This is a genomic window from Flaviramulus aquimarinus (genome assembly GCF_039543205.1).
Taxonomy (GTDB): Bacteria; Bacteroidota; Bacteroidia; order Flavobacteriales; family Flavobacteriaceae; genus Flaviramulus_B; species Flaviramulus_B aquimarinus.
In genome coordinates this window covers 1-57,671 of the sequence record NZ_BAABJH010000005.1, presented here as the reverse complement: position 1 = coordinate 57,671, position 57,671 = coordinate 1, and the positions used below count along the sequence as shown (strand labels likewise).

Genomic DNA, 57,671 nt, shown 5'->3' with positions numbered 1-57,671 from the left:
TATTGCTGATAATTTTAAAATTCCTTTTTATCATATCCCTGTTACAAAAAACACTAAAGAAGAGGCCGAAAACAAACAATTGGAGCTTTTAGAAAAACACCAAATTGATTTTATTGTTTTAGCGCGCTACATGCAAATTGTTTCTGGGAAATTAATTGATAAATACACGAATAAGATTATTAATATCCATCATTCTTTTTTACCAGCTTTTGTTGGCGCAAAACCATATCATTCTGCTTATAAACGTGGTGTAAAAATCATTGGTGCTACAAGTCATTATGTTACCGAAGCGTTAGATGCTGGGCCAATTATTGAACAAGATGTTGCTCGTGTAACACATACGCACTCCATTCAAGATTTAATTGCCAAAGGACGTGATTTGGAAAAAATTGTTCTTGCTAATGCTGTTAAATTACATGCCAACAGAAAGGTTATGGTTTACAATAATAAGACCGTTATTTTCTCCTAATATTTCATAAATATTAAAAACATTTCAGATTCCGATTCATTAAGTTTTATAGGCTTTATGACTTTTTTAGCTGCTCGTTTTTTTGTGTTCTCTTAAATTTAAAAGTGACTTTATTTTTTTCCTCGTGTCATAAAAACAGTGGAAAAAATATAACCATTAACTAAATTTTAATTTTATGAAAACAAATTTATTTTTATGCCTTACTTTTTTATTTGGCATTAGTTTTACCCAAGCTCAAAACCTACCCTCTAACCCAGAACCAGGCAAATGTTATGTGAAATGTATAACAAAAGACGAATTTAAAGACGTTGAAGAAACTATTGAAGTATATCCTTCTTATACTAAATTAGAAGTTGTTCCAGCTACATACAAAACCGTTGAAGATCGTGTACTGGTTAAAGAAGCCTCAAAAAAGTATGTTTATGTTCCTGCGGTATATGAGACTGTTGAAGTGTCATACATTAAAAAAGAAGGGAGAAATGATTTAAACATCAATCCTGCTACTTTTGGTTCTAATTCTAGAACTTTTGAAGTTTACCCTGAAACTTCTGGATGGGAGTACAAAGAAACTACTTGTGACTCTCCTAACAAGGAAGATTGTATGGTAGCATGCTTTGTTGGATACCCAGCTCAATTTAGAGATGTAAGCTTTACAACTTTAGCAAAAGATGCTACAGTTAACAATATACCTGTTCAAGAGGTAGGGACATCTTACAATAAACGTGTTATAAAAACACCTGCACGAATGGATGAAATCGAAATTCCTGCACAATATAGCACTATAAAACGTCAAGTAGTTGCGACTCCTGCAACAACAAGAAGTGTAACTGTGCCTTCAAAATCGCAAACAGTAACCAGAACTGTTTTGGCTAAAAAAGGAGGTATTACAACTTGGGAAGAAGTTGATTGTGGATTATTAAATGCTAATGTTTTACCAATATTTTATGAATTAGGAAGTGCTCGTATTACACCTGCTTCTAAGAAAACAATTGACGAAACTTTATTGCCTTTATTAAGCAGCAAGCCTGTAAGCATTGAATTAATGTCACATACTGATGCTAGAGGTAATGATGATTTCAACATGGCCTTATCGCAACAACGTGCCAATTCTGTTGTAAATTATTTGGTTTCTAAAGGTATTTCAAGAAGTCGTTTGTCTGCTAAAGGATATGGTGAATCTAGGTTAGTAAACCGTTGCTCTAATGATATTGAGTGTTCTGAAGCTGAACACCAAAGAAACAGAAGAACTGAATTTAGAGTTTTACAATAAACGTTCCAAATCGAAAAACTATATAGAGGGATCAGTTATAGTTTGATAGTGAAAAGGCATCTTTAAAAAGGTGCCTTTTTTGTTATAATATATTGTGGATAATTCACCATTTTCTTTTCTACTTGAATGCCATAATTATCACTCAAACTAGATACCATTAAATCAAAATACTTATAGTGTACATTCCAGTCATGTATATGCTCATCAATATCATTATTTACTAAAACTATAGGTGTTTTTAATAGGTTAGCCAACTGATAGGTTATTTGATTTAGTGTTACATTATCAGCTTGTATTTCTGAATCGCCAATTAAAAAATGCTGTGTGTCTTTTCCCCAATCAATTTGTTCTGTATCCCAAAAAGTAGATGTTTTAATATCAAAAACTAAAGCTTCTCCATGCACCTCAGTGCTCTTTCCTTTCAATCGTAATGCTTTTAGAATGGTTTCGGTTTTATTGGAATAAGCATCACTACCAAACTTAAATCGCATTTGATATCTTTTATTTAACTCTTCAGAAAGGTTTACCTGGTTTTTAAAGCTATCCATTGTATATGCTAATATATCTTGTAAGCTTCCTTTTAAGTCTAAATAAGATAGGTGTTTAACAACTTGTAATGAACCCGTATTTTCTTTTGCGTTTAATTTAATAATTTCAAAATCTTTTTTTAGACCAACATCTTTTACAACAACAGATTTCTCGTAAGCTTGTACTTTAAACATCTTATTTACTGAAACCTGCTTCTTATTTCTATTTAAAAACCCTACTATTTGATGACCTTTAAAATCAGCGGGATGCCCCTCCCAAAGCTTTTCCCCATCAGCATTATATAAAACACCATGTGGCAAACTTCTAATACTATTGTTTTTAAAAGTTTCACCATCATAATCTATGGCTATAGCTAAATCCGTTTTATGTTTTAAGACAAAACGTTTTACTAAATCTGGATTTTCCTTAGTTAAAGAGAGTACATAAAAATTATTAGAATATTGTTTCTGAAGCGACTCTAAATATTTTGATACATGAATACATGGTTTACACCAGGTAGCCCAAAAATCCACAAAATAAAGTGCATTATCATTTTGCTTTGCAATTGCTGAAGGTTGTATATGTTCTGAAACTTTTATCTGTCCGAAAAAAAACATCGGACACAAAAAACATAATAAACAGAAATGGATTTTATTAATTTTCATAGTAATTTCAATTTACATTAATTCCATAACAATTATTATGCTAAAATAGTATTTTAAAGAAAAAAAGGCTTTAATCTTCAAATAAAGCAAAAGTAATTGTAATTATTAAACATAAAACTTGATAGGATTTAAGAGTAAAATATATCTTTGCCCAAAACATCAAACCCAAAACTATGATACGTAAATTTTTAGCTATTCTCTTGATATTTAATTTAACGGCCTGTGCAGAATTGCAGCAAGTTGTTAATCAATTACCACAAAGCGGTGGTGTTCTTGGAAATGCAGAAATTGCCTCTGGTCTAAGACAAGCCTTAGATTTTGGCATAGATAAACAAGTAACCAAACTCACACAAACCGATGGCTTTTTTAAAAATGAACTGGTTAAGATTTTATTACCTGAAGAATTACGTAAAGTAGACAAAGCTTTAAGGGATATTGGCTTAAACAAATTAGCTGATGAAGGTTTGAAAGTATTAAATAGAGCTGCTGAAGATGCTGTAAAGGAAGCAACTCCAATATTTATTGATGCTGTTAAAGGCATTACGTTTGCCGATGCTAAAAATATTTTAATTGGTAATAATGACGCTGCAACACAGTATTTAACTTCTAAAACACAAACTGCACTTTATGCTAAGTTTAATCCAGTTATTAAAAACTCATTTAGCAAAGTAGGTGCTGATGATATCTGGAACAACTTAATAAATAAATACAACAGCATTCCTTTTACAAACAATGTAAATCCAGATTTAACAGATTATGTAACCGGTGAAGCTTTAAAAGGTGTTTATACTATGATTGCTGTGGAAGAAAATGAAATACGTACAAAACTATCATCAAGAACTACAGATTTGTTAAGGAAAGTTTTTGCTCTACAGGACTAGATATAGCGCCTCTGAAATTTTTAAAACCGAATGGTTATTCATTCGGTTTTTTTATACAATCCATCGAAAGCAACGCTAACATCTTTGTTATTTGTAATCGTTTCCCAATATTGACGCACAGAACCATCATCATTTAAACTCCAAGTTATTTGGTGATAAAACGGCAAACCGTCTTTATTGTTTGCAACACTTGTTTTTAAAATCATTTTATTTCCTTTTCTATGCCCTTTTAAATGCAAGCTTCCACCTTGATTATCTATCCAAATTTGTTCCCATTGTTTGGTGTTATTATTATAAAAATTAGTACTAGTACCTGTATACGTTCCTTTTGCACTTGTCCAGTTTTCACGTAAAAGACAATTATCCTGAATTTTTTCGATAACATTATTACCAGCCAAACTTCCGTCTGGGTTGGTAACGGTCCATGTTCCTATCCAAAAATCAAACTCGCTATGCTTTTCGGTACAGCAATTACAATTGGTTTCTTGTGCATTTACAGAAATGGAAATTACCGTAACCATCATGACTTTAAAAAAGAATTTCATTGGACTAAAATTTTATTGTGGTTCTTAAAATTATTGAATCTTTATAAAAATAATAAAGCAATTAACATAAGATTATCATTACGGAATTTTATAACAAAAAAAGTCACAGTATTTTTTTTTGCTTATCAATAAAAAAATGTATATTTAAGTACTTGTTAATCAAACATTAAATGAATAGATCTGACGAAATAAAAACCCATCAAGACCAACTGAACAAGCGTTACAAAACCCTTGTTGAGCAAGCTTATAATTTTCGTCAAACTGATTCTGCTTTAAGTGATATTTCAGAATACAAAGCCATAAAACTGCTTAACAAGCTTAACCGTTTAAAATACCTTTCCAGAGAGCAATATCAATCTGCTGTATAATTTTTAATAATTCTTTAACGTTTTAACAACATCTAAATGAGGCGATTATACGTACTTTATATATAAAGAAGCACGTTATGAGCCCACATTTTTGTAGAGTTGGCAGAATTAAACCCAACCTAAGTAAATTAATTAGTTTAAAGGAATTAGAAACTAGAATTGCAAACTTTGTAGATGATACTACAAAGGTTGATTATTCTTCTGAAGATTTAAATGCAGCGATTTAAAGTATTTAAACGCTTTTGTAAGTCTTGAACCGTACCAAGAAAATAGTTCTCCATCAACCAATATAATTATTGCGTTTGGATAAAATTCTTGTAATTCTTTTTTATGCATTTTTTTAAACGGAAAAGGTTCTGACGACAACAAAACAACTTCCGTTTTTTTATCAGCCCTTAATTTTGAAAGTTTTATTTCAGGATAGCGTCTTTTATTACCATACACGTTTTTAAACTTATTAAGCTGTAACAAATAATTGATAAACGTATGATTTCCAGCTACCATCCAAGGGTTTTTCCAAATAAAATAAACAACATTTAAACTAGACTTTTCTTTAATAAATACTTTAAAAGCTTTCAATTCACTTTTAATCTCATTTATAATAATTGTAGCTTTATTTTCTTTTTTAAAAATCGCGCCATATTGTTTAATGAGTTCCAAACTATCTTTAAGAGTAAAAACATCTGATACATGAACTTCGCTAATTGCTTTACATGCCTCAACAATCTCCTTCGTGTTTTCTTCTTTATTACAAAGAATAATGTCTGGGTTTAAAGCTTTAATTTTATCCAAATGAATTTGCTTTGTACCACCAACAATAGAAGCATCTGTTTTAATATAATGCGGATGCACACAAAATTTTGTAACGCCAACTATAGCATCCTGTAAACCCAAATCGCAAAGTAATTCGGTTTGACTGGGGACTAAGGAAACTATTCGTTTAGGAATTTCTTTTAAATGGATTTCTCTATGGAGTTGGTCTTGGAGTTTCATTTTGTATGATTGCCACGTTATGTCTCCTTATAATGACATTATTGATTTAAAATCAATTCCATCTCTTTTTGAAGCGCTTCAGATTTTTTAGCTGCAGCTTCTGCGAAATCAGTGTTTTTTGAAGCATAAATAATCCCTCTTGAAGAATTAATAAGTAAACCAACAGCATCAGTCATTCCATATTTACAAACATCTTGCAAGTTTCCACCTTGAGCCCCAACGCCAGGCACTAATAAAAAACCATCTGGAATAATGGCTCTGATATCTGCTAAATACTCTGCTTTTGTAGCACCAACAACATACATTAGGTTTTTAGAGTTTTTCCAAGACTTGGATGTCTCTAACACTTGTTTATAAAGCTCCCTGCCTTCTACTGTTTTTGTTTGAAAATCAAAAGCGCCTTGATTAGATGTTAAAGCCAACATGATGGTATGCTTATCTTTAAAAGCTAAAAACGGCTCAACGGAGTCCTTTCCCATATAAGGAGCAACTGTAACAGAATCAAATGCTAAATCTTCAAAAAAGGCTTTAGCATACATCGTACTTGTGTTACCAATATCTCCACGTTTAGCATCAGCAATTGTAAAAATTTCTGGATGTTTTTCGTTTAAATATGTAATAGTTTTTCCTAAGGCTTTCCACCCCTTTATACCATAAGCTTCATAAAACGCCGTATTGGGTTTGTAAGCCACACAAAGATGATGTGTGGCATCGATTATAGCTTTATTGAAAGCGAATATGGGATCTTCTTCTTTTAAAAGATGTTGTGGAATCTTATTTAAATCGACATCTAACCCTATACATAGAAAGGATTTTTTTTGCTTGATTTGCTGAACGAGTTGGTTTGTTGTCATGCCTCCTTAATCCTCCAAAGGAGGAAACTGTTATTTGATTACTCTTATATTTTTAATTATTACCTTCTAGTAAATTTACATTACAAACCTTAAGTTATGTGACTTTCTTTTTTGAAAGAATCAAAAAATTTTTTTGTTAAATCACATCGTTACTAGCCTTTAACTTTTCGGTGTTTTCAGCCAATTGTAATTCATCTATAATTTTTTGGATATCGCCATTTACAATGTTTGATAAATCGTAAAGTGTCAATCCTATTCTATGATCCGTTACACGCCCTTGCGGATAGTTATAGGTCCTGATTTTAGCACTCCTATCTCCGCTTGTTACCATGGTACCACGCAGGGCTGCATCTTCTTCCATCTTTTTAGCCAATTCTAAATCATATAATCTAGATCGTAATACTTTAAACGCTTTTTCTTTATTTTTATGTTGCGACTTTTGATCTTGACATTGTGCTACCAATCCTGTTGGAACGTGTGTCAAACGCACAGCAGAGTATGTTGTGTTTACAGATTGCCCACCTGGTCCTGAAGAACAGAAAAAATCAATACGGACATCTTTCGGGTTAATTTCCACATCAAACTCCTCAGCTTCTGGGAACACCATAACTGTAGCTGCACTGGTATGTACACGGCCTTGTGTTTCTGTTTGTGGCACACGTTGTACACGATGCACGCCAGCTTCAAATTTTAAAGTTCCATAAACATCTTCTCCTGAAACTTCAAACTGAATTTCTTTAAATCCACCATTAGTCCCTTCGCTGAAATCAACGGTATCAACTCGCCAACCTTTACCTTCACAGTATTTGGTATACATTCTAAACAAATCGCCAGCAAAAATACTAGCCTCATCACCACCTGTTCCTGCACGTAATTCCACTACGGCATTTTTAGAATCTTCAGGGTCTTTAGGAATTAAAAGGACTTTTATTTCTTCTTCTAAGGCAGGAATACCTTCTTTAGCCTCATCATATTGCATTTTAGCCATTTCGACCATTTCGGCATCACTACCATCTGCAATTATCTCTTCAGCTTCAGCTAAATTATTGGTCAATTCTATATATATTTCTCGCTTATCCATAAGAATTCGCAAGTCCTTATATTCTCTATTTAGGGCAACATAACGCTTTTGATCGGTAATAATATCGGGTTGGATAATTAAATCGCTAACCTCATCAAAACGCTGTTTTACTATTTGTAATTTCTCTAACATCTGCCTTTTTTAATTGGAAACCAAAAATACGATAATTTATGAGTTTTTAATGATGACAAAGTATCCTAATATCTGAAAATTAAAAATATTCTTTAAGAAATGGCGTTATTATAGGTACCATGCATCAATTGTTTTCCATGTTCGTTTTTTATAGACCATTTGTTTTATGGTCTTTTGGAATAAATATGTTGCTTTCTTTTTTTAAGCAAGACATTATAACCATACTTATTGTCAAGTTTTTTTTAGTTGTTTTTTTATGGTACTTATTAAATGAAACAGATGCAAAGCAAAAACTTGCTTTTCATAAAAATTTGGGAACTTTAACTTTAAAATTCTTTTTCTATTTGTTTATCATTGACTTGGTTGTAAGTATTCCGTTTCTAATAATCCTTAAAGAGTTTATTTAGTACCAAAACAAAAAGAGGCAATACAATAGACCTCCTCTTAACCAACTAACTTGCTATTAACCACACTTAGAAGAACCGCAATCCTTACAAGTTAAACAGCCTTCTTGATAAATTAAATTTTCAGATTTACAATTACCACATACTTGTCCTTTTGCTTTAGTACCATTGGCTACATAACGTTTTAAAGCACGAACAACACCATTTTTCCATGTGTTTATAGACTCGCTATCTAATTGCAAACTATTAATTAAATCTACAATTTTATCTATTGGCATACCATGGCGTAACGTACTCGAAAATAGCTTAGCGTAGTTCCAAAACTCTGGATTAAACTTATGCGACAAACCTTCTATAGTCGTTTTATAACCTCTTGTGTTTTTATATTGAAAATCGTAACGCGAAGTACCATCTTCATTTCTATTTTTAATAATAAGTCCTTTATTTACCCAACGTGGAATTAAAATACCATCTTCGTCATCAGCTAGACCAGTAAAAATCTCATAAGGCTTATGATCAATCAAACCAATAAACGCAATCCATTTTTCTTTATTATTTTGAAAACGAACCACATCAGCTTCTAAAATCTGTGGACGTTTTTTTGGAAAAGTGGTTAGCAGGTTTTTTGCTTTTTCTTCCTTTTTATAATCATTGGAAATTAAGACACCAGAACGTGAACCATCTCTATAAACCGTAACACCTTTGCATCCGACTTCCCAAGCTTTTAAATATAAATCGCCAACTAAATCTTCCGTAACATCATTAGGAAGGTTTATGGTTACACTAATGGAATGGTCTACCCACTTTTGAATAGCACCTTGCATACTTACCTTGCTTAACCAATCTACATCATTTGAAGTGGCTTTATAATAAGGTGATTTTTGAATTAACTCATCTATTTCACTTTGAGAAAAGTTTTTAGAACTGTCAATACCATTTACTTCCATCCATTGTTTAAAACGATGATGGAACACCACATATTCTTCCCATGAATCCCCTACTTCATCAACAAAATCTACATGCACTTCTTTATCATTAGGATTCACTTTTCTTCTACGTTTATAAACAGGCATAAATACGGGCTCTATTCCAGACGTTGTTTGCGTCATTAAACTCGTGGTTCCTGTTGGTGCAATGGTTAATAAAGCAATATTTCGTCTTCCATGCTCTAACATATCGTAATACAACTTACTATCCGTTTCTTTTAAGCGTTGAATGAAAGGATTGTTCTTTTCTCGTGCGGCATCAAAAATGGAAAAGGCACCACGTTCTTTTGCTAAATTTACTGAAGCCCGGTAGGCTTCAAGCGCTATGGTTTTATGTACTTCTAACGAAAAAGCATTTCCTTTTGCACTTCCATATTGAATACCTAATGCTGCTAACATATCGCCTTCGGCCGTTATACCAACACCTGTTCTACGGCCTTCTTTGGCTTTATGCTGAATTTTAACCCACAAATTACGTTCTGTAGCTTTTAGTTCTTCTTGCTCTGGATCGGCATCAATCTTTTTAATGATGTTATCAATTTTTATAAGCTCTAAATCGATAATATCATCCATTATACGCTGAGCAAATGCAATGTGTTTTTTAAATAATTTAAAGTTAAAACTAGCCTTATCTGTAAAAGGGTTATTTACATAAGAAAACAAATTAATAGCCAATAGTCTACAAGAATCGTAAGGGCATAGCGGTATTTCTCCACATGGATTTGTTGATACGGTTTTATATCCTAAATCGGCATAGCAGTCGGGAACAGATTCATTTATAATAGTATCCCAAAACAAAATTCCAGGTTCTGCGGACTTCCAAGCGTTATGTACTATTTTTTTCCAAAGCGTATTGGCGTCTATAGTTTTAGTAACTTTAGGAGCTCTACTAAAAATAGGATATTTTTGAGTGTAATCAGTCCCGCTTTTAACGGCTTTCATAAAACCATCATCAATTCTAACCGATACATTTGCTCCTGTAACCTTACCTTGCTCTAATTTAGCATTGATAAAATCTTCTGAATCCGGGTGATTAATTGACACCGATAACATGAGCGCACCTCGCCTTCCATCTTGCGCAACTTCTCTTGTGGAATTTGAGTAACGTTCCATAAACGGCACTAATCCTGTAGAGGTTAACGCTGAATTTTTTACAGCCGACCCTTTTGGGCGAATATGTGATAAATCATGACCAACACCTCCTCGACGTTTCATAAGCTGCACTTGCTCTTGGTCTATTTTCATAATTCCGCCATAGGAATCAGAATGCCCATCATTACCTATTACAAAGCAATTGGACAGAGAAGCTATTTGAAATGGATTACCAATACCTGCCATGGGACTTCCTTGTGGTACAATGTATTTAAAATCTTTAATTAAATTAAAAATATCCTCTTCAGATAACGAATTTGCATATTTAGCTTCAACACTTGCTATTGCTTTAGCAATACGTTGATGCATATCATTAGGTGTTAATTCATATATATTTCCTTGAGAATCTTTTAAAGCATATTTATTTAGCCATACTCGAGCGGCTAAATCGTCATTTTTAAAATATTTTAAGGTTGCTTTAAAAGCTTCTTCTTGTGTGTAAGTTTTTAGAGGGTCTTGGGCAAGTTCTGTAGACATTAGTGAATTAAATTTTAGTATGATTAGGTTATTTAATAAAACATAAATAAACTACATATACATAACTTAAAACATGATAAAAGTCATGCAGATCACCAATAAAAACACATAATTAATTAATAATCAATTAACTATGTGTTTATCAACATGAAAAAGTTAACAAATTTTTTAAACAAAATATTACACTACTTATCTAGAAATCTACAGCAAAACCAACTCCTAAAAACTGCTTCCATTGTACTTTTGCTCCTGCTTCATCGAACTCAGTTTCAATCTCTGACGGCTTTGTAGTCTTAACATCATCATCATATCGTATATGCGAACCTAGAGTTGCCCTAACAAAGCTATTAACTTTAAAGTCGAAATCTAATCTCCAATCCAAGTCTACATTTCCAAAATTATTTATATAATCTGAATACAAACTCACTTGATTTTTTACATTAACATTTTCAATTAACTGCATTTCATAACTGTTTGTTACTAAAACTCCAACTTCCTTTCTTACTTTTTTTCCTGGTATAATTATACTTCCTTCGGCATCCAAAACAGCTGGTACAACTCCAAAAGAACCTTTATTAGCTAATTTTTCATCTAAAACAAAAGTGGCTTTTAGTGTTAATGGTGAAAAATAAAAAGACAACTTATCGATATCTTTTCCATATTCCATGCCACCACCAAAAAACAAATATCCAGGAGCCAACAATCTAGAAATAGGCTCCTCTTTATTCGGGTAATTATACCCATTTGTTAGTTGGGTTCTAAAGTTAAGTCGAGCGGAATAAAACCACCTAGATAAACTATCTGGCTTATATCCCATGTTAGAATTTATTTCAAATAAATCATCGGTTTTTCTAAGTTCTCTAGCTTCTTGTTTATTGACACCATATCGAACTTCTATATTATTTTTCCAAACAAAAAACTTGTCTTTATAATCAAGGCTAGACTTTAATCCAAATAAACCAGAAATTGAATTACTACCTCCTGAATTCCAATTTACAAAAGCAACCTCACTTAAATCGACCGAAGCTTTATTTTCCTGAGTCCATTGCGGCCCAATATATTCTTGTTTATCCTCTTTTATAAAAAGTGAATCGGGTTGCGCATAAGTAAAACTAAAGGATAAGCAAACTAGAAGTAATAGAATATTTTTCATGGTTGTGTTAGGTTATTTCTTAAATTTCACTTTATCAAAAATCATTCCATTTTGATAAAATAAAATCATTTAATAACTAAACTCACCAAACTCAGATTTTATTGTAAGCTTTTTTGTTTTGGAAGCTTCTACTCTACCTATAATTTTAGCATCTACATTAAAAGATTTAGATATTTCGATAATATCATTAGCAACTTCTGGAGTTACATATAACTCCATTCTATGCCCGCAATTAAATACTTGATACATTTCTTTCCAATCCGTTTTTGATTGTTCTTGTATAAGCTTAAACAATGGCGGTATTGGAAACATATTATCTTTTACTATATGAAATTGATCAACAAAATGAAGGATTTTTGTTTGTGCTCCACCTGAGCAATGTACCATACCGTGAATGGAATCACTATTATATTTTGATACTATTTTTTTTATGATTGGCGCATAGGTTCGTGTTGGAGATAAGACTAATTTACCAGCATCTATTGGCGAATCTTCAACAGTGTCCGTTAATTTAACTCCTCCAGAATATACTAATTCTTCTGGTACTAAGGCATCAAAGCTCTCGGGGTATTTTCCTGCTAAATACTTACTAAATACATCGTGACGTGCAGATGTTAAACCATTACTGCCCATACCTCCATTATAGCTTTTCTCGTAAGTAGCTTGTCCAAAAGATTCCAACCCAACAATAACATCACCAGCTTTTATATTGGCATTATCTATAACGTCACTACGCTTCATTCTTGCAGTTACTGTAGAGTCTACAATTATGGTTCTAACCAAATCGCCAACATCAGCAGTTTCCCCACCTGTTGAATGTATGGTTACTCCAAAAGATTTTAAATCTTCAAGTAATTCTTCGGTACCATTAATAATAGTGGATAAAACTTCTCCTGGTATTAGATTCTTGTTTCTTCCTATAGTAGACGATAACATAATATTATCTGTGGCACCTACACACAACAAATCATCAATATTCATGATTAAAGCATCTTGTGCAATACCTTTCCAAACTGAAACATCGCCAGTTTCTTTCCAATACATATAGGCTAAAGACGATTTTGTTCCTGCTCCATCGGCATGCATAATCAAGCAATAATCATCATCATTGGTTAAATAATCAGGAACTATTTTGCAAAATGCTTTTGGGAATAATCCTTTATCAATGTTTTTGATGGCATTGTGAACATCTTCTTTAGATGCCGATACACCACGTTGTGCGTAGCGTTTTGAAACTTCTTGACTCATAATGTTGTATTGTGATGCAAAGAAAAGGAATATTTTAAAAATTAATAGTCTTTAATAGAAATATGAAAAATGTTTTATTAACCGTTTTTTAACCATATGGTGATAATGCCATGTTTTATTTTATGGACAAGTTAAAAATCTTGATTATTCTTTTAAGAAAATTAACTACTCAATAGCTTTAATAACAAATTGGGGTTAGGACAGTTCTCTTTAAAAAATTTCAAATCTTGTTTGCCACAAACGCCAGGGTAATCTCCCTTAAAACCTTGTATGTTTTTAATAATTTGAAAATGCAAATGTGGCGGGTAATCGCCATTTACAGAAGTATTACCTAATGTTGCTATTATATCTGCTTGCTTAAAAGACTGGCCTATTCTTAAATCTTGAATAGATAACAAACTTAGATGTCCGTAAAGTGTAAAGAACTCAATCCCCGAAATTTGGTGTTTCAGAATCATGGTTGGACCATAATCACCATAATTCGTATTGTTTTGAAAGCTATGAACAATACCATTTATTGGTGCATAAATAGGTGTTTCGACATCGCACCATAGATCTATTCCTAAATGAATATTACGTTCTTCTTGTACTTTATTATTAAAATGATGACTTCGTTTGTAAATGCTTCTAGTTTCTAAATAACCTCCAAAAGCAACTCTGGCATTTTGTTTTCTTATATGTTGGTTTACAAAATTTCCAAGTTTGGCTGATGAGGATATATCAACAGCATTAAGCTCTTGATTAGTTTCCGATAAATCAATGGACACATATTTTGATTTTGGAACAAACGCATCCAAAACATGCAATGAATCTGAACTTATACTATTTATGAATTTTGAAAAATCATTGGAATGCATAGCTTCAAAAGTAAGAAACTTTATGATATCCATCAACGAACTCTGAGCTGCAATGGCAATACTATTTGTTTATAAGATTTAAGTTTTTACTATTTTCTTGCTAATTTTACTAAGTAACAACTTCACCGTACAAATCGAAATCTTCAGCTTCTATAATTTTTACACTTGTATATTCGCCTGTTTTTAAATACGTTTTGGTAGCATCAATTAAAACCTCATTATCCACATCTGGCGAATCAAATTCGGTACGTCCTATAAAATAATTACCTTCTTTTCTATCGATAACCACTTTAAACTCTTGTCCTATTTTTTGTTGATTCAATTCCCAAGAAATCTGTGATTGAATTTCCATGATTTGGTTTGCTCTATCAATTTTTACATCTTCAGGAACATCATCTTCCAAATTATAAGCATGTGTATTTTCTTCATGACTATAAGTGAAACAGCCTAAACGCTCAAAACGCATGTCGGAAACCCATTGTTTTAATTCTTGAAAATTTTCTTCAGTTTCTCCAGGATAACCAACTATTAATGTTGTTCGAATGGTCATTTCTGGAACAGCCTCTCTAAACTGGCTAATTAATTTTGTTGTCTTTTCTTTGGTTGTTCCACGACGCATACTTTTCAGAATGTCATCTGAAATATGCTGCAACGGAATATCTAAATAATTACAAATTTTAGGTTCGCGATTCATGACATCCAATACATCCAACGGAAACCCAGTCGGAAAGGCATAATGCAAACGAATCCACTCTACGCCATCCACTTTTACCAAAGCTTCAAGGAGTTCAGCCAGATTTCTTTTTTTATATAAATCAAGGCCATAATAGGTTAAATCTTGTGCAATTAAAATGAGTTCTTTAACACCTTTATTTGCTAGCTTTTCAGCCTCAATAACTAGCTCTTCAATAGGGGTGCTTTTATGTTTTCCTCGCATTAAAGGAATGGCACAAAATGAACAAGGTCTGTCACAGCCTTCTGCAATTTTTAAATACGCATAATTTTTTGGTGTTGTTGTTAAACGCTCTCCAATCAATTCATGTTTATAATCGGCACCCAACGCTTTTAATAATCCTGGTAATTCTGTTGTACCAAAATACTCATCGACATTCGGTATTTCTTTAACCAAATCTGGCTTGTAACGTTCACTTAAACAACCCGTTACAAAAACCTTATCGACATCGCCTTCTTGCTTTTTTTGTACATATTCTAGAATAGTATTTACACTTTCTTCTTTGGCATTATTTATAAAGCCACAGGTATTAATGACTACAATGTTACCTTCTTCTTCATGTACTACATCTTTTCCACTAGCTTTTAATTGCCCCATAAGCACTTCACTATCGTAAACGTTTTTACTACAGCCAAGGGTTACCACATTAATCTTGTTTTTTTTGAGTGTTTTTGTGCGCATACCATCTATAAATCAGGGCGCAAAGATACGTAATGATTTACGATTGACGGTTTTTGATTGACGATTTTACTATTTATAGCAATTAAATAACAAAACCATTATAGAGACTCAAGATTGCCATTAGGTTCTATCTTTAAAAGGAACTATAACTCCTTTTTCCAGATAGTTTTTTAAACCATTTAATAGCATGGCCCAACAAAAGGATGACTGTTTAAAATGATGATTTTTTTCTTGCCAATTTTGGTGACTAAACTTAAGTAAAGTATTATTATTTTTGGTTTTTAAGTCAAAACCAAATGTTGTAGAGTTCCAATCTTTATCAGATTTGGTCATTTTAAAATGAATGGATTTGTTCGGTTCTATTTTAGAAACTTTACAGAACCAATTATAGTCATCTGTAAAATTCAAATTATATTCTATACCTAATTCAGGTATTCCAGAAGATTTTAACGTCCACCAATTATCAAGATGCTTGGGTTGTGATACGGCATCAAAAATAGCTTTTAGCGATGCTTTTATTATGAGATTATGGTAGATATTGTAATTCATGACCTAATCAATTTACAAATTATTATTGAAATTTTAGTAAACATCATGAAACACCCTCCCGATAGCTATCGGGATTTATGAGAATGTAAAGGCAAGCTATTTAAAAAATGAATCTACAAACTCGTACTTATTAAATACTTGTAAATCTTCAATACCTTCACCTACTCCAATATACTTTACAGGAATTTTAAACTGATCAGAAATACCAATAACCACACCACCTTTAGCCGTTCCATCTAATTTAGTAACTGCCAATGAAGTAACCTCAGTAGCTGCCGTAAATTGTTTAGCTTGCTCAAAGGCATTTTGACCTGTAGATCCATCTAAAACCAATAATACATCATGTGGCGCATCTCCAACTACTTTTTGCATCACTCGTTTTACTTTGGTGAGTTCGTTCATTAAATTCACCTTGTTATGTAAACGTCCTGCGGTATCTATAATAATAACATCGGCATCTTGATTTACACCAGATTCTAAAGCGTCAAATGCAACTGAAGCGGGGTCGCTCCCCATATCTTGTCTAACCATGGGCACATCTACCCGATCAGCCCAAACTTGTAGTTGGTCTATAGCGGCAGCTCTAAAGGTATCGGCTGCACCTAATACAACTTTTAAACCTTGCTTTTTAAATTGATAAGCTAGTTTCCCAATGGTGGTGGTTTTTCCAACACCATTCACGCCTACGACCATTACTACATATGGTGTTTTATTTCCATTTTCTTGTTTTGGTAATTCAGGAATGGTATATTCGGTTTCTTCACCCGAGTTGGTCTCACTCAACAAACCAGCAATTTCTTCACGGAGAATTACATTAAGCTCATCGGTTCCTAAATATTTATCTTTTGAAACACGTTCTTCAATGCGCTCAATAACTTTTAGGGTTGTGTTTACTCCAACATCACTGGATACTAAAACCTCTTCAAGATTATCTAAAACATCATCATCTACTTTAGATTTTCCTGCAACTGCTTTGCTTAGTTTACCTAAAAAGCTTGTTTTGGTTTTTTCTAATCCTTTATCTAGGGTTTCCTTTTTTTCTGAAGAAAATATTTTTTTAAAAAAACTCATTAAAAATGTTTATTTGTTTGTCGTTTATTTATTGTAGAGCAACCATTGAAGGTTTTGACCATAGTGGAAACTCTAAATCTATCTTAGTCAATTTTCTTACCACATTTAATTTACTGCTATTATGGCAGAAAACAACTCAAAGATAAAAATAAAAAAGCTGCTTTCTCTAAAGAAAGCAGCTTATAATATCTTGAAACGAAACCTTTTATTTATTTAAAAAGTCGTTAACTTGTTCTGGACTCATAATAGATTCAACAAACATGTAAGCTCCTGTTTTAGGCGACTTCACCATTTTTATTGCTTTTGTTAATCTTTTAGATCCTGTTTGTAATGATGCTACTGATTTTTTTGCCATGATCTATTTTTTTACTTGATTTCTTTATGAACTGTCATACGCTTAAGAATTGGATTAAATTTTTTAATCTGCATTCTATCTGGCGTGTTTTTTTTGTTTTTTGTAGTAATGTACCTTGAAGTTCCTGGTTGCCCAGACTCCTTGTGCTCTGTACACTCTAAAATTACTTGTATTCTGTTGCCTTTCTTTGCCATGTCTTATTTATTATTAAATACAGCTATTATTTTAAAAATCCTTTAGATTTCGCCTCTTTAATTGCTGCAGAAATACCTATTTTGTTAATTGTCTTTAAAGCAGATGTTGAAACCTTTAAAGTTATCCAGCTATCTTCCTCTGGAATGTAAAAACGTTTCTTTACCAAATTCGCATGAAACTTGCGTTTAGTTCTGTTCATTGCATGGGACACATTGTTCCCAACCATTGCCTTCTTTCCTGTAAGTTCACAAACTCTTGACATTCTATATAACTTTAAATTCTTTGTTGCTTAAAATCGAGGTGCAAATATACAAATTCTTTATATTATGCCAACCTAATTTTTATCAATTTTTAAAAATTTCTTTTAGGAACATTTCTAAAGCTTTATTTACTGCTTTATTTATCACTTTTACTCGTGAATTTCCAAAGTTAAATTCTTGTGAATAGACCTCTTTTTTTGTAGCAATGGCAATAAAAACGGTTCCAACTTCAGCATCGGAATCTCCTTTTTTTGGTCCTGCATTTCCAGTAGTTGCTATAGCAAAATCAGATTGAAATAATTTTAGTGCATTTTGAGCCATAGACTCTGCTACCTGAGAACTTACTACAGAATATGTATCAATATCCGTTTTTGATACTTTAAGAACATTCATTTTAGACGCCGTAGAATAGGTAACAATACCGCCTTTAAAATACAATGAAGCTCCAGAATTTATCGTAAAACGCTCTGCTACTGTTCCTCCGGTACAACTTTCGGCAATGGCTAGTGTTTTTCCTAATTTTGTAAGTTGTTTTGCTATAACAATTTCAACAGAACCCTCTTCATCTTCAAAACCAGCAAATTCATCCTTTATTAATGGGAGGACTTTGTCTATTTGTTCCTGAACCTCTTTTTTTAATAGGTGTTCATCAAACCCTTTTGTAGATAAGCGTAATCGCATTTTACCTAAGTTGGGTAAATAAGCCAGCTTGATATGATTTGGCAAGGCATCTTCCCATGCTTCTACTCTAGCCGCCAAGGCACTTTCACCCAATCCATAAACCAATAAGGTTTTATGTAATATATAAGGACAGTGGTATTTATCTTTTAATTTCGGCAGAACCTTGTACTCAATCAATGCTTGCATTTCATATGGAACACCAGGGAGTGAGATAAAAACTTTATTACCTTTTTCCATCCACATTCCAGGAGCAGTTCCTAATTTATTCATTAGTACTGTTGCTTTTGAAGGGACTAAAGCTTGATCTTTATTGACTTGTAAAAGCTCTGTTCTTACATGTTGTTTCCAAATAGTTTCTATATTATTAAGAACAGATTCATCTTTAACTAAGGTGTCATTAAAATATTCTGCAATTGTTCGCTTTGTAATATCATCTTTGGTAGGCCCTAGTCCTCCTGTAAGGATAATAATATCTGCATTATCTTCTGCTTCATTTAAAGCTTTTAGTATATGTGCTTTGTTATCTTGAACTGAAGTGATTTGATAAACCGATACGCCTATTTTATTGAGTTGCTTTGCAACAAACGCTGAATTTGTATCTATGACTTGACCAATAAGAAGTTCATCGCCAATAGTAATTATTTCGGCTAGCATTACAAATTAAAGTCTGATTTCATTTCTGCTACAGCATTATCCACAGCCGAAAGAACAATATCTAACTGATTCGTTACATCGACACCTGTTTGGGAAAACTTACCCCAGTCTTGCAATTCAATTAATGTATCCAACACGCCTAGTTCAAATAAATCTATGGTAGGTTTCATTTTATGAGCTGCCTGATAGGCTTCGTGATAATTAACTTCTGCTACTGCTTTTTTTAATCGTTCGGCATCTACAGGCACTTCTTCTAAAAAAGCTTCGGCCAGTGTAGCTATAAAATCCTCATCGTTATCTGCCAATTCACGTACTCTGTATAGTTTGTAATGTTGTTCCATTTATTTTACTGTTATTGAAAACATTTCTTTGTTTTCTATGTATCCTTTTAACTTGTCATTTGCAAATACTTTGCCAACTCCTGCTGGTGTGCCTGTAAATATAATATCTCCAATCTTTAAAGTGAAATATTTTGACACATATTCTATTAATTCATCAATTTTCCATAGCATGTGGCTTGTATTTCCAGATTGTACAATATCATCGTTCTTTTTTAAGGAAAATTCAATATTGTTTACATCTAATACCTCCTTTTTAGATATCCAATGACCAATAACAGCAGCACCATCAAAGGATTTTGCTTTTTCCCAAGGCAAACCTTTTTGCTTTAAATGACTTTGTAAATCGCGAGCAGTAAAGTCTATACCCAGACCAATTTCATTGTAATATTTATGGGCGAACTTTTTATCGATGTATTTACCAACGCGATTAATTTTAACCAAAATTTCCACCTCATGATGTACATCATCTGAAAAATCAGGAATAAAAAAGGGCTGTTTTTTAAGAAGAATTGCCGTATCTGGCTTTAAAAAAACAACAGGGTCTGATGGTTTCTCGTTTTCTAATTCTTTAATATGTTCGGTGTAATTTCGTCCGATGCAAATCAGTTTCATGACTAGTCGTTAGGTTTTTAAATAACTCGATCTTAAATACTAACCCAATTTATTATTAAAACTCCTAAGTTTAATAGCGGTTAATACCTTTTTTGTGTAAAGTGGAAAATCTGCATTAAGCAACCACCCGAAATAACCGGGTTCTTTTTCTAAAACATCTGTCACTAATTTTCCTTTATGCTTTCCAAATGAAAAACACTCCTCACCGTTTTTATTATAAGAAATAAATCCTGCAAAATCTGCAAATTTTCTACGAGAACTAAATTCCGCTAAAAACTTGGTATCGTTTTCTAATTCGTCATATTTTTCTAATTGCGCCTTTAAAACTTGATATGTTGCATTAGTATCTGCTTCTGCACTATGGGCACCATCTAAATTTTTATCGCAATAAAACTTATATGCTGCACTTAATGTACGTTGTTCCATTTTGTGAAAAATAGTTTGTACATCCACAGCTAAACGGTTTTTCATATCGAAATCAATATCGGCTCGTAACATTTCTTCTGCTAATAACGGAATATCAAATCGGTTTGAATTAAACCCACCTAAATCTGAATCCTTGATCATGTTAAAGATTTCTTTAGCCAACGCTTTAAAAGTGGGTTCGTTTGCCACTTTTTCGTTAGTAATACCATGAATTGCAACAACCTCTTTAGGTATAGTCATTTCTGGGTTTACCAGCCATGTTTTGCTTTCTTCTGTTCCGTTTGGATAAACTTTTAAAATCGAGATTTCAACAATACGGTCGTTGGTTATATTGATTCCTGTTGTTTCTAAGTCGAAAAAACAGATAGGTTTAGTTAAGTTTAAATCCATTAGTTTTAATTATTTTTAGCTAGATGTTGTACAAAAATAAAAAAACCTAACCGTTTTAAGGTTAGGTTTTCTTTTTGTTTATATATTCATTTTATATTTCTCTATTTACATCCCAAGCTTCCAGATAATCGGCAACTGCTTTTACAAACTGACCGCCTAAAGCGCCATTTACAACACGGTGATCGTAAGAATGTGATAAAAACATTTTGTAACGTATCCCAATAAAATCACCTTCGGGAGTTTCAATTACTGCTGGCACTTTCCTAATGGCTCCTAGAGCCAAAATACCAACTTGAGGCTGATTAATTATAGGTGTTCCCATAATACTACCAAAAGTACCAACATTAGTAACCGTATATGTACCGCCTTGAGTATCGTCTGGTTTTAGTTTACCAATTCTAGCACGATTTGCCAAATCATTCACTTGTTTGGTCATACCAACCAAATTAAGTTGATCTGCATTTTTTATAACTGGCACAATTAAATTACCATCTGGTAAAGCTGCTGCCATACCTATATTTATATTTTTCTTTTTTACAATGGTATCACCTTGAAGAGAAATATTCATCATTGGGAAATCCCGCAATGCTTTAGCAATAGTTTCCATAAAAATGGGTGTAAATGTTAGGTTTTCACCTTCGCGTTTCATAAACCCATCTTTAACTTTCTTTCTCCAATTCCAAATACTAGTAACATCTGCTTCTATAAAACTTTGCACATGTGCCGAAGTTTGAACAGACTCAACCATATGATGCGCAATAAGCTTGCCCATTCTGGTCATTTCTATAATCTCATCTTCTCCACTAGAAACAACTGGAGATTGCTGTACGGCTTTTGGTTTTTCAACAGCCTTAGTTGGAGCTATTGATTGTTCAACTTTTACTGCAACTGGTTTTTGATCTTTTTCTCTATTTTTAATATAATCTAAAATATCATTTTTAGTAACTCTTGCATCTTTTCCTGAACCAACTATGGCATCTAAGGCTGCTTGCGAAACACCTTCTGCCTTAGCTATGTTTTTTACTAGTGGTGAATAAAAACGGTTACCACTAGAAGTAACAGGCGCCACACTTTCTTTAGCAGCAACAACTGTTTGAGTAATTTGCTCAACAACTTCTTCTTGAACTTCTTCTTTAGATTCGCTAGAAGTTTCAGCATTCAAATTATCATTATCGCCTTCCGTTTCAATAATGGCTAAAACTTGTCCCACTTGAACAACATCATCCACATTGAAAAACTTTTCAATTAAAACACCATCAACCTCACTAGGCACCTCACTATCAACCTTGTCTGTAGCTATTTCCAATACAGGTTCATCTAGCTCAATAGTATCTCCAACTTCTTTTAACCATGACGTTATAGTTGCTTCCGCAACGCTTTCTCCCATTTTTGGTAACACAAGCTCAAATTTTGCCATATTAATAATGTAATGATTGTTTTTTAATTTTATTTTGCAAAATTAATAAAATAACATCAATTTTATTAAATTATACACAAAAACTATTCAAAAAGAATTACTTCTCCTTGTTTAAATCCGTTATCACTACCTATAATAAAATTTGCCTTATTTGGTAGTATCTTATACGTTAACGCTTCCTCTTTATTAAGTTGTTCTAGTGTATCAATAATTTTCTTATAGCTCATAACATTAGCATCAAAAATAATTTCAGAATTTGGTTTAACAGATTCTAACTCCATTTTCAAAATGACTTTTTTAGAAAGCATGGACTCTAATTTATTATTATTTTTATTTGAAACAAAAATATATTCCGAAATATTTTTAACTTTTACTTTACGAATTCGCCTAAAAATATAAGCTAATTTTATTCCTAGCCAAACAAACATATCAAATAGCAAATTTTGTTTAAAATGCTTTTCGTAAAATATTTGCATGGCACCAAAAAAACGACGTGCATAAAAACGGTCCTTTAATGTACTTTCGCCTTTGTAGTGAATAATAGAAGTTCCTCCAAAATAGTAATTTTCATATCCTGCTTTTAATACTTTATAAGACAAATCTATATCTTCACCATACATAAAATAATCTTCGTCGAAACCACAAACTTCATCAAAAATATTTTTTTTGATGAGCATAAATGCCCCAACTAAAATATCAACTTTTCCACTTTCATCTTTAGATAAATGATTTGCATAATAGTGCTTGGGGTATCCAAATATTTTTTTAAATGCGACATTTACCGTCGGAATATTACGCTTGCTTTCTGGTAAAAACAATCCATTGCCGTTTATTATTTTACAACCGATTATACCAAGGTTTTCTTTGTTTTTCGAAAATTCAAAAAGTTTTAAAAAGGTATCTTCAGCTATTACAGTATCGGGGTTTAAAATACACAAATACTCGCCTTTTGCTTGTAAAACACCTATATTATTACCTTTTGAAAATCCATGATTTTCTTTATTTTCTATGAGTTTTACTTTTGGAAATAACGCTTTTACCATTTGGCAACTGCCATCTTTAGAATTATTGTCTATTACAATAATTTCTGCATCTAATTTAGAAATGGCTGCTTCAACACTTCTTAAGCAAAGTTCTAAAAAGTAGTGTACATTATAATTTAAAATAATTACTGAGAGCTTCAAATCTATTATTTTAAAGTTTCATAGAAGTTTCAAACGGAATTCTATTAACAATACTTCTTCCCAAGGTTATTTCATCTGCATATTCTAATTCATCACCAACCGAAATTCCTCTTGCAATAGTTGAAGTAAAAACTTTATAGTCCTGAATTTGTTTGAATATATAAAAATTGGTAGTATCACCTTCCATAGTTGAACTCAACGCAAAAATGAGTTCCTTTATTGTACCTTGTTTAACTTTTGCTACCAAAGTTTCAATATTTAAATCGTGAGGTCCAATACCATCCATAGGCGAAATTTTACCTCCTAAAACATGATACAGCCCTTTAAAAGAACTTGTGTTTTCAATGGCCATAACATCTCTAACATCTTCTACAACACAAATAATATGTTCTTTTCTGTTTGGGTTTGAACAGATTTCACAAAGCTCCACATCACTAATATTGTGACATGATTTACAGAATTTCACATCTTTGCGCATGGCTTGCAAAGCTTCAGATAAAGCTATAGTTTGCTCCTTAGGCTGTCGTAACATGTGTAAAACCAAACGAAGCGCCGTGCGTTTACCTATACCTGGCAATTGCGACATTTCATTTACAGCACGCTCTAACAATTTTGATGAAAATTCCATAGTTTGCGAATTTACAATTTATTATGAAAAATGCTTTTATATATTGAACTCATTTAAAAAATATACTAAAGATGTATAGATATTGTATACTTTTTTTAAGCATCAGAGATTAACTTAAAAATACTTAATATTGTTAATCATTAATTAATCACGAATTTCATGTCACCAACTACCATAATAATTCTTATTGCTACCTACTTTGCCACGCTAATCTTGATTTCATATTTTACTGGAAAAGAAGATAGTAATGATGCTTTTTTTAAAGCCAACAAATCTGCGCCTTGGTATTTGGTTGCTTTTGGAATGATTGGCGCATCACTTTCTGGTGTAACATTTATTTCTGTTCCTGGTGCGGTTGAAACAAAGCAATTTGGATATCTACAAGTGGTTTTTGGTTACTTTTTTGGGTATTTAGTCATTGCCTACGTATTGCTTCCTATTTATTACAAACTCAATTTAACATCTATTTACACTTATTTAAGAGATAGATTTGGCAATGTTAGTTACAAAACTGGGTCTGTTGCTTTTTTAATTTCTAGGGTTATTGGTGCAGCTTTCAGATTGTTTTTGGTTGCCAAAGTATTACAGCTTTTAATATTTGACCAATACCATATCCCATTTACAGTTACCGTAATCATCACAATTGCTCTTATTTGGCTTTATACGTTTAAAGGCGGGATTAAAACCATCATATTTACAGATACTTTACAAACGCTTTTTATGCTTATTTCGGTAGTTGTTACTATTGCATTTTTAGCTTCTGCTTTAGACTTAAATGGTATTTCTGAAATATATACCAATGTAAAAGAAAACACAATGAGTAAAGTCTTTTTCTTTGATGATGTTAATGATGCTCAATATTTTATCAAGAGCTTTCTTGCTGGCATGTTTATTACCATTACCATGACAGGCTTAGACCAAGATATGATGCAAAAAAACCTGACCTGCAAAAACTTAAAAGAAGCTCAAAAAAACATGATTTCTTTTAGTGTGGTTTTAGTTTTTGTAAATGTTTTATTTTTAGTTTTAGGATTATTATTGACCCAATATGCAAACCAACATGGTATTACTGCTAAGAAAGATGATTTATTCCCAACCATAGCCATGCTACCTGAAATTGGTATTATGACTTCGGCCTTCTTTTTACTTGGTTTAATTGCTGCAGCATATTCTAGTGCTGATTCTGCTTTAACGTCATTGACCACTTCATTTTGTATTGATATTATTGAATTGGATAAAAAACCAAAAGAATCTCAAAAACGAGTTAGAAAACGCACTCATATTTTCATTAGCTTATTATTAGTTGTTGTGATTGTTATGTTTGATGCTATTTTTAAAGATGTTTCCGTGATATGGGAATTGTTTAAAGCCGCAGGTTACACCTATGGTCCGTTATTAGGTTTATTTGCGTTTGGAATATTTACAAAAACCCAATTAAAGGATAAATATGTTTGGATAATTGCCATTATAGCTCCAATCGTTTCCTATGTTATCAATTTGTATTCTGTTGATTTATTAAACGGCTATCAAATAGGGTTTGAAATATTAATCATAAACGGCATTTTAACCTTTTTAGGTTTAATATTGATTCGTAGAAAGTAACACTAATGTACAGGCAGCTTCAAAAGCAATATTATTTTCTTTTAAAATACTATAGAATTCAGGGTTTTCAGTTCCTGGATTAAAAATCACACGCTCTGGGTGTAACGAAACTATATAATCATAATAGTCCTTTTGCCGTTTAGGGTTTAAGTATAATGTTACCGTATGTATATCTTTATAAGGTAACAATTCAGTATTAATTTCTATTTCTGAAACCATTCCTTTTTTCATACCAAAAGCTACAACTTCATTTTTATTAGCTACTAATCTTTGAACGGCATAATTAGAATACCTGTTGGTTTTTAAAGATGCCCCTAGCACCAATGTTTTCTTATTCATATGTTAAAAAAAAGTTAATACTAAAAAATACAGTAACAGAAATCAAAACTAGGCGTCTACAATATACATCAATTAATCAATCAAAAAACGAAATCAAATCAAATGAAAAGACTACTCTTTTTGTGCTTTCTGTTATTATCAATATCTGTAAAAGCACATACTACAGACCCCAAAACAAACGCAGACAAAACCGGTTCAATATCAGGAAAAGTATTAGACGCAGAATTAAAGCAGCCCTTACCTTATGTAAATGTTATTATAAAAAATACATCTGGCGAAACATTAACTGGCGGTATTACACTAGACAATGGTACTTTTGAAATCAAAAAAATTACCGAAGGCAATATTATTGTAAGTGTTCAATATATTGGCTATAAAACTTATAATAAAAATGTTAATATTGGCAAAGGAAACTACAAGGTTAACCTTGGAAATATTTTTTTAGAAGAGGAAGCTGAAGGTTTAGATGCTGTTACCGTTGTGGCAGAAGTATCTACAATCCAACAAAAAGTAGATCGAAAAATTATAAATGTCGGAAAAGATTTAGCGGCATTAGGGTCGGCATCAGAGTTAATGACTGCTGTACCTTCAGTAAGTGTCGATGCGCAAACTGGCGATATTAGTTTACGTGGGAATCAAAACGTAAGGGTTATGGTAGACGGAAAATTTTCAAACATTCCTACAGCCCAATTATTGCGGCAAATACCTTCAACATCCATAAAACAAATTGAATTGATTACCAATCCATCAGCAAAGTATAATCCTGAAGGTATGAGTGGAATCATTAATATTGTTCTTCATAAAAATACCAGGGTTGGTTTTAACGGCAACTTTAATGTTGGAATAAGACACCAAAAAGAAGCTAAATTTAATAGCTCTATAGATATGAACTATAGAAATGGAAAATTTAACCTTTATGGAAACTATGGAAATAACATATTTAAAAATCAAAATAATGGACTCATAACGCAAATAGAAAATAATTCATTTCAAACCATTAGTTTATTAGATAATAATAAATCCCATCTTTATAAACTAGGCATTGATGTTTATTTAAATGACAAAAACACCATTTCAGTTTTTACAAATCAGAATGTATTTGATGGAAAAACTTTAAATAAATCAGACTTTATTTTTAATGAGAATATGTCTAATAATCAATTTCAAACAACTGATTTTATAAATGACAATAATTCAGCTCAATACAATTTTGATTATAAACTAGATTTTGACAAAGAAGGCCATAATATAGAATTAGAAATTGATCATAATATTTTTGACAACACCATTGAAACAGACAATGTCTTAAGAGGAATAAACATTAGACCCAGTTATCTAGAGCTCACAAATACAGACAGGAACAATACAACCATTAATTTAGATTATATAAATCCATTATCAGACAAATCTAAATTGGAAGTTGGATTGCAAGCAAGATTATTTAATAATGAAATTATTTATGAATCTGATGGACGCGTAAGAAATGAAAGTGGAAACTACATTCCTACTCTAACTGATTATAATTACGAAAGAAACATCTATTCTGCATATGCCAGTTACTCAAAAAAGTTCGAAAAATGGACTTACCAAATAGGTCTTAGAGCAGAAAGCGTAAATGTTGATGCCATTGCTAACGAAACAGACTTGTCAACTAATTTAGAAACCATTATTCCGTTTAATAATGACTATTTTCAAGTCTATCCATCGGTGTTCTTTACATATTCTCCTTCCGAAAAAAACTCATATCAATTAAGTTATAGTAGAAGAGTTGATAGACCAGGTATTGGACAAGTAAACCCTATTCCTGAATGGAATACGCCGCTTGTATCTAATTTTGGAAACCAAGAACTAGAGCCTCAATTTACAAACTCCTTAGAGGTTAATTATACAAGAAACCTTAAAAAAGGAAGCATTACTGGTGGTGTATTTTACAGAATCATTGAAGATGAAATTAATAGAGCAGTATTTGTCGACAAGTCCGATTTAACATCAAATAGAATTATATTAACCTTTGATAATTTTGAAAACACTTCAGCTTATGGATTTGAATTATCAAGTAATTATAGGCCAACAAAATGGTGGAGTTTAAATGCTAGTTTCGATTTATATTCACAAACACAAAAAGGTATTGCAGAACGTATAGACCCAACATTGGCAAACCCAACAGTAAATGATATTATTTCTGAAACCCTTGAAGTAGACAATATTATTTGGAATTTTAGAGTATTTAATAATTTAAAAGTCAGCAAGAAATTAACCTTTACCGCATTTGCCATGTACCGCGGAAAAAATACTGGACTAAATTTTGAAATGGATCCCATGTATTTTGTAAATCTAGGCGCTAGATATTCTTTCTTGGAAGATAACAGAGCAACATTTAGCTTAAACTTTAACGACGTTTTTGATACGCAAAGAATTGCCGTTGTAAGCGAAAGACCTTATTTGCAAACTGCCAAGTTTTTTCCAGAGTTTAGAACCGTTTCGGCAAATCTTTCCTATAGATTTGGTGATGGAAAATTCCGTGCTAAATCACGTAAACGTAGAGACAACAATGAAAAATCTGCTGGTGGCGGATTCTAAAACAAAATTAATAGCCTGCATAATAGTTGATGGTTAGTGTTACTGTATGGCTATTAACAAGAAACCCCAAAACATGCGTGTTTTGGGGTTTTGTTCTTTAAAAAACAAGATATATTTAAAAAATATGTTAAATTTTTATTTATTACATAATAAAAATAATAACTTAACGTTTAATGTAGTATACAATCTAGTCAAAACGAAAGTGTAATTATTTAGAGTTAGTCGTCTACAATACCAAAACAAAATTCGTAATTTAAAAGATTCGTATACAAAAAACCCGAAATACAAATTTTCGGGTTTTTTAATATTGATCTCATTTGTTAAAAAAAGTTAAATATTCAAATTCGTGCAATATTTTCAAGTTTTTAACGTCTAATAGATTAAGATTCTTCACAGTTAGTGTTAGTTGAAGTTGATTAATAGCTAGAAAAACCCGAAATTTATAATTTCGGGTTTTTCGTTTCTATAAATATGTCACAGCACTATTTACCATTTAATAATAGCACTTGCCCAAGTAAATCCACTACCAAAAGCAGCTAAAACAACATTATCACCTGCTTTAATTTTACCTTCTTCCCAAGCTTCTGTAAGCGCAATAATTACTGATGCTGCAGTCGTGTTACCATATTTCATAATATTATTAAATACTTGGTCGTCTCGTAAACCAAATTTCTTTTGTATAAATTGTGCAATACGCAAATTGGCTTGATGCGGAATTAGCATATCAATATCTTCTTTTTGAAGCTTATTTTTAGCCAAACCTTCTACAATCACTTCACTAAAACGCACAACAGCATGTTTAAAAACAAATGTACCGTCCATATATGGGAAATAAGACAGGTCTTCTTCTTTCGATTCTAAAATCTCAGGAACCCAATGCGCAATACTTGGGCCTTCAACAATTAATTTATCGGCATATTTACCTTCGCTATGCAAATGTGTTGATAAAATGCCTTTGGTATTATCTTCTTCTCGCGAAAGCACACATGCCCCTGCTCCATCACCAAAAATAACGGTTACACCACGACCTCTAGTGGTTTTATCTAATCCGTTACTATGATACTCTGCACCTATAACAAGAATGTTTTTATACATGCCCGTTTTTATAAACTGATCGGCTACAGATATAGCATACACAAAACCCGAACACTGATTTCTAACATCTAAAGCACCAACAGTTGGCATATCCAACATATCTTGAATTTGTACACCACAACCCGGAAAGTAATAATCTGGACTTAAAGTTGCAAAAACAATAAAATCGATATCATCTTTAGTCAAACCCGAGCGCTCAATTGCTATTCTAGCGGCTTTTGCCCCCATAACTGCCGAGGTATCTTCTGATCCTTCTGGAATCCATCGTCGTTCTTTTATTCCCGTACGCTCTTGTATCCATGCATCATTAGTGTCCATCATTTTAGATAAATCATCGTTAGTCACCACATTTTCGGGAACATATTTACCTAAGCCTATTATTTTCGAGTTGTACATTATAAATTAATTTTTCCATTTCCGTGCACCTGTACCAAACTAGCTTTGGTAAACGAAAATCGTATTTGATTAACCAAAATACAAAATTAAATCTTCAAATTCCAAACGAATTAAATTCCAAATTCTATTATGGCGTAAACCCTCTTGGAATTTAATTCATTTAGAATTTACTTTTTTTAAAAAAAAGTCGTGCCAGTTTGTCATATTTCCGCAATTGGCATTTTTGTTGTCTAATAAAAAACCGTAACAAAACAATAATAAACATTATATATCATGACAAAAGGAAACATTAATGTATCGGTAGAGAATATCTTTCCACTCATTAAAAAATTCTTATACAGCGACCACGAAATATTTTTACGTGAGTTAATAAGTAATGCTACAGATGCCACTTTAAAACTAAAACACTTAACCAATGTAGGCGATGCCAAAGTGGAATATGGCAATCCGCAGATTGAAGTTAAAATAGATAAAGATGGTAAAAAGCTTCATATTATAGATCAAGGTTTAGGTATGACTGCTGAAGAAGTTGAAAAGTACATTAACCAAGTCGCCTTTTCTGGTGCTGAAGAGTTTTTAGACAAATACAAAGATTCAGCAAAAGATTCAGGCATTATCGGACATTTTGGTCTTGGTTTCTATTCGGCATTTATGGTTGCTGAAAAAGTAGAAATCATTACTAAATCTTTTAAAGACGAACCAGCTGCACATTGGACTTGTGATGGTTCTCCAGAATTTACTTTAGAAGCTTCTGATAAAACTGAAAGAGGTACAGAAATCATCCTTCATATCGCTGAAGATTCTACAGAATTTTTAGAAGAAAACAGAATTAGTGAGCTGTTAAATAAGTACAACAAGTTTATGCCAGTTTCAATTAAATTTGGAACTAAGGAAATCAATGATCCTGAGCACACGCCTGAAACAACAACAGATAAAGACGGTAAAGAAACGACTGAACCGCACAGACAAATCACCGTTGACAATATTATTAATAATCCAAATCCAGCTTGGACAAAACAACCAGCGGATTTAAAAGATGAAGATTATAGTGGTTTTTACAGAGAATTGTACCCGATGCAATTTGAAGAGCCTTTATTCAACATTCACTTAAATGTTGATTATCCGTTCAATTTAACAGGGATTTTGTATTTCCCAAAAATGTCGAATGACATGCAAATGCAAAAGGACAAAATTCAACTGTATCAAAACCAAGTGTTTGTAACAGATAATGTTGAAGGTATTGTTCCAGAATTTTTAACCATGTTACGTGGTGTTATCGATTCTCCAGACATTCCATTAAACGTATCGCGTTCGTATTTACAAGCTGATGGTGCGGTTAAAAAGATTTCATCTTACATTACCAGAAAAGTTGCCGATAAATTAAAATCGTTGTTCAATAATAACCGTGAGGATTTTGAAGCGAAATGGAACGATATTAAAATCGTAATTGAATACGGTATGCTTTCCGAAGAAAAATTCTTTGAAAAATCGGATGCCTTTGCATTATACCCAACAGTTGATGGCACCTATTATACTTACGACGAGTTATTCAATAAAATAAAAGCCAATCAAACGGATAAAGATGGTAAGCTCGTAATTCTTTATGCTTCAGATAAAGATGCGCAACACAGCTACATTGAGTCTGCAAAAGCTAAAGATTACGAGGTATTATTATTGGATTCTCCAATCGTATCACACTTAATCCAGAAGCTGGAAAGCACCAAAGAAAACATTACGTTTGCTCGTGTTGATGGCGACCATATTAACAATTTAATTAAGAAAGATGAAACTGCAATTTCTAAATTAGATGAAGAGCAAACCAAGGCTTTAGATGAATTATTAAAAGACGTTATTCCTTCAGAAAAATTTATCGTGCAATTGGAAGCTATGGATAGCAACGAATCGCCTTTTACCATTACGCAACCTGAATTTATGCGTAGAATGAAAGAAATGCAAGCTACTGGTGGCGGTGGTGGTATGAATATGTTTGGGAGCATGCCAGAGATGTTCAACCTGGTTGTAAACACCAACTCAGAATTGGTAGGCGAAATTCTTGGTACTAAAACCAAAAAGAAACAAGAGCGTTTAATTAACCAAAGTTTAGATTTGGCCAGACTATCACAAGGACTACTTAAAGGTGAAGAGTTAACAAACTTTATCAAGCGTAGTTACGAGATGATAAAATAACACATTCCTGTGCAGACAGGAATCTTATGAAGAGAAACCACTTTGTGTAAAAACAGAGTGGTTTTTTATTTTAGGGCTTGATTTTGTCAGAAAAATTATCGTAATTTGTTTTAAAATCGGTAAAATTCATTGAAACGAGGCTTTATCTTTGCATTAGATGCAATATGAGAAACCGTATATCAATCAACATTAAAAGAAGACTAAAAAACTATGAATATAAAACCTAAAGACAAAAGCATAAAATCATTATTAATATCTGGAAGCCAATTTTCAATACCAAGATTTCAAAGAGAATATTCTTGGGATAAAAAAAACTATCAGGAATTTATTGACGACATGCTAAATTGTTTAGTCCTAAAAGATGGGAAATTGGAATCCAAAAGCTATTTTTTAGGAACAATGCTTTTTATTGGTGATTATTCTGATACAAGTGAGAAAGATCAATATATTTATGTTGTAGATGGACAACAAAGAATAACAACTATTACAATTTTATTCTCAGCTCTATCTGACAGATTTCGTAGTATCAAAGAAGAAGTACTTAGTGAACAAGTTTTCAGGTACATAATGACTCAAAATGATGATGGAGATGATATTAGAATCTTAGAGAGTAAAACTCATTACCCATATTTTTCATTCTACATACAAGATAGAGTAAAGAATGATACACAAGAAACATCTACTGAAGAAGAGGAATGTATTAAAGATTCCTTTATTTATCTATACGATAGATTAGAAGAGAAGAACCTTAGAGCATATTTAAAGAAAAAGATAGGAAGTGAAAAAGTTGATCAGTTGAAATATGTAGATATACTAAAGACAATTAGAGATCAAGTTTTAGGAACAACCTTTATTTCTATTTCAACACCTGACAAAGAAAATGCCAACATGATATTTGAAATCCTAAATGCAAAAGGGAAAAAATTATCACATGTCGACTTGATAAAGAACAAAATATTTGAAATTGTTGATGAAAAAGGTTCTGCAGACTATGCAGAAGTAAAATGGGCAGATATAAAGAAAAATTTAATATCTCGAAAAGAAGCTGTTGGCTTAGCTACATATTACAGACATTTCTGGGTATCTACATATAAAAAATCTTCTGGAACAAAATTATATGATGATTTCTTTAAAGAAGTAAAACCAAAAACAAGAAATAGGTATAAACAATTTCTGTTAGAAATTGAAGACAATGCAAACGATTATATAAAAATTGTTAACCCTAGAAGAGAAGATTATGGTAACCGAAAAGAATACTTTTGGTTAGTTCAAAGTTTAAATGTTTTAATGAATTATTTCAATATAGTTCAAGTTAGAATTGCCATACTTGCTTTATTTAAAGTAAAAGAAAAAGGTTTTATTTCTAATAAAAAGTTTAAAGAAACAATAATCTTCTTAGAAAATTTCCACTATGCATATAATGCGATTACTTCAGGAAGAGCAAGTCGTTTCGAATCAATTTATGCTAAATTCTCAATTAACTTAAGGAAATGTTCAAGTAAAACAGAATCACAAAATAAGATTGATGAATTACTAATTGAACCTTTAAATAAATTATTTCCCGACTTTGAACAATTCTCAAAAGGTTTTGCTTCCTTAACATATACTAAAAAAGCAAAACCAAGTAATGTCAAAACAAAATATACTATACAAAAGCTAAATTCTATGTTTGAGAATGAAGAAGTTTTTTCTGATATAGGAAGTATTGAACATATTGTTTCTGAATCAACAGGAGGAAATACTTTCAATATCGGTAACTTAATATTGTTAGAAGAGAAACTAAATGGTAAAGCAGGAAACCTAAGCTATATTGAGAAAAAAGGTATCTATAAAAAGTCTGCTTTTACTTGGATTAATCAATTTGTAAATGACAATGAAACATGGAAAAATGATCAAATTGAAACAAGAGCTGATCAATTAGCCAAAATATATTACAAGAACATTCTTGTAAAGGAAATATAAATAAAATACTATACCTAAAAACGTTTATAATTCATTGCTAGTATTCGCCTACTTACGAAAATCCTCACGGATTTTCTATTTAGTTTATATTTGCTAATTTAGTTGTTGAAACACACAACGAAATCATACACAAGACCATTAAACGCATCCTCCCAAACCCCTTTTCATTTTTTCTTCAAACAAAAACCCCACCCCTGACACAATACGACACAAACCCGAATAACTTTGCATGTAAGTTTAACAATAAATCAAATTAATAAAAAATGAAACATGCAATTAACTGGTTTGAAATTCCAGTAAAAAATTACGAAAGAGCCAAACAATTTTACGCAACGGTTACCGACTTAGACATTAAAGACCATCACATGCCCGAACAAAACGTTAAATACGGTATGTTTCCTTATGACAATGACAACAATGGTGTTGGTGGCGGACTTATTGAAGCTGAAGGACAAATACCAACAACGCATGGACCAACCATTTACTTAAATGGCGGCGAAGACTTAAGTGTGCCTTTAGGTAAAGTAGAAGTCTCTGGAGGTAAAATCATTATGCCAAAAACCGATATTGGCGAGAATGGCTTTATGGCGCAATTTATAGATACAGAAGGCAATCGTATAGCATTGCACTCCTTCATGTAAAACTTTCAATCAAAAACCGATACGATAGCGGATTGTTATACGGTTCGCTATCTTTGTTTCTATGTCACAACTATCAAGACTCATAGCCATTCTAACCCTGTTAAAATCAAAACGGCTTTTAACGGCTAATGAGCTTGCTCAAAAATTTAATGTCAGTGTTAGAACGATTTACAGAGATATCAGAAAACTAGAAGAAGCGGGCGTACCTGTTACAACTATTGAAGGTCGTGGCTATTCATTAATGGAAGGCTATCAAGTGGCACCCGTTCAATTTACCGAAAAACAGGCGAATGCCTTAATTACTGCACAACATTTAGTAAGTCAAACCCAAGATGCCTCTTTTGTTAATGATTTTAAAGACGCTCTAACCAAAATCAAGTCGGTGTTTAGAACCTCTATTCAAGAAAAAAGCGAATTACTAGATAGTAAAATCCACATTTTTGATACGAGTTATGAAGACATCTCTAGCAATGCTCTATCAGAAATTCAACTTGCCATAACCCATTTTAATTATGTTGAGATTAACTATCAAAAGGCTAATGATACCAATATTTCTTTCAGAAAAATTGAACCTTATGCTTTTTATTCCACCAATCATAAATGGATATTAATTGCTTGGTGCCATTTACGAAACAGTTATCGTGCTTTTAGAATTGACAGGATTCAACATTTTAAAATTTTACAAGACGTATTTGAAGACAGAAAATTCAATTTACAAACCTATTTTCAATCTTGCCCTTATGACGACAAATAAAATATAAATCCAAAAAAATTCTAGTATATTAGCCGTCAAAAATTTTCCATGAAAAACGCATTATTTATATTAGCTTTAGTCCTATTTACATCGTGTAGTAAAGACAATGACACCATTGATTTTACTGCTCAAAACGATAACGAAATTCAAGCCTATATTGCAACTAATAACCTAGATGCCATAAAGAGTAATTCCGGTTTATATTATGTTATTGATGAACAAGGCACTGGTGACAAACCTACGCAAACAGATCGGGTAAAAGTGGCTTACAAAGGCTATTTAACCAATGGTTTTGTTTTTGACGAAAGCACCTCTGGTTTCGACACCATATTACAGCTAGTCATTGCTGGATGGTCCGAGGGTATTACTTATTTTAACGAAGGGGGTCGTGGTAAATTATTAATTCCTGCACATTTGGCCTATGGCAACAATCCACCAACAGGTATCCCCGTAGGGGCAGTTCTCATTTTTGACATAGAACTTATCTATGTTAATTATGCTACTGAAAACGATAAAGAAATCGTAGCGTATATTGCCGATAATAATTTAACTGCACAAAAAAGTGATAGCGGCCTATACTATGTTATTGATGAATTAGGGGACGGCGACCAACCAACAGAAACCGATAACGTAACTGTTGCCTATAAAGGGTATTTAACCAATGGAACCCTATTTGATGAAACGAATGAGGAAGGGCTTTCGTTTAACTTACAACAAGTCATTACAGGTTGGACTGAAGGCATTACATATTTTAAAGAAGGCGGTAGTGGTACGTTATTAATTCCAGCACACCTAGCCTACGGAAATAATTCTGTTAGTGGTATAATAGCCCCTGGCTCGGTTCTTCTTTTTGATATTAATCTAATATCTGTTAATTAAAAGAAATTTACAAACTATAAAGCCCACTTTGCATAAAACAAAGTGGGCTTTTATTTATAATTTAAAATTCAAAAATTACATTGCTCCCCACTCTTTAAGCGAGTCCTTATTCATTTTAACATAATCAGCATTACCCGATTCTTCAGCACCAGCTAACGATTTTTTTGCAGCAGCAATAGCTCCAGCTTTATCTCCAGCCTTAGCATGAATTAGAGATTGTTGTCTTAAAAACCAAAAACGTGGTTTATCCTCAGTCATTTCAACAGCCTTATCAATCCACATTTTAGCCTCATTTATATCTTTACCTTCTTGTAAATAATAAACAGCAGCAGAAAAATAATCTCCAGCACTAGGACCATTCATAACATTTTTAATACTTGCCACAACAGCATCATCAGTTGGCACGGTAAAAGGAACGGCTACATACGTTTTTTCCCAAATAAATTCCAAGGTACCTCCGCTATTAGATAAATTGTTGATATCCATAGTAAATGATTCTACATTAAACGGCACAGGGTAAACTTTTACTATGGTTTTTGCAATTACTTTAGCATCATCCCAATCTCTTGGAGTTCCCCAATTTTCTGTATCAGAGTAAAAATACACCTCCCAAGATTCAATACCTGGCTTCGTAAAAATAGCATACGACCCCGCTTTTAAAGTCTGTCCATCAACTGTCGCATCGGTACTAAAAGTAATCATGCTGTTCTTGTTGGCTCCAGTTCTCCATAACTTATCGTAAGGCACCAAATCACCAAAAACAGTACGTTCTTTTACTCCAGGTCTTGAGTATTCAATAGTCACATCTGTTAATCCAACCTTTTGCTCCAATTTTGCAGATGGACTAGGCGCTGGTGTTTTTACTTGAGCCTTAACAGAACCAATAGCTAAAGACACCATTAATAATAATAGTAATTTTTTCATTTTTAAAAGTTATTTATAATTAAAGTTTCATTCAGCAATAAAATTAATCATTCTAAACCCCTTTATTGTTAACAAAAGCTTAAAATAAGACATTGTATATTTGCATAATAAAAATAATTTAGGCGCTGTCAAAAAAGCTTGCTTCAATGCATAACGTAACGTCTATTTAAATAAGATACATTAAAAAATGAAACAATACTTTTCTGAAACACTAGGCACATTTGCCATGGTATTTTGCGGTTGCGGCGCTATGACCATCAATGAGATAACAGGTGGTAGCATCTCCCATGTTGGTGTGGCAGTAACTTGGGGTTTAATTGTTATGGCTATGATTTACGCTTTTGGAGAAATTTCAGGAGCACATTTTAACCCTGCAGTGACCATTGGCTTTGCATTTGCCAAAAAATTTTCTTGGAAAGAAGTTCCTAAATATATTTTAGCACAAGCTATAGGTGCAATTTTTGCAGCATTTTTATTATGGTTTTTATTTCCCGAAAGCCAGTTTTTAGGCGAAACCACACCGGCAGATGGGTTTTCATCATACAAAGCAGCTATATTAGAATTTTTACTAACATTCTTTTTAATGGTCGTTATTATAAACGTATCAACAGGCAGTAAAGAAATTGGCACTATGGCAGGTATTGCTATAGGTGGCGTCATTCTGTTAGAAGCCATGTTTGCAGGCCCGATGACAAAAGCATCCATGAACCCCATTCGCTCTATTGCTCCTGCCCTTTTTACAGGTAATTATCAATATTTATGGCTTTATATTTCTGCGCCAATACTAGGTGCTATTGCTGCTGTTTCTAGTTGTAAACTCGTAAAAGATGAGCAATGTTGTTAAACCGTTTTCTAATAAAAAAGGATTAACTAATATCAAGTCAAAAAAATATTTTGTTTAACTTATTTTAATATTTGTTAAACATTTTATATCTTTGCTGTAAACAAAATGGTTATGGCTAAGAAAAAAGTAATCTCGAGTAATGACATCATAGGCTTTTACATGGACTATGTTTTAGAGCATGGTCAGAATCCTAAATCTGTATTTGCATTTTCTAAATTAAACAATTTTGAAGAAGCAACATTTTACGACCACTTTGCTTCTTTTGAAGCCATAGAAAAAGGAGTTTTTGAAGCATTTTTCACAAATAGTATAAACGCTTTAAATAAAAACGAAGACTACAACATATTTGATGCTCGAAATAAATTATTAAGTTTTTATTTTACATTTTTTGAAAACTTAACTGCAAATAGAAGTTATGTTATTCATAGTTTAAGTAACAACAAAAACAACTTAAAAGGTTTAAAACTACTTACTGGATTAAAAAATCACTTTACGGCTTATATTTCTGAATTAGAAATTCAAATGCTCGATATCAAGCAAGAACAGATTGAAAAAATTCAACAAAAAACTTTAAAAGAATCTGCTTGGCTACAGCTATTAATAACCATGAAATTTTGGATGGACGATACCTCATCTTCATTTGAAAAAACAGATATTTTCATCGAAAAATCAGTAAACACAACCTTTGATGTATTAGATATTGCACCTATAAAAAGTGTTATTGATTTAGGGAAATTTTTGTTCAAAGAAAAGTTTCAAATGAACTAAACACCACTTATGAAAACTATAGATACCATACCAACTTCAAAAATACAACGTGCCACTAAGCTTGTAGCAACTGGTGCAAAAGTAGGTGTTAATTATATAAAATATTATGGTGATAAAATGGTTAATCCAGAAACCGACGCCAAAGAAAGATTAAACAAAAATAACGCGACAGATATTTATGATGGCCTAAAACAACTGAAAGGAAGTGCTCTAAAAGTAGCACAAATGCTCAGTATGGAAAAGAGTATTTTACCACAAGCCTATGTCGAACAATTTTCATTGGCTCAATTTTCAGTGCCGCCATTGTCACCGCCCTTAGTTATAAAAACCTTTAAAAAATATTTTGGGAAACACCCCAATGACTTATTCGATACTTTTAATGCAACTTCTGTAAATGCCGCTAGCATTGGTCAAGTACATTTGGCAGAAAAAAATGGGAAACAACTTGCTGTGAAAATCCAATATCCAGGAGTTGCGGAAAGTATTGCATCAGATTTAGCTATGGTAAAACCCATTGCTATGAGTATGTTTAATATAAAAGGTAAAGATTCAGATAAATACTTTAAAGAGGTTGAAAATAAACTAGTCGAGGAAACAAATTATGTATTAGAAATGAAGCAAAGTAAGGACATTGCTTTGGCTTGCTCTCACATTTCTAATCTTTTGTTTCCAGAATATTACCCAGAACTATCTTCAGAACGGATCATAACCATGGATTACATGAAAGGTGAACACCTATCTGAATTTACAGCATATAATACAAATCAAGACACATCAAATAAATTAGGACAAGCTCTATGGGATTTTTACATGTATCAAATTCATAATTTAAAAAAAGTACATGCAGACCCACACCCAGGAAACTTTTTAGTAAATAAAAAAGGAGAATTAATAGCGCTCGATTTTGGGTGTATGAAAACCATTCCTATGGAATTTTATACACCTTATTTCGAATTAGCAAAATCAGAAAACATCAATAACAAAGATTATTTTGTTTCTAAATTATACGAATTAGAAATCTTAAGAGACGATGATTCAAAAGAAGAAATAGCCTTTTTTACCGAAATGTTTTATGATATGCTAAGCTTATTTACCCAACCTTTCCAACAGGAATCTTTTGATTTTTCTGACGCAAAATTCTTTGGTGAAATTGCAGATTTAGGAGAGCGTTATTCAAAAAATACAGATTTAAGAAAAATGAATGGTAATCGTGGTTCCAAACACTTCATATACATAAATAGAACATTTTTTGGCTTGTATAATTTAATGTTCGACTTAAAAGCCAAAGACATTCAAATTAATAATTATATGAACATATAATGACCTATTTTAATGAAGATGACATTAATGAGCTTCACCATTTATATAAAATCAATTTAATAAATAGCTGTTCTGGTTATAAATCAGCAAATTTAATAGGTAGTAAATCTAAAGATGGAAAAGAAAATGTTGCTGTTTTTAGTTCGGTAACACATATAGGGTCCAGTCCCGCGATGCTTGGTTTATTTATGCGACCAACAACGGTAATAAGAAACACATACGACAACATAAAATCTACAGGGGTTTATACCATAAACCATATTCATAAATCTATTATAGAAGATGCACATCATACTTCTGCTAAATATGATGCATCCATTTCAGAATTTGATGTCACAAACCTGCAATCGGAATATAAAAATGAATTTTATGCACCTTTTGTAAAAGACACACCTATTCAATTAGCTATGGAATTTGTTGAAACCTATGATATTAAAGCTAATAGCACCATTTTAATCATTGGTAAAATAATTGGTATATTCATAAAAAATAACCTTATAGAAAAAGATGGGTTTGTAAATCTTTCAAAAGCAGAAGTTGCTACAGTAAATGGATTAGATGGTTATGCCATTCCTGAAAACAAAGTACGCTTAGGTTACCAAAGACCAAAATAAGTTAAAACCACATAGAATATATGAGAATTCTCGTTACAGGAGCAACTGGATATATTGGTAAACGCCTCATTCCATTTTTGGTTAATGAAGGTCATCATGTATATTGCGCCGTTCGAGACAAACTACGTGCAGACAAAACCTATTTGGAAGAGGAACTTATTGATGTTATTGAAGTCGATTTCTTAAAACCTGAAACACTTAAAAACATTCCTGAAAATATTGATGTAGCTTATTATTTAATCCACTCCATGTCTAATTCTTCAAAAGACTTTGAATCGCTTGAAGAACGCTGTGCCATCAATTTTAAAAAGCAGATTGAAACCACTCAAACCAAACAAGTTATTTATCTCAGTGGTATTACAAATGATAAAGAACTCTCAAAACATCTGCAATCAAGAAAAAATGTTGAAGATAGGTTAGCTTCAGATAAATACGCATTAACTATATTCAAAGCAGGTATTATTGTAGGTTCTGGCAGTTCATCTTTTGAAATCATTAGAGATTTAGTTGAAAAGCTTCCCTTTATGATTGCACCAAAATGGTTAAACACAAAAACACAACCACTTGCTGTACGTGATGTTTTGGCATTCTTGTCTGGCGCTATAGACAACCCCTCACTTTACAATAAAACTTATGATGTTTTTGGGCCAGAAATATTAACATACAAACAGTTATTACTTCAATTTGCAGAAGTTAGAAACTTAAAGCGGTATATTTTAACCGTACCTGTAATGACTCCTAAACTATCCTCCTATTGGTTGTATTTTGTTACCTCAACATCATACAAATTAGCATCATCATTGGTCGACAGTATGGGTGTACAAATTATTGGCAAACCTAGTGATATCAATAAAAAATTAAACGTCAATCCCTTAACATACAAAGAAGCCGTAGCACTCGCTTTTGAAAAAATAGAACAAAACAGTATTGTTTCTAGCTGGAAGGATTCTATGATTAGTAGTGGCAGATTACGTAATAATTTACATAAGTACATAAACGTTCCAATATATGGTTGCTTTAAAGACCATAAAGAAAGACCTGTAAAAAACTCAGAAAAAACCATAGATAAAATTTGGAGTATTGGCGGAAAAACAGGTTGGTATTACGGCACTTTCCTTTGGAAAATACGTGGGTATATCGATAAGTTTTTTGGAGGTATTGGTTTACGCCGCGGAAGAACAAATCCAACAGATTTAAATGCAGGTGATGCATTGGACTTCTGGCGTGTTATTTTTGCTGACAAAACACAGCAAAAACTTTTACTCTATGCTGAAATGCGACTCCCTGGCGAAGCATGGTTGGAATTCAAGATTGAAAATGGCTTACTTAAACAAACTGCGACGTTTAGACCTCGAGGACTATGGGGACGTTTATATTGGTATAGCGTCCTACCTTTTCATGGATTGATTTTTAATGGTATGATAAAAAAACTTACCGAAGCTTAATAAATTTTCTCTATAATCAAATAAAATATTTTGTTCAACTTATTTAAATATAAGTTAAACATTTTGTATATTTGGATAAACAGTAAATTATGTTTCTAGATACTACATATTCGAATAAAAAAAATCAGGAACTTATTAATGATTTGGTTGGCAAACCTTATTCATTTTTAAAATCAATAAAAATGAAAGGGGTTGGCTCAAAACGTATGATTATAGATGATGTTAGTCTCAATTTTAAACAACACATGAATTCAATTTCAGATCCTAATTATGCTAATATAGAATTACGTACTGGTGGTATTCTTATATATATCAATAAAGGTTTAAAAAACCTTACTTGGGCTATTCCTTACTACCAATTGGTTATATATAAAGTAAATGGCGCAAGTATTCATGCCAATGGTCAATTTATACATTTTAAAAACAATAAAACATTTAGAGAAAACAAAAACTTTTTTAGAAAAATGTTAGATGAAAAAATAAAGTATGATTCACAGTATGATTTTCAACATTTATGGATTTAGAAATACAAGATGTTGATAGAATTATAGAAATGGCTTGGGAAGACCGAACAACATTTGAAGCTATCCTTTTTCAATTTGGCTTAAAAGAACAAGAAGTCATAGCACTCATGAGGGCAGAAATGAAACCCAGTAGTTTTAAAATGTGGCGTAAACGTGTTAAAGGCAGAAAAACAAAACATGAAAAGTTACGAACCTTTGAAAAAGGGCGTTTTAAATGTTCGCAACAAAAACAAATAAGTCAGAATAAAATATCAAAACGATAAATTATTCCTTATTAATAATAGAACTAAGTAAACCAATAGAAAAAATAATTACCATTCTATATATAAATAATTAAAACTATGGATTTAATAAACAGAGCCCTAGAATTTGAAAAAACAAAAATGAGATCCTTAACAACGAGTGATCGTGTTAAAATTTCTAGAGAAGCAAAAGCCTTGATTTTAGATTTAAATGAAATATACAAGGCTAAAAAAGATGAAAAGATAATGGATATCATGAAACGTTTAACCGTTATAAAAAGAAAAGTAGAAAAACGATTAAAAGGAAAACCATTAACCGCATAACGTTTCATTATAATCTAAAAATTATGGAATTATTACCTAAATATTAAATTTTACATAATTATTCTCTATAAAAATCGAAAATGTCATAGATTTTATTATATTGTCAAATTGTGAAACATTATGTTTTTTCACATGTATATTAAAATTGATTAAAGATTAAAAAAAATTATGGAGATTATTGATAAAGCTTTAGCATTCGAGCAACGTAAACATACTTTTAAAACAACTAGTGAGCGTATTGAATCGTCTAGAGAAGTAAAAGCCTTAATATTAAGTTTAAATACGATTTACAAAGAAGATAAAGATCCTGAAATCATGGATTTAATGAAACGCTTAACTGTTATTAAACAAAAAATTGAAAAAAGGCTAAAGGGCAGGCCATAACACAAATCTATGCCCTGAAACCATATGAAAACAATACTTGTTATAGGTGGTAGTAAGGGCATCGGAAATGCCATACTAAGTAAACTACTCGATCATTCCAAAGTCATAAACATTAGTAGGACCATTCCAGAGTACAAACATGGTAACTTATCTCACTTTTCTTGCGACATTACTAAAGATGATTTACCAAACATTGAACATGCAGACGGTTTAATTTATTGCCCAGGTAGCATTAACCTTAAACCTATTTCTAGATTAAGTATTGACGATTTTAAAAATGATTTTGAAATCAACGTCCTTGGTGCTGTAAAAGCTATTAAGGCCTACTTACCCATTCTTAAAAATGGTACAAAGCCCTCTATATTACTTTTTAGTACAGTGGCATCTAAATTAGGCATGCCTTTTCATGCCAGTATAGCTACAGCAAAATCTGGTGTTGAAGGATTGGTTAAATCATTAGGTGCAGAACTCGCACCAACAATTCGTATAAATGCTATTGCGCCTACAGTAACAAACACCCAACTCGCCTCAAAGCTTTTACGAAATGATAAAATGATTGAAAACATTACCGAACGCCATCCATTAAAAAAGTTTCTAGATCCCAAAGAAGTTGCAGAAATGGCAGATTTTCTAATCTCCGACAAAGCAGCCTCCATGTCTGGGCAGATTTTCGAAATGGATTGTGGTATAGTAAGTTTTAAAATATGAACCCCTTCAAAATATTTATAGCCACCTTATTTTTTAAAAGCAATAAAAGGTCAAAAATGAATAAAACATGTATTTACAACATTTCAATCCATGCATTAAATGGAGAACCTATTGAACTTTTAAAATTCAAAGGAAAACATATACTTTTTGTAAATGTAGCTTCTAAATGTGGTTTTACCTCTCAATACAAGGACTTGCAAGCATTGCATGAACAATACAACGATAAACTTCAAATTATTGGTGTGCCCTGCAATCAATTTGGCAGTCAAGAACCAGGAGATAAAAACACCATAGCCACGTTCTGCGAGGTTAATTATGGAGTTACATTTTTAATGACCGAAAAAATTGATGTTAAAGGTAAAAACCAGCATCCATTATATACTTGGCTCACTGAAAAAACATATAACAATAAAAGAGATTCTAAAGTGAAATGGAATTTTCAAAAATATTTAGTGGACGACCAAGGCCATTTAGTAGATTACTTTTTTTCAACAACCAATCCACAAAGTTCAAAAATAACAAAACACTTAAAATAAAAATTATGTTCGGATTTTTTAAAAAGAAAACAGAACTCGAAAAACTTCAAGATAAGTATAAATCACTTATGAAAGAATGGCATGACCTATCAAGTGTGAATAGAAGTGAAAGTGATAAAAAATATGCAGAAGCAGAAGAAGTTTCAAAACAAATCCATAAACTAAAACAATGAAATTAATCAAATACACTGTCGTATTTTTAATTATCAATTTCGGTGCACTTGCCATAGGTAATTGGCTTATGGACAACGGCCCACAAACCGAATGGTACACATCGTTAAATAAAGCCCCTTGGACACCTCCTGGATGGTTTTTTGGCCTAGCATGGAGCACCATCATGATTTGTTTTTCAATCTATATGGCCTACTTATACAAACTCGTGCCAAATACTAAATTAAAAATATTGTTTACCACCCAGTTTATACTAAATGTTATTTGGGGATTCTTTTTCTTTAATCAACATATGGTTGCTTTAGGCTTAATTTGTATCGTTTCATTAACTTTTATAATTGGGAAGTTTTTATTCGATTATAAGTCCCTTTTAAAAACAAAAAGCCTACTTATTGCACCTTACTTTATTTGGTTAATAGTAGCAACATCATTGAATGCTTACATTTTAATTTTTAACTCATAACTCAAAATAATTTAATGAAAATTTACCGCCTTCACAAAAAGCAAAACTTACCAATTTCTTTAGAACAAGCCTGGGATTTTCTATCAGATCCAAAAAATCTAAAAACAATCACGCCAGATTATATGGGGTTTAATATACTATCGGGAGCAGATAGACCTATGTTTGCGGGACAAATTATCCAATATATTGTAACACCAGTTTTAGGCATTAAAACCAAATGGGTAACAGAAATCACCCATGTTGTAGATAAACATTATTTTGTAGACGAACAGCGTTTTGGTCCTTACGCCCTTTGGCATCATAAACATTTTATAAAAGCCATTGAAGGCGGTGTGGAAATGGAAGATATTATAGATTATAAAGTTCCTTTTGGGATTATCGGTCAATTGGTCCATCCCTTTATAGTAAAACCTAAATTAGAAGAAATCTTTAATTATCGTACACAAAAACTTGAACAACTGTTCGGAGTTCATAAGTAAGCTGAATTGATTTAAAATATTTTTATTTGAAAAAAAAAATTAACATATTTTGGTTTCGTCGCGATTTAAGATTAAACGATAATCATGCGCTTTATAAAGCCCTTAAAGGACAATATAATGTGCTTCTTATTTTTATTTTTGATTCTGAAATTTTAGAACACCTGCCAAAAACCGATCCACGCGTTGCATTTATTCATAATACGCTTCAAAATATAAATTCAAGACTTATAAGTGAATTCAATAGTGGGATTAACATTTATCATGGTAAACCCATTGCTGTTTATAAAAAAATAATAAAAACCTATAACATTGATTCTGTTTACAGTAATCATGATTATGAGCCTTATGCTAGAAAACGTGATGCTGAACTCAAATTATTTTTAAATGAAAACAATATTGGTTTTAATACGTTTAAAGACCAAGTGATTTTTGAAAAAAATGATATTGTAAAAAGTGATGGCAAACCATATTTAGTCTATACACCATATATGAAACGTTGGAAAGAAACCTTTCGTAAAGGCAATCTTAAACAGTATCCTTCTGAAAATTTACTAAGTCATTTAATTTCAGGTAACTCATTTTTGAATTTAAGCTTGAATGATATAGGTTTTTCAATATCTGAACAAGAAATAAAACCTTATGTAATAAATACAGAACTCATACAAAATTACGAATCCACAAGAAATTTCCCTGCTCTGGACAGTACCTCTAAATTAGGTCCACATTTACGTTTTGGCACCGTTAGCATTCGTAATATGGTAAAAATAGCCGTTGCTGAAGTCAATGAAATATTCTGGCAAGAACTGATATGGCGTGAGTTTTTTATGCAAATTCTTTGGCATTTTCCAGAAACACAGACTAAAAGTTTCAAACCCAAATACGACCGTATTGTTTGGAGGAATAACGAACTAGAGTTTAAACTATGGTGCGAAGGTAAAACGGGTTACCCTTTAGTAGATGCAGGAATGCGACAGTTAAATGAAACCGGGTTTATGCACAATCGTGTTAGGATGTTAGTTGGTAGCTTTTTATGCAAACACTTATTAATAGATTGGCGCTGGGGCGAAGCCTATTTTGCCGAAAAGCTCCACGACTATGATATGGCTAGCAATATTGGAAACTGGCAATGGGTTGCTGGTTGCGGTGTTGATGCAGCACCCTATTTTAGAATTTTTAACCCTACGACTCAAATTGAAAAGTTTGACAAACAATTAGATTACATTAATACATGGGTTCAAGATTTACAAGAACTGACCTATCCCAGACCTATCGTTGATCATAAATTTGCTAGAGAACGCTGTTTAAAAGTTTATAAAGAAGCCTTAAATTAAAAAAACAAATCATACTTCGCTCGCTTTTTATAAGAGAAATCCTTATATTTGAATGTAAACAACCTTAACAATTAACATGAGAAAACTAGTTTTAATACTGTTTTCGATTCTAGCTTTAAGTTCATATTGTCAAGATAAAAATTGTTCTGAATTTAAAACTGGAGAGTTTGAATATTCTAACTCAAATTACTCTGAGTGGAAAATAAATAGAACAGATTCAATTCAAATTGAAATTAGTACAAAAAATCAGATCGAAATTCAAAGTTCCATTGAATGGAAGTCAGATTGCGAATTTATTTTGACTTGCAGAAAAGTTTCAAACCCAAACTTCGAACACCTTATAGGTAAAATATTCAAATATAAGATTATCAAAACATTTGATGATAGATATATCTGTATCTCAAAAGGAAACGACATTCAGCCAAAACACCTAGAATTGGAAATGATAAAAATGAATTAATAATAGTTCTACTTTAGTAATAAACCCATTTTAAGATATACATCTACACAGCTTCTATTAAAAATACGCAGTTATACTTATTTTTTTTTGCTATCTATAGCATTACCTTTATAAAGGTGTAATATTAAAATTAATCAAGCTATGATACGCGTACATTTAAACCCTTCCATTATAGAAAGTTTAAACTTTAATAAAAATGATGAAATATTAGAAATAGAATTTAAACCTGATGTTAATCCTGCTGAATGTATAGACATTTCTATGTCCATATTAAAAGACTATGTAAATTCCATTAAACCAGAAAATACTATCGAAACTAAAAACAACTTTTATAGAAACTTAAGAGTTGTGTATTCAAATTTTAAAGCTTCATAAACTATATGCGCTCAATATGTGCTCCAATAGCACGTAAGCGTTCATCTATATTTTCATAACCTCGATCTATCTGTTCAATATTTTGAATGGTAGATGTTCCTTTTGCAGAAAGTGCTGCAATTAATAACGAGACACCAGCACGAATATCAGGAGATGTCATGGTTGTTGCTTTTAAAGTCGACTTAAAGTCATGACCAATAACAGTAGCCCTATGTGGATCACACAAAATAATTTTCGCGCCCATATCAATTAGTTTGTCTACAAAAAACAAACGGCTTTCAAACATCTTTTGATGTATTAAAACACTACCTCTTGCTTGTGTTGCCACAACCAGTATAATACTCAATAAATCGGGCGTAAATCCAGGCCAAGGTGCATCAGAAATGGTTAGAATAGAACCATCTATAAAACTTTGTATTTCGTAACCATCAGTATGCGCAGGAATATGGATATCATCACCTTGCTTTTCAACTGTAATACCTAATTTTCTAAATGTTTCTGGAATCAATCCTAAATCGTTCCAAGACACATTAGTAATGGTTAATTCACTTTTAGTCATCGCTGCCAAACCAATCCAACTACCAATTTCAATCATATCTGGTAACATGGTATGATCTGTTCCTCCTAAATTTTGAACCCCATCAATAATAAGCATATTTGAACCAACACCGCTAATTTTAGCTCCCATCCTATTCAGCATTTTACATAATTGCTGTAAATAGGGTTCGCAGGCTGCATTGTAAATAGTAGTTTGCCCTTCTGCTAAAACAGCAGCCATTAATATATTTGCCGTTCCAGTTACCGAAGCTTCCTCTAGAAGCATGTAAGTTCCTTTTAATTTCTCAGCTTCAACGCCATAAAATTGTTCCTCTTTACTATATCCAAATTTAGCACCAAGTTTTATTAAACCTTCAAAGTGCGTATCTAAACGACGACGACCAATTTTATCACCACCGGGCTTTGGTATATAGCCTTTTCCAAAACGCGCTAATAAAGGCCCTACAATCATAATAGAACCTCGTAAACCACGACCATCTATTTTAAATTGATCGGATTCTAAATACGCTAAATCAACCTCGTCTGCCTGAAATGTATATGTGCCTTTTCCTTGTTTTTCAACTTTAACACCTAATTTTTTGAGCAAGCTAATTAGCTTATTGACATCAACAATATCTGGAATGTTATATATTGTAATTAACTCTGGAGTTAATAAAACCGCACATAAAATCTGTAACGCTTCATTTTTCGCACCTTGTGGTTGTATACTACCTTTAAGTTGGTGACCACCTTCAATTTTAAATGTTCCCATGCTGTACTAGTAACGTTTTCTTTGTCGGTTATTTGATTTTTTCTTGTGGTGCCCTTTTTTACTATGGCTGTTAGAATATTTAGATTTAGAACGCATTAAGTTTGTCGCGTCTTGTAAATCTTCTTCAGAATCTTTTAAATCAATTTTACCTCCAGAAAGCTCAAATAAATGGTTGAAGATTACAGCATCTTCTACCGTGTCCTTATTCCAATTTAAAAAACACTTTTTCATATGATTTGCTATAGTATAAACCAAAGCTTCTTTAAGCTCACCTTCTTCCCAAGTATTAGCAACATCAATCATGGTTTTTATATTGTTACCATAAAAACGATATTTAGGGAAATTTTGTGGATATTTTAAAGGTTCTGGACGCTCTTCATAAATTTCTTTTGTAGGAACCTCATAAGGTGAATCGGCATCTAATTCAAAATTAGACATGATAAACAATTGATCCCAAAGTTTATGCTGAAAATCGGGAACATCTCGTAAATGTGGTTGCATATTACCCATCACAGCAATAATGCCTTTTGCTACTTTATTGCGCTCTTCTTTTGTTTCAAGTGATTTAGCGTAATTAATCATTTTTTGCATATGGCGTCCATATTCTGGAATAATCAAATGCTCACGCTCTGTGTTGTATTCTAAATTGTCTATTATCAAAATAAATGTGTAGAGTTAAATATTGATGCACGTAGTTGTTATGCAAGCGCAAAATACAAAAAAAAACTAAAGGCTTATGACTCCTTCTACTTTTTCTGCTACTTCCTTGTATTTTTCAATCACAGTAACAGGGTTTTTCATCAAAACGTTAATAGATACGCTAGTATATTTTCCGTTTTTAGATACTTTAGTTTCTATTACTGCACCTAAATTATTAAAAAGTGATTCAATTAGCACTATTTTTTCTTTATCTGTTAGGACAATAAATTTATATAAATATTCCGATGGCCACAATGCCGTATCGTATAATTGTGCTTTTAATTTTTTATAAAATTCTTCTGAATTTTCAGGTGTACTCATAATCTTTTTTTAAGCTACAAATATAAGGTTTCATTTCTATTTTTTTTATAGCCTTTAAATTCCGATTTTTACAGCAAATAATACTCCATTGAACACTAAAAAAATTGTTATTACTGGTGGCCCAGGAACAGGAAAAACATCCATAATTAATACTTTGAAAATAAAAAAATTTCATTGTTTTGATGAAGTCATACGCACGCTAACTTTAGAGGTTAAAAATGAAGTAAGCACTTCTGAGCATATTTCTAATCCAATTGCTTTTGCTAATGACCCTATGACCTTTAATACCCGATTGCTTAACGGTCGTATTGATCAATTTAAACAAGCTGGAACTTTAAATAAAAACCTAAACTTCTTTGATCGTGGTATTCCGGATGTTTTAGCATATATGGACTATTTTAATCAGCAATATGGCAACTTATTTACTGAGGCATGTCAAACACATGTTTATACTCATGTGTTTTTACTCCCACCTTGGAAATCTATTTATAAAACAGACAATGAGCGATTTGAAACTTTTGAAGAAGCTGTAAAAATTCATAATTTTTTAGAACATACTTACAAAAAATTTGGTTATAATGTTATTGAAGTCCCTTTTGGAACTATCGAAGATCGCACCAATTATATCATAAATAACATCTAAAAAAACCTGTGACACACCCAATAAACATATTAGAACACTATTGGAAATTCACAGCATTTAGGCCTGAACAAGAAGCTATTATACATAGTGTTATACAAGGTGAAGATACGTTTGTATTACTACCTACTGGCGGAGGAAAATCGTTATGCTTTCAAATTCCTGCTTTAGCAAAAAAAGGTATATGCATAGTCGTCTCGCCATTAATAGCACTTATGAAAGACCAAGTGCAACAATTAAATAACAAAGGCATTAAAGCCATGGCACTTACGAGTGGTATAAGCTATAATGAATTAGATACACTTTTAGATAATTGCATTTATGGAAATTACAAGTTTTTATATCTTTCACCAGAACGTCTACAACAAGAATTGGTTCAAGACCGTATCAGGTTAATGAACGTAAATTTAATTGCAGTTGATGAAGCACATTGTATCTCGCAATGGGGTAGCGATTTTAGACCTGCATATAAAAACATAGCCATTTTACGCCAATTACAACCCTCGGTAAATGTAGTGGCATTGACCGCCTCAGCAAGACCAGAAGTTGTAAAAGACATTATTAAGGAACTAGATTTTATTAAACCTAAAATATTTAAGCAATCTTTTTTACGTCCTAACCTGGCATACATGGTGTTTCATGAAAACGATAAATATTACAGACTTGAAACTATCCTAAAAAAATATACAAGCTCATCAATTATTTACGTTAGAAACAGAAAATCAACTCTGGAAGTTAGCGAATTTTTAGAATCGAAAAATATTACAGCATCTTACTATCATGGTGGACTTTCAAATATTGAAAAAGATGCAAATATGACCTCATGGTTACACAACCAAAAACAAGTAATGGTTGCCACTAATGCATTTGGAATGGGTATTGATAAACCTGATGTAAAAACAGTTATTCATATAAATTTACCAGAAAACATAGAAAGTTATTTTCAGGAAGCAGGGCGGGTTGGTAGAAATGGCGAAAAAGCTTTTGCTGTCATATTAAAAAACAACAGTGATGAATCTAAGGTTAAAAATCAATTTCTTAGTGTACTTCCAGATGTCAATTTTGTAAAACAAGTATATAGAAAACTATGTAACTATTTTCAAATATCCTATGGTGAAGGTGAATATATGACTTTCGATTTTGATTTTAATACCTTTTGCAAAACCTATAATTTTAGCCCTATTTTATGTTACAATGCTTTATTATTGTTAGATAGAAATAGTATTATCACATTATCAAAACAATTTAAGAATAAGGTAACAGTACAATTCATCATATCCAACACAGCTCTTTTTAATTATTTAGAAACGCATCAAGATTTTAACATTATCGTAAAGTCTATTTTAAGACTATATGGTGGTGTTTTTGAGCACAACACAAAAATTGATTTAATTAAAATTACTGAAAAAGCTTCAGTATCAGAAAACATTTTAATAAAGACTTTGCAACAATTGGAGCGAGATGCTATCATCACTTTAAATTTAGCAAAAACCGATGCACAAGTCACATTTATTCAACCAAGAGAAGATGATAAAACAATAAACAGAATTGCATCAATTATAGAACAACAAAACAAATTAAAACAGCAGCAAGTTAAAGCTATGGTTAATTATGTTGAAAATGATTCGGTTTGTAAAAGCATGCAACTCCTCTCCTATTTTGGTGAAAAGGATACAAAACCTTGTGGCATTTGTTCGGTTTGCATTGACCCTAAAAAAAGTGACGCTACTCAAGACCTTATTACCATAAAAAAATGTATTATAGAATTATTGGAAAATGGTGATCAATCGTCAAGAGCAATTATTGCCCATTTAAAATGTTCAGAAAAAGATCTAAAAACCGTTTTAAAATTAATGTTAGAACATCAAATAATTACTATTACACCAACAAACACTTATAAACTAAGTCATTTATGAAGGATTTAAGAATTGTATTTATGGGTACACCCGATTTTGCAGTTACTATTTTAAAAGCATTAGTAGAAAACAAACATAATATTGCAGGTGTTATTACAGCACCCGATAGACCTGCAGGACGCGGACGAAAACTTAACGAGAGTGCGGTTAAACAATACGCAAAAACTCAAGGCTTGAACATTTTACAGCCTACTAACTTAAAAAGTACTGATTTTTTAGATGAATTAAAATCCCTTAATGCTAATCTTCAAATTGTAGTAGCTTTTAGAATGTTACCAAAAGTAGTTTGGCAAATGCCCGAATACGGCACATTTAATTTGCATGCCTCGTTATTACCAAACTATCGTGGTGCTGCCCCTATTAACTGGGCTATTATTAATGGAGAAACAAAAACGGGGGTTTCAACATTCTTTATTGATGAAAAAATTGATACTGGTGATATGATTCTGCAAGAGGAATTGGGTATTGAACCAGACGAAAATGCAGGCAGTCTTCATGATAAATTAATGCATATGGGTAGCGATTTGGTTATAAAAACTATTTCTCTAATAGAAAATAATGACGTGCAAACCATTCCCCAAAAAGAATCTAAAAATATCAAAACAGCTTATAAGTTAAATAAAAACAACTGTAAAATAAATTGGAATGACGATATTGATAAGATCTATAATTTAATTCGAGGATTAAGTCCATACCCCGCTGCATGGTGTACCTTAATTAATGGTGATAGCTCATTAGATATAAAGATATACAAGGTTGAAAAAGAATATATAGCTCATTCCGAAGAAACTGGCAAGATTATTTCTTCTAAAAAAGAATTAAAGGTCGCAGTTGCAAAAGGTTACATTGTTTTAAAAGAAATAAAACTTCCTGGTAAGCGTACTATGGAAATAAAATCTCTTTTAAATGGTTATGCATTTGAGCCAAATGCTAAAATGCTCTAAAGCCTTATTCTCATTGATATTATAAAATGATCGATAAAATACACTTCCTTTATTAACAAATACTACAAGTTATCAACAAAACCATGTATTTCCCTTGCGGTTACTTGCACGGAAGTATAATCCGTATAAATTTGTATGAGGATTAACAAAAATGTTTAACCGATTTATTAATTATTAAATTTTATATTATGAACAAAACAGATTTAATTGACGCAATGGCAGAGCATGCAGGAATTACTAAAGCAGCTGCAAAAAAAGCTTTAGAGTGTGCAATCATTGAAATTGAAGGCGCTTTACAAAAAGGCAACAGAGTTTCTTTAGTAGGATTTGGATCTTGGTCAGTATCTAAAAGAGCTGCAAGAGACGGAAGAAACCCTCAAACTGGTGAAACAATCAAAATCAAAGCTAAAAACGTTGTTAAGTTTAAAGCTGGATCAGATTTATCAAGTGCAGTAAACTAATTAGTTACTTATCTTATATAAAAAATGCCTTCATTTTATGAAGGCATTTTTTATATCTCCCAAAAAGAGTTGCATTTTTAATAAATAAATATTAGATTTAATTATTAAAACCTCAAAATATGGTAACAATAAAACCCAAAAAAGGAGATTTGTTAATCGCTGAACCTGCTATTATTGGTGATGTTTCTTTTAATCGTTCTATTGTTTTACTAGCCGACCATTCTAAAGAAGGCTCTATAGGTTTTATTCTTAATAAACCGCTTGAATATACTATTAATGATTTAATACCAGAAGTAGAAGCTACGTTTAAAGTATATAATGGTGGCCCTGTAGAACAAGATAACTTATATTTTATACATAAAATACCACAATTAATTCCAGATAGTATAGAAATTTCTTTGGGAATTTACTGGGGTGGCGATTTCTCTAAGTTAGCCGAACTTATTAAAGATAGGACTATAAGCGAAAATGATATCCGCTTTTTTCTTGGGTATTCTGGCTGGGAATCTACCCAGTTAGAAAGTGAATTGAAAGCTAATTCATGGGTTGTTACTGAAAATATTTATAAAAAGAATATTATAGAGAAAGATTACGAAACCTTTTGGAAAGAAAAAATGCTGGAATTTGGTGGAGAATATAGTATTTGGTCTAATGCGCCAGAAAACCCTAGTTACAATTAATTTAATCGTATTTTAACATTTAGTTTTTGCAGTAATTCTCTAGACACATCATTAAAGAAGATTTTCTTCCTGTATTTACTTATTGGCTGTATTCCAGAAATAACATTAGTTATGAATAGTTCATCGGCTTTTTGCAGATCAAAAGGAGATATAGAATCTTCAACTATTTCATATTCTGGCAACGCTTTAACAATATTTATAACTTGCGTACGCATAACTCCCTTTAAACATCCATCAGATATTGGTGGTGTTTTAATAACATTCTCTTTAACTAAAAAAATATTTCCATTAAGTGCTTCAACAACTTTTTTGTCTGTATTTAGAATCAAACAATTATTTAAATTATTTTCTTTAGCAAAAATACTTCCGATAACATTGAGTGCTTTATTATTCGTTTTTAAAGTGGACAACAAACTAGGTGAAATATAGTAGTCCTTAAACAAATCAACTTCGTAAAAATCAGTTTTCAATAAATAAAAATCGTCTTGAATTTGTTTTACCGAAATAATAAAACTAACATCATTAGTATCTGGCATATAAAATCCACCTTCATTTCTATGAATCATTAACTTTATGCGAGCTGATGATTTTAATAATTGATTAGCTTCTAAAGTCTTTTGCATTTGTTCTTCTAAAAATTCCATAGTGAAATTCATTGGAATTTCCATACGCATAATACGCATTGATGCCATTAATCTAAAATAATGATCTTCCCAAAACAAGATCTTTCCGTAACTAGTTTTTATAGTTTCAAAAAGTGCATCGCCATAGGCATACCCTCTGTTTTGAGGTGATAAAAAGGTGTTTTCTTCTAAAATAGTTCCGTTAAAATTTGTCATAAAAAATCCCGCTAACATGGTTTTGAAAAGCGGGACAAATATAATTTAAAATATGCTATTGATTATTAGGCTGACCCTAATACTTGTTTTAAACTGGAAATTTGATTTGCCCAAAGCATTTTTGCTTCATCAACTTCATCTTCATCGGCAAAATCAGTAACCATTAAAGACACATCTTTAGTAATTTCATCTACTTGAATCCTTATTTCAAAATAACAAGTCAAATCATCTTCTTCGTCTTCTAGCCACCTGAATTTAACACGTTCGCCACTTTTTTTATTTAACAATTTTGCTTGTTCTTCGCTACCATCCCATATAAAAGTAAACAATTCTCCTCGAGAATTTACATTATCTGAAAACCATTCAGATAAACCAGATGGTGTCGATATATATTGATATAACAATTGAGGAGAGGCATGTATTGGAAATTCAATATCAAACTTAATTTTATCGTCCATAATTACTTTTGAAATTTACAAGCCCAATATATACATTAATTGATAAGTATAGCAACTATTTTTAATAATATTTTCCTTTAGTTCTGTTTGCTTACAACAATATTGTTTTTATATTTGCACCCTTAAATTATGGCGAGGTAGCTCAGTTGGTTAGAGCGTCGGATTCATAACCCGGAGGTCGGGGGATCGTGCCCCCCTCTCGCTACAAGATAAAAAGTCGAGATATTAAATCTCGACTTTTTATTTATAATCAATATTTTTATAAAGTACTAGTATTTAAGTAATCTTTTAGTTATTGAAGTTTTGGTTTCTTTTTCAATAATTTTAAATATATACGGAGCATTTTCAAGATTATTTAAGTCCGATACATTTATCTTACCATTCTTATTCACATATTCTTTATCTAAGATTAGCCTCCCATTTAAATCGTAAATCTTAATATTAAAAACATTATAGCTAAAAGATAATGGTAACACTACAACAACTTTATCCTTAAAAGGGTTTGGTAATAATAAAACATTCCCCAAATCAAAATCTTCTATTCCTAAAGTGCCATCTACTGTTAATGGATTACAGTCATCATCAATGTTATTGTTTGGAACTTCTGTTCCATTTGGATTTACCTCAAACACATTATCATCACAATCGCCTGTTATAGCAATTAACTCAGAGAATAAATAATAATTTACGGGTCGATTACAAGATACTTGTAAAGAACCTCCGCTATAACCATCTCCATCATTATCGATGTACCATACTGTATTCGGGTGGATGGTATCGTCTGTATCGTCACAGTCTGGCGTTGCTGGAGCCGTTA

The 57,671-nt window shown here is 32.0% G+C and carries 64 protein-coding genes and 1 tRNA gene (1 of these 65 running past the window's edge); 34 read left to right on the top strand and 31 right to left on the bottom strand.

The genetic code is table 11. The features are described 5' to 3' along the window. Positions 1–469, top strand: the 3' portion of a protein-coding gene (gene purU / locus ABD941_RS11005) for a formyltetrahydrofolate deformylase (protein WP_345274188.1). 386 nt of this gene lie to the left of the window's left edge; 469 of the gene's 855 nt are visible here — the last part of the coding sequence; the start codon falls outside the window, past its left edge; the stop codon is at positions 467–469. 175 nt (positions 470–644) lie between these two features. Beyond that, positions 645–1,739 carry an OmpA family protein gene (locus ABD941_RS11000; RefSeq protein WP_345274187.1) on the top strand — a complete coding sequence of 365 codons (1,095 nt, stop codon included), beginning with the start codon at positions 645–647 and terminating at the stop codon, positions 1,737–1,739. 62 nt (positions 1,740–1,801) lie between these two features. On the opposite strand, the gene ABD941_RS10995 is transcribed toward ABD941_RS11000, so the two are convergent. Continuing rightward, a complete protein-coding gene (locus ABD941_RS10995) occupies positions 1,802–2,932 on the bottom strand; it encodes a TlpA family protein disulfide reductase (RefSeq protein ID WP_345274186.1) in 1,131 nt (376 codons plus the stop codon). Positions 2,933–3,105: 173 nt separating this feature from the next. On the opposite strand from ABD941_RS10995, the gene ABD941_RS10990 reads away from it, so the two are divergent. After that, positions 3,106–3,813 carry a DUF4197 domain-containing protein gene (locus ABD941_RS10990; protein WP_345274185.1) on the top strand — a complete coding sequence of 236 codons (708 nt, stop codon included), beginning with the start codon at positions 3,106–3,108 and terminating at the stop codon, positions 3,811–3,813. 38 nt (positions 3,814–3,851) lie between these two features. On the opposite strand, the gene ABD941_RS10985 is transcribed toward ABD941_RS10990, so the two are convergent. Further along, on the bottom strand, positions 3,852–4,358 hold the full coding sequence (locus ABD941_RS10985; protein WP_345274184.1) for a hypothetical protein: 507 nt from the start codon (positions 4,356–4,358) through the stop codon (positions 3,852–3,854). 170 nt (positions 4,359–4,528) lie between these two features. Here ABD941_RS10985 and ABD941_RS10980 point away from each other — a divergent pair, with 170 nt between their 5' ends. After that, a complete protein-coding gene (locus ABD941_RS10980; RefSeq protein WP_345274183.1) occupies positions 4,529–4,726 on the top strand; it encodes a Lacal_2735 family protein in 198 nt (65 codons plus the stop codon). A gap of 180 nt (positions 4,727–4,906) precedes the next feature. On the opposite strand, the gene ABD941_RS10975 is transcribed toward ABD941_RS10980, so the two are convergent. The 20 genes from ABD941_RS10975 to recR all read right to left on the bottom strand — a co-directional run bounded on the left by ABD941_RS10975 (position 4,907) and on the right by recR (position 24,240). Beyond that, positions 4,907–5,719: an ABC transporter substrate-binding protein gene (locus ABD941_RS10975; protein ID WP_345274182.1), complete on the bottom strand. Its 813-nt coding sequence runs from the start codon at positions 5,717–5,719 to the stop codon at positions 4,907–4,909. Positions 5,720–5,757: 38 nt separating this feature from the next. After that, on the bottom strand, positions 5,758–6,573 hold the full coding sequence (gene pyrF / locus ABD941_RS10970; RefSeq protein ID WP_345274181.1) for an orotidine-5'-phosphate decarboxylase: 816 nt from the start codon (positions 6,571–6,573) through the stop codon (positions 5,758–5,760). A gap of 136 nt (positions 6,574–6,709) precedes the next feature. Then, positions 6,710–7,786, bottom strand: coding sequence for a peptide chain release factor 1 (gene prfA, locus ABD941_RS10965; protein WP_345274180.1), 1,077 nt, complete (start codon positions 7,784–7,786; stop codon positions 6,710–6,712). Between the two features lie 463 nt (positions 7,787–8,249). After that, on the bottom strand, positions 8,250–10,805 hold the full coding sequence (locus ABD941_RS10960; protein WP_345274179.1) for an adenosylcobalamin-dependent ribonucleoside-diphosphate reductase: 2,556 nt from the start codon (positions 10,803–10,805) through the stop codon (positions 8,250–8,252). Positions 10,806–10,998: 193 nt separating this feature from the next. Next, positions 10,999–11,958, bottom strand: a complete 960-nt coding sequence (locus ABD941_RS10955) for a DUF3078 domain-containing protein (protein WP_345274178.1) — start codon at positions 11,956–11,958, stop codon at positions 10,999–11,001. A gap of 69 nt (positions 11,959–12,027) precedes the next feature. Continuing rightward, positions 12,028–13,206 carry an AIR synthase related protein gene (locus tag ABD941_RS10950; RefSeq protein ID WP_345274177.1) on the bottom strand — a complete coding sequence of 393 codons (1,179 nt, stop codon included), beginning with the start codon at positions 13,204–13,206 and terminating at the stop codon, positions 12,028–12,030. Positions 13,207–13,367: 161 nt separating this feature from the next. Then, positions 13,368–14,096 carry a peptidoglycan DD-metalloendopeptidase family protein gene (locus tag ABD941_RS10945; RefSeq protein ID WP_345274176.1) on the bottom strand — a complete coding sequence of 243 codons (729 nt, stop codon included), beginning with the start codon at positions 14,094–14,096 and terminating at the stop codon, positions 13,368–13,370. A gap of 76 nt (positions 14,097–14,172) precedes the next feature. After that, on the bottom strand, positions 14,173–15,477 hold the full coding sequence (rimO, locus tag ABD941_RS10940) for a 30S ribosomal protein S12 methylthiotransferase RimO (protein ID WP_345274175.1): 1,305 nt from the start codon (positions 15,475–15,477) through the stop codon (positions 14,173–14,175). A 120-nt stretch (positions 15,478–15,597) separates the two neighbouring features. Continuing rightward, complete coding sequence (locus ABD941_RS10935) at positions 15,598–16,026, bottom strand: SRPBCC family protein (protein WP_345274174.1); 429 nt, start codon at positions 16,024–16,026, stop codon at positions 15,598–15,600. A 96-nt stretch (positions 16,027–16,122) separates the two neighbouring features. After that, positions 16,123–17,097 carry a signal recognition particle-docking protein FtsY gene (ftsY, locus tag ABD941_RS10930; protein ID WP_345274173.1) on the bottom strand — a complete coding sequence of 325 codons (975 nt, stop codon included), beginning with the start codon at positions 17,095–17,097 and terminating at the stop codon, positions 16,123–16,125. Positions 17,098–17,302: 205 nt separating this feature from the next. Next, positions 17,303–17,452: a DUF4295 domain-containing protein gene (locus ABD941_RS10925; protein ID WP_298236867.1), complete on the bottom strand. Its 150-nt coding sequence runs from the start codon at positions 17,450–17,452 to the stop codon at positions 17,303–17,305. Between the two features lie 11 nt (positions 17,453–17,463). Next, complete coding sequence (gene rpmG / locus ABD941_RS10920; protein ID WP_102994372.1) at positions 17,464–17,646, bottom strand: 50S ribosomal protein L33; 183 nt, start codon at positions 17,644–17,646, stop codon at positions 17,464–17,466. A gap of 26 nt (positions 17,647–17,672) precedes the next feature. Then, entirely contained in the window at positions 17,673–17,909 is a 237-nt protein-coding gene (gene rpmB, locus ABD941_RS10915; protein WP_345274172.1) for a 50S ribosomal protein L28, read from the bottom strand. Between the two features lie 82 nt (positions 17,910–17,991). After that, positions 17,992–19,242 (bottom strand): competence/damage-inducible protein A, encoded by a 1,251-nt coding sequence (locus ABD941_RS10910; protein WP_345274171.1) that lies wholly within the window; start codon positions 19,240–19,242, stop codon positions 17,992–17,994. Further along, on the bottom strand, positions 19,242–19,583 hold the full coding sequence (locus ABD941_RS10905; RefSeq protein ID WP_345274170.1) for an Hpt domain-containing protein: 342 nt from the start codon (positions 19,581–19,583) through the stop codon (positions 19,242–19,244). The genes ABD941_RS10910 and ABD941_RS10905 overlap by 1 nt, the downstream gene beginning before the upstream one ends. Then, positions 19,584–20,195: a fumarylacetoacetate hydrolase family protein gene (locus tag ABD941_RS10900; protein ID WP_345274169.1), complete on the bottom strand. Its 612-nt coding sequence runs from the start codon at positions 20,193–20,195 to the stop codon at positions 19,584–19,586. Positions 20,196–20,234: 39 nt separating this feature from the next. After that, the gene (locus ABD941_RS10895; protein WP_345274168.1) at positions 20,235–21,011 is read right to left on the bottom strand and encodes a 3'-5' exonuclease; all 777 of its coding nucleotides are present in this window, start codon (positions 21,009–21,011) and stop codon (positions 20,235–20,237) included. A 91-nt stretch (positions 21,012–21,102) separates the two neighbouring features. Beyond that, the gene (locus tag ABD941_RS10890; RefSeq protein ID WP_345274167.1) at positions 21,103–22,428 is read right to left on the bottom strand and encodes a dihydrolipoamide acetyltransferase family protein; all 1,326 of its coding nucleotides are present in this window, start codon (positions 22,426–22,428) and stop codon (positions 21,103–21,105) included. Between the two features lie 83 nt (positions 22,429–22,511). Further along, entirely contained in the window at positions 22,512–23,612 is a 1,101-nt protein-coding gene (locus ABD941_RS10885) for a glycosyltransferase family 2 protein (protein WP_345274166.1), read from the bottom strand. A 10-nt stretch (positions 23,613–23,622) separates the two neighbouring features. Then, positions 23,623–24,240: a recombination mediator RecR gene (recR, locus tag ABD941_RS10880; protein ID WP_345274165.1), complete on the bottom strand. Its 618-nt coding sequence runs from the start codon at positions 24,238–24,240 to the stop codon at positions 23,623–23,625. Between the two features lie 159 nt (positions 24,241–24,399). Here recR and ABD941_RS10875 point away from each other — a divergent pair, with 159 nt between their 5' ends. After that, a complete protein-coding gene (locus ABD941_RS10875) occupies positions 24,400–25,842 on the top strand; it encodes a sodium:solute symporter (RefSeq protein WP_345274164.1) in 1,443 nt (480 codons plus the stop codon). Here ABD941_RS10875 and ABD941_RS10870 read toward each other — a convergent pair. Beyond that, positions 25,819–26,181 carry a CoA-binding protein gene (locus ABD941_RS10870; protein WP_345274163.1) on the bottom strand — a complete coding sequence of 121 codons (363 nt, stop codon included), beginning with the start codon at positions 26,179–26,181 and terminating at the stop codon, positions 25,819–25,821. The genes ABD941_RS10875 and ABD941_RS10870 overlap by 24 nt on opposite strands. Before the next feature lie 102 nt (positions 26,182–26,283). Between ABD941_RS10870 and ABD941_RS10865 the strand changes: the two genes are divergently transcribed. After that, a complete protein-coding gene (locus ABD941_RS10865; protein ID WP_345274162.1) occupies positions 26,284–28,761 on the top strand; it encodes a TonB-dependent receptor domain-containing protein in 2,478 nt (825 codons plus the stop codon). A 486-nt stretch (positions 28,762–29,247) separates the two neighbouring features. Here ABD941_RS10865 and ABD941_RS10860 read toward each other — a convergent pair whose 3' ends face one another. After that, a complete protein-coding gene (locus tag ABD941_RS10860) occupies positions 29,248–30,252 on the bottom strand; it encodes a 3-oxoacyl-ACP synthase III family protein (protein ID WP_345274161.1) in 1,005 nt (334 codons plus the stop codon). Between the two features lie 273 nt (positions 30,253–30,525). On the opposite strand from ABD941_RS10860, the gene htpG reads away from it, so the two are divergent. From htpG to ABD941_RS10835, 5 genes are all read left to right on the top strand, one after another. Beyond that, on the top strand, positions 30,526–32,439 hold the full coding sequence (gene htpG, locus ABD941_RS10855) for a molecular chaperone HtpG (protein ID WP_345274160.1): 1,914 nt from the start codon (positions 30,526–30,528) through the stop codon (positions 32,437–32,439). Positions 32,440–32,649: 210 nt separating this feature from the next. Next, positions 32,650–34,401, top strand: a complete 1,752-nt coding sequence (locus ABD941_RS10850; protein WP_345274159.1) for a DUF262 domain-containing protein — start codon at positions 32,650–32,652, stop codon at positions 34,399–34,401. 263 nt (positions 34,402–34,664) lie between these two features. Further along, the gene (locus tag ABD941_RS10845; protein ID WP_345274158.1) at positions 34,665–35,042 is read left to right on the top strand and encodes a VOC family protein; all 378 of its coding nucleotides are present in this window, start codon (positions 34,665–34,667) and stop codon (positions 35,040–35,042) included. A 61-nt stretch (positions 35,043–35,103) separates the two neighbouring features. Then, on the top strand, positions 35,104–35,796 hold the full coding sequence (locus ABD941_RS10840; protein ID WP_345274157.1) for a helix-turn-helix transcriptional regulator: 693 nt from the start codon (positions 35,104–35,106) through the stop codon (positions 35,794–35,796). A gap of 48 nt (positions 35,797–35,844) precedes the next feature. Then, positions 35,845–36,675, top strand: a complete 831-nt coding sequence (locus ABD941_RS10835) for an FKBP-type peptidyl-prolyl cis-trans isomerase (protein WP_345274156.1) — start codon at positions 35,845–35,847, stop codon at positions 36,673–36,675. Between the two features lie 75 nt (positions 36,676–36,750). Here ABD941_RS10835 and ABD941_RS10830 read toward each other — a convergent pair whose 3' ends face one another. Further along, positions 36,751–37,599, bottom strand: coding sequence for a DUF2911 domain-containing protein (locus ABD941_RS10830; protein ID WP_345274155.1), 849 nt, complete (start codon positions 37,597–37,599; stop codon positions 36,751–36,753). A 187-nt stretch (positions 37,600–37,786) separates the two neighbouring features. Here ABD941_RS10830 and ABD941_RS10825 point away from each other — a divergent pair, with 187 nt between their 5' ends. The 17 genes from ABD941_RS10825 to ABD941_RS10745 all read left to right on the top strand — a co-directional run bounded on the left by ABD941_RS10825 (position 37,787) and on the right by ABD941_RS10745 (position 48,587). Then, positions 37,787–38,443: an MIP/aquaporin family protein gene (locus tag ABD941_RS10825; RefSeq protein ID WP_345274154.1), complete on the top strand. Its 657-nt coding sequence runs from the start codon at positions 37,787–37,789 to the stop codon at positions 38,441–38,443. A gap of 111 nt (positions 38,444–38,554) precedes the next feature. Continuing rightward, positions 38,555–39,211, top strand: coding sequence for a TetR family transcriptional regulator C-terminal domain-containing protein (locus ABD941_RS10820; RefSeq protein ID WP_345274153.1), 657 nt, complete (start codon positions 38,555–38,557; stop codon positions 39,209–39,211). Between the two features lie 9 nt (positions 39,212–39,220). Continuing rightward, positions 39,221–40,531, top strand: a complete 1,311-nt coding sequence (locus tag ABD941_RS10815) for an ABC1 kinase family protein (protein ID WP_345274152.1) — start codon at positions 39,221–39,223, stop codon at positions 40,529–40,531. Further along, positions 40,531–41,145, top strand: coding sequence for a flavin reductase family protein (locus tag ABD941_RS10810; protein WP_345274151.1), 615 nt, complete (start codon positions 40,531–40,533; stop codon positions 41,143–41,145). Before ABD941_RS10815 ends, ABD941_RS10810 begins: the two co-directional genes overlap by 1 nt. 20 nt (positions 41,146–41,165) lie before the next feature. Beyond that, positions 41,166–42,590, top strand: a complete 1,425-nt coding sequence (locus ABD941_RS10805) for an SDR family oxidoreductase (RefSeq protein ID WP_345274150.1) — start codon at positions 41,166–41,168, stop codon at positions 42,588–42,590. Between the two features lie 89 nt (positions 42,591–42,679). Continuing rightward, positions 42,680–43,114, top strand: coding sequence for a hypothetical protein (locus ABD941_RS10800; protein ID WP_345274149.1), 435 nt, complete (start codon positions 42,680–42,682; stop codon positions 43,112–43,114). Then, entirely contained in the window at positions 43,105–43,377 is a 273-nt protein-coding gene (locus tag ABD941_RS10795; RefSeq protein ID WP_345274148.1) for a TIGR03643 family protein, read from the top strand. The genes ABD941_RS10800 and ABD941_RS10795 overlap by 10 nt, the downstream gene beginning before the upstream one ends. Before the next feature lie 78 nt (positions 43,378–43,455). Continuing rightward, a complete protein-coding gene (locus ABD941_RS10790; protein WP_345274147.1) occupies positions 43,456–43,680 on the top strand; it encodes a hypothetical protein in 225 nt (74 codons plus the stop codon). Between the two features lie 168 nt (positions 43,681–43,848). Then, positions 43,849–44,064, top strand: coding sequence for a hypothetical protein (locus ABD941_RS10785; RefSeq protein ID WP_345274146.1), 216 nt, complete (start codon positions 43,849–43,851; stop codon positions 44,062–44,064). A gap of 24 nt (positions 44,065–44,088) precedes the next feature. Further along, the gene (locus ABD941_RS10780) at positions 44,089–44,772 is read left to right on the top strand and encodes an SDR family NAD(P)-dependent oxidoreductase (protein WP_345274145.1); all 684 of its coding nucleotides are present in this window, start codon (positions 44,089–44,091) and stop codon (positions 44,770–44,772) included. Between the two features lie 56 nt (positions 44,773–44,828). Then, positions 44,829–45,308 carry a glutathione peroxidase gene (locus ABD941_RS10775; protein WP_345274144.1) on the top strand — a complete coding sequence of 160 codons (480 nt, stop codon included), beginning with the start codon at positions 44,829–44,831 and terminating at the stop codon, positions 45,306–45,308. Between the two features lie 5 nt (positions 45,309–45,313). Continuing rightward, positions 45,314–45,481, top strand: a complete 168-nt coding sequence (locus ABD941_RS10770) for a Lacal_2735 family protein (protein WP_345274143.1) — start codon at positions 45,314–45,316, stop codon at positions 45,479–45,481. Further along, complete coding sequence (locus ABD941_RS10765) at positions 45,478–45,942, top strand: TspO/MBR family protein (RefSeq protein WP_345274142.1); 465 nt, start codon at positions 45,478–45,480, stop codon at positions 45,940–45,942. Before ABD941_RS10770 ends, ABD941_RS10765 begins: the two co-directional genes overlap by 4 nt. Before the next feature lie 14 nt (positions 45,943–45,956). Further along, a complete protein-coding gene (locus tag ABD941_RS10760) occupies positions 45,957–46,421 on the top strand; it encodes an SRPBCC family protein (RefSeq protein ID WP_345274141.1) in 465 nt (154 codons plus the stop codon). A 26-nt stretch (positions 46,422–46,447) separates the two neighbouring features. Next, complete coding sequence (locus ABD941_RS10755; protein WP_345274140.1) at positions 46,448–47,752, top strand: cryptochrome/photolyase family protein; 1,305 nt, start codon at positions 46,448–46,450, stop codon at positions 47,750–47,752. 76 nt (positions 47,753–47,828) lie between these two features. Continuing rightward, positions 47,829–48,212, top strand: coding sequence for a hypothetical protein (locus ABD941_RS10750; protein ID WP_345274139.1), 384 nt, complete (start codon positions 47,829–47,831; stop codon positions 48,210–48,212). Positions 48,213–48,353: 141 nt separating this feature from the next. Next, entirely contained in the window at positions 48,354–48,587 is a 234-nt protein-coding gene (locus ABD941_RS10745) for a hypothetical protein (protein ID WP_345274138.1), read from the top strand. 1 nt (position 48,588) lies between these two features. On the opposite strand, the gene murA is transcribed toward ABD941_RS10745, so the two are convergent. The 3 genes from murA to ABD941_RS10730 form a co-directional block, all read right to left on the bottom strand. Continuing rightward, on the bottom strand, positions 48,589–49,896 hold the full coding sequence (gene murA, locus ABD941_RS10740; RefSeq protein WP_345274137.1) for a UDP-N-acetylglucosamine 1-carboxyvinyltransferase: 1,308 nt from the start codon (positions 49,894–49,896) through the stop codon (positions 48,589–48,591). 6 nt (positions 49,897–49,902) lie between these two features. Continuing rightward, positions 49,903–50,553 (bottom strand): DUF4290 domain-containing protein, encoded by a 651-nt coding sequence (locus ABD941_RS10735; RefSeq protein WP_345274286.1) that lies wholly within the window; start codon positions 50,551–50,553, stop codon positions 49,903–49,905. Positions 50,554–50,622: 69 nt separating this feature from the next. Continuing rightward, a complete protein-coding gene (locus tag ABD941_RS10730) occupies positions 50,623–50,916 on the bottom strand; it encodes a DUF493 family protein (protein WP_345274136.1) in 294 nt (97 codons plus the stop codon). A gap of 88 nt (positions 50,917–51,004) precedes the next feature. On the opposite strand from ABD941_RS10730, the gene ABD941_RS10725 reads away from it, so the two are divergent. The 5 genes from ABD941_RS10725 (at position 51,005) to ABD941_RS10705 (ending at position 55,557) form a co-directional block, all read left to right on the top strand. Beyond that, entirely contained in the window at positions 51,005–51,559 is a 555-nt protein-coding gene (locus ABD941_RS10725) for an AAA family ATPase (RefSeq protein ID WP_345274135.1), read from the top strand. A gap of 8 nt (positions 51,560–51,567) precedes the next feature. Then, on the top strand, positions 51,568–53,472 hold the full coding sequence (locus ABD941_RS10720; RefSeq protein WP_345274134.1) for a RecQ family ATP-dependent DNA helicase: 1,905 nt from the start codon (positions 51,568–51,570) through the stop codon (positions 53,470–53,472). Then, positions 53,469–54,416 carry a methionyl-tRNA formyltransferase gene (fmt, locus tag ABD941_RS10715; RefSeq protein WP_345274133.1) on the top strand — a complete coding sequence of 316 codons (948 nt, stop codon included), beginning with the start codon at positions 53,469–53,471 and terminating at the stop codon, positions 54,414–54,416. The genes ABD941_RS10720 and fmt overlap by 4 nt, the downstream gene beginning before the upstream one ends. 188 nt (positions 54,417–54,604) lie before the next feature. After that, the gene (locus ABD941_RS10710) at positions 54,605–54,877 is read left to right on the top strand and encodes an HU family DNA-binding protein (protein WP_345190785.1); all 273 of its coding nucleotides are present in this window, start codon (positions 54,605–54,607) and stop codon (positions 54,875–54,877) included. A gap of 119 nt (positions 54,878–54,996) precedes the next feature. Beyond that, positions 54,997–55,557: a YqgE/AlgH family protein gene (locus ABD941_RS10705; RefSeq protein WP_345274132.1), complete on the top strand. Its 561-nt coding sequence runs from the start codon at positions 54,997–54,999 to the stop codon at positions 55,555–55,557. On the opposite strand, the gene ABD941_RS10700 is transcribed toward ABD941_RS10705, so the two are convergent. Further along, the gene (locus tag ABD941_RS10700) at positions 55,554–56,396 is read right to left on the bottom strand and encodes an aminotransferase class IV (RefSeq protein WP_345274131.1); all 843 of its coding nucleotides are present in this window, start codon (positions 56,394–56,396) and stop codon (positions 55,554–55,556) included. The genes ABD941_RS10705 and ABD941_RS10700 overlap by 4 nt on opposite strands. Positions 56,397–56,461: 65 nt before the next feature. Continuing rightward, positions 56,462–56,854, bottom strand: a complete 393-nt coding sequence (locus ABD941_RS10695) for an START-like domain-containing protein (RefSeq protein ID WP_345274130.1) — start codon at positions 56,852–56,854, stop codon at positions 56,462–56,464. Positions 56,855–56,985: 131 nt separating this feature from the next. Between ABD941_RS10695 and ABD941_RS10690 the strand changes: the two genes are divergently transcribed. Continuing rightward, positions 56,986–57,059 (top strand) — tRNA-Met (locus tag ABD941_RS10690). 64 nt (positions 57,060–57,123) lie between these two features. Here ABD941_RS10690 and ABD941_RS10685 read toward each other — a convergent pair. After that, on the bottom strand, positions 57,124–57,671 hold a 548-nt coding region (locus tag ABD941_RS10685; RefSeq protein ID WP_345274129.1), incomplete at its 5' end, for a T9SS type A sorting domain-containing protein.

Excerpts from the sequence above, each read along its gene's own strand:
- ABD941_RS11000 (WP_345274187.1), top strand. The coding sequence starts at position 645 with ATGAAAACAAATTTATTTTTATGCCTTACTTTTTTATTTGGCATTAGT.
- ABD941_RS10995 (WP_345274186.1), bottom strand. The coding sequence starts at position 2,932 with ATGAAAATTAATAAAATCCATTTCTGTTTATTATGTTTTTTGTGTCCG.
- ABD941_RS10990 (WP_345274185.1), top strand. The coding sequence starts at position 3,106 with ATGATACGTAAATTTTTAGCTATTCTCTTGATATTTAATTTAACGGCC.
- ABD941_RS10985 (WP_345274184.1), bottom strand. The coding sequence starts at position 4,358 with ATGAAATTCTTTTTTAAAGTCATGATGGTTACGGTAATTTCCATTTCT.
- ABD941_RS10980 (WP_345274183.1), top strand. The coding sequence starts at position 4,529 with ATGAATAGATCTGACGAAATAAAAACCCATCAAGACCAACTGAACAAG.
- ABD941_RS10975 (WP_345274182.1), bottom strand. The coding sequence starts at position 5,719 with ATGAAACTCCAAGACCAACTCCATAGAGAAATCCATTTAAAAGAAATT.
- pyrF (WP_345274181.1), bottom strand. The coding sequence starts at position 6,573 with ATGACAACAAACCAACTCGTTCAGCAAATCAAGCAAAAAAAATCCTTT.
- prfA (WP_345274180.1), bottom strand. The coding sequence starts at position 7,786 with ATGTTAGAGAAATTACAAATAGTAAAACAGCGTTTTGATGAGGTTAGC.
- ABD941_RS10960 (WP_345274179.1), bottom strand. The coding sequence starts at position 10,805 with ATGTCTACAGAACTTGCCCAAGACCCTCTAAAAACTTACACACAAGAA.
- ABD941_RS10955 (WP_345274178.1), bottom strand. The coding sequence starts at position 11,958 with ATGAAAAATATTCTATTACTTCTAGTTTGCTTATCCTTTAGTTTTACT.
- ABD941_RS10950 (WP_345274177.1), bottom strand. The coding sequence starts at position 13,206 with ATGAGTCAAGAAGTTTCAAAACGCTACGCACAACGTGGTGTATCGGCA.
- ABD941_RS10945 (WP_345274176.1), bottom strand. The coding sequence starts at position 14,096 with ATGGATATCATAAAGTTTCTTACTTTTGAAGCTATGCATTCCAATGAT.
- rimO (WP_345274175.1), bottom strand. The coding sequence starts at position 15,477 with ATGCGCACAAAAACACTCAAAAAAAACAAGATTAATGTGGTAACCCTT.
- ABD941_RS10935 (WP_345274174.1), bottom strand. The coding sequence starts at position 16,026 with ATGAATTACAATATCTACCATAATCTCATAATAAAAGCATCGCTAAAA.
- ftsY (WP_345274173.1), bottom strand. The coding sequence starts at position 17,097 with ATGAGTTTTTTTAAAAAAATATTTTCTTCAGAAAAAAAGGAAACCCTA.
- ABD941_RS10925 (WP_298236867.1), bottom strand. The coding sequence starts at position 17,452 with ATGGCAAAAAAATCAGTAGCATCATTACAAACAGGATCTAAAAGATTA.
- rpmG (WP_102994372.1), bottom strand. The coding sequence starts at position 17,646 with ATGGCAAAGAAAGGCAACAGAATACAAGTAATTTTAGAGTGTACAGAG.
- rpmB (WP_345274172.1), bottom strand. The coding sequence starts at position 17,909 with ATGTCAAGAGTTTGTGAACTTACAGGAAAGAAGGCAATGGTTGGGAAC.
- ABD941_RS10910 (WP_345274171.1), bottom strand. The coding sequence starts at position 19,242 with ATGCTAGCCGAAATAATTACTATTGGCGATGAACTTCTTATTGGTCAA.
- ABD941_RS10905 (WP_345274170.1), bottom strand. The coding sequence starts at position 19,583 with ATGGAACAACATTACAAACTATACAGAGTACGTGAATTGGCAGATAAC.
- ABD941_RS10900 (WP_345274169.1), bottom strand. The coding sequence starts at position 20,195 with ATGAAACTGATTTGCATCGGACGAAATTACACCGAACATATTAAAGAA.
- ABD941_RS10895 (WP_345274168.1), bottom strand. The coding sequence starts at position 21,011 with ATGGATTTAAACTTAACTAAACCTATCTGTTTTTTCGACTTAGAAACA.
- ABD941_RS10890 (WP_345274167.1), bottom strand. The coding sequence starts at position 22,428 with ATGGCAAAATTTGAGCTTGTGTTACCAAAAATGGGAGAAAGCGTTGCG.
- recR (WP_345274165.1), bottom strand. The coding sequence starts at position 24,240 with ATGGAATTTTCATCAAAATTGTTAGAGCGTGCTGTAAATGAAATGTCG.
- ABD941_RS10875 (WP_345274164.1), top strand. The coding sequence starts at position 24,400 with ATGTCACCAACTACCATAATAATTCTTATTGCTACCTACTTTGCCACG.
- ABD941_RS10870 (WP_345274163.1), bottom strand. The coding sequence starts at position 26,181 with ATGAATAAGAAAACATTGGTGCTAGGGGCATCTTTAAAAACCAACAGG.
- ABD941_RS10865 (WP_345274162.1), top strand. The coding sequence starts at position 26,284 with ATGAAAAGACTACTCTTTTTGTGCTTTCTGTTATTATCAATATCTGTA.
- ABD941_RS10860 (WP_345274161.1), bottom strand. The coding sequence starts at position 30,252 with ATGTACAACTCGAAAATAATAGGCTTAGGTAAATATGTTCCCGAAAAT.
- htpG (WP_345274160.1), top strand. The coding sequence starts at position 30,526 with ATGACAAAAGGAAACATTAATGTATCGGTAGAGAATATCTTTCCACTC.
- ABD941_RS10850 (WP_345274159.1), top strand. The coding sequence starts at position 32,650 with ATGAATATAAAACCTAAAGACAAAAGCATAAAATCATTATTAATATCT.
- ABD941_RS10845 (WP_345274158.1), top strand. The coding sequence starts at position 34,665 with ATGAAACATGCAATTAACTGGTTTGAAATTCCAGTAAAAAATTACGAA.
- ABD941_RS10840 (WP_345274157.1), top strand. The coding sequence starts at position 35,104 with ATGTCACAACTATCAAGACTCATAGCCATTCTAACCCTGTTAAAATCA.
- ABD941_RS10835 (WP_345274156.1), top strand. The coding sequence starts at position 35,845 with ATGAAAAACGCATTATTTATATTAGCTTTAGTCCTATTTACATCGTGT.
- ABD941_RS10830 (WP_345274155.1), bottom strand. The coding sequence starts at position 37,599 with ATGAAAAAATTACTATTATTATTAATGGTGTCTTTAGCTATTGGTTCT.
- ABD941_RS10825 (WP_345274154.1), top strand. The coding sequence starts at position 37,787 with ATGAAACAATACTTTTCTGAAACACTAGGCACATTTGCCATGGTATTT.
- ABD941_RS10820 (WP_345274153.1), top strand. The coding sequence starts at position 38,555 with ATGGCTAAGAAAAAAGTAATCTCGAGTAATGACATCATAGGCTTTTAC.
- ABD941_RS10815 (WP_345274152.1), top strand. The coding sequence starts at position 39,221 with ATGAAAACTATAGATACCATACCAACTTCAAAAATACAACGTGCCACT.
- ABD941_RS10810 (WP_345274151.1), top strand. The coding sequence starts at position 40,531 with ATGACCTATTTTAATGAAGATGACATTAATGAGCTTCACCATTTATAT.
- ABD941_RS10805 (WP_345274150.1), top strand. The coding sequence starts at position 41,166 with ATGAGAATTCTCGTTACAGGAGCAACTGGATATATTGGTAAACGCCTC.
- ABD941_RS10800 (WP_345274149.1), top strand. The coding sequence starts at position 42,680 with ATGTTTCTAGATACTACATATTCGAATAAAAAAAATCAGGAACTTATT.
- ABD941_RS10795 (WP_345274148.1), top strand. The coding sequence starts at position 43,105 with ATGGATTTAGAAATACAAGATGTTGATAGAATTATAGAAATGGCTTGG.
- ABD941_RS10790 (WP_345274147.1), top strand. The coding sequence starts at position 43,456 with ATGGATTTAATAAACAGAGCCCTAGAATTTGAAAAAACAAAAATGAGA.
- ABD941_RS10785 (WP_345274146.1), top strand. The coding sequence starts at position 43,849 with ATGGAGATTATTGATAAAGCTTTAGCATTCGAGCAACGTAAACATACT.
- ABD941_RS10780 (WP_345274145.1), top strand. The coding sequence starts at position 44,089 with ATGAAAACAATACTTGTTATAGGTGGTAGTAAGGGCATCGGAAATGCC.
- ABD941_RS10775 (WP_345274144.1), top strand. The coding sequence starts at position 44,829 with ATGAATAAAACATGTATTTACAACATTTCAATCCATGCATTAAATGGA.
- ABD941_RS10770 (WP_345274143.1), top strand. The coding sequence starts at position 45,314 with ATGTTCGGATTTTTTAAAAAGAAAACAGAACTCGAAAAACTTCAAGAT.
- ABD941_RS10765 (WP_345274142.1), top strand. The coding sequence starts at position 45,478 with ATGAAATTAATCAAATACACTGTCGTATTTTTAATTATCAATTTCGGT.
- ABD941_RS10760 (WP_345274141.1), top strand. The coding sequence starts at position 45,957 with ATGAAAATTTACCGCCTTCACAAAAAGCAAAACTTACCAATTTCTTTA.
- ABD941_RS10750 (WP_345274139.1), top strand. The coding sequence starts at position 47,829 with ATGAGAAAACTAGTTTTAATACTGTTTTCGATTCTAGCTTTAAGTTCA.
- ABD941_RS10745 (WP_345274138.1), top strand. The coding sequence starts at position 48,354 with ATGATACGCGTACATTTAAACCCTTCCATTATAGAAAGTTTAAACTTT.
- murA (WP_345274137.1), bottom strand. The coding sequence starts at position 49,896 with ATGGGAACATTTAAAATTGAAGGTGGTCACCAACTTAAAGGTAGTATA.
- ABD941_RS10730 (WP_345274136.1), bottom strand. The coding sequence starts at position 50,916 with ATGAGTACACCTGAAAATTCAGAAGAATTTTATAAAAAATTAAAAGCA.
- fmt (WP_345274133.1), top strand. The coding sequence starts at position 53,469 with ATGAAGGATTTAAGAATTGTATTTATGGGTACACCCGATTTTGCAGTT.
- ABD941_RS10710 (WP_345190785.1), top strand. The coding sequence starts at position 54,605 with ATGAACAAAACAGATTTAATTGACGCAATGGCAGAGCATGCAGGAATT.
- ABD941_RS10705 (WP_345274132.1), top strand. The coding sequence starts at position 54,997 with ATGGTAACAATAAAACCCAAAAAAGGAGATTTGTTAATCGCTGAACCT.
- ABD941_RS10700 (WP_345274131.1), bottom strand. The coding sequence starts at position 56,396 with ATGACAAATTTTAACGGAACTATTTTAGAAGAAAACACCTTTTTATCA.
- ABD941_RS10695 (WP_345274130.1), bottom strand. The coding sequence starts at position 56,854 with ATGGACGATAAAATTAAGTTTGATATTGAATTTCCAATACATGCCTCT.